Origin of the sequence: Streptomyces sp. SID5643 (assembly GCF_009872555.1) — a bacterium.
GTDB lineage: Bacteria > Actinomycetota > Actinomycetes > Streptomycetales > Streptomycetaceae > Streptomyces > Streptomyces iakyrus.
Genome location: NZ_WWIC01000084.1, coordinates 1 through 57,671 on the forward strand (window position 1 = coordinate 1; position 57,671 = coordinate 57,671).

Sequence of the window (57,671 nt, forward strand, 5' to 3'; positions counted from 1 at the left end):
CCCATGCCGGCCTCACCGCCGCCCGGCGGCCGCCCCGGCGGCTACGGCTACCCGCCCGCCGCGAGCGGCCAGCGGCCCCCGGCCGCCCCCGCCTCCGGCGGACGCACCCGCCACTGGATCGAGATCAACGGCACCCGCCACCAGATCTCCCGCGCGACACTCGTGCTGGGCCGCAGCACCGACGCCGACGTGCGGATCGACGACCCCGGCGTCTCCCGCCGGCACTGCGAGATCCGGACCGGAACGCCCTCGACGATCCAGGATCTCGGATCCACCAACGGCATCGTGGTGGACGGGCAGCACACCACCCGCGCTACGCTCCGCGACGGCTCGCGGATCGTCGTGGGCAGCACCACCATCATTTACCGGCAAGCCGAAGGGTGAAGCGGGGGCAATGTCAGAGCTGACCCTCACGGTCATGCGGCTGGGTTTCCTGGCCGTACTGTGGCTGTTCGTGATCGTGGCCGTGCAGGTCATCCGCAGCGACCTCTTCGGTACGCGTGTCACCCAGCGCGGCTCGCGCCGCGAGGCGGGCCGCCAGCAGCAGCAGGCCGCCGCCGCCCGCCAGGCGCCGCCGCAGCAGCGCCAGCAGGCCACCGGCGGCCGGCGCGGCCGTAACGCCCCCACCAAGCTGGTCGTGACCGAGGGCACCCTCACCGGCACCACGGTCGCGCTCCAGGGCCAGACCATCACCCTGGGCCGCGCGCACGACTCGACGATCGTGCTGGACGACGACTACGCCTCCAGCCGCCATGCCAGGATCTACCCGGACCGCGACGGCCAGTGGATCGTCGAGGACCTCGGCTCCACCAACGGCACATACCTGGACCGGTCCCGGCTGACGACTCCCACACCGATTGCGCTGGGCGCGCCGATCCGCATCGGCAAGACCGTCATCGAGCTGCGGAAGTAGTGCTACATCATGGATAGGCGCGAGCGGAGCGAGCACGCAGTGGCGGGCCCCACCCCGGCCCCCCGCGCGCTCCCGACCGGAGGGTGGGCAGTGTGGCTCGACACGACCGGCTGTACCCGGAGCCGACAGGCGAGGTGCGCATGAGTCTGTCACTGCGCTTCGCGGCCGGATCGCACAAGGGCATGATCCGGGAGGGCAACGAGGACTCCGGATACGCCGGCCCGCGCCTGCTCGCCATCGCCGACGGCATGGGCGGCGCGGCGGCCGGTGAGGTCGCCTCCTCCGAGGCCATCTCCACCATCGTCGCCCTCGACGACGACGTCCCCGGCTCCGACATCCTCACCTCCCTCGGCACCGCGGTGCAGCGCGCCAACGACCAGCTGCGCTCGATGGTCGAGGACGACCCCCAGCTGGAGGGCATGGGCACCACCCTGACCGCCCTGCTCTGGACGGGCCAGCGCCTCGGCCTGGTCCACGTCGGCGACTCCCGCGCCTACCTGCTCCGCGACGGCGTCCTCACGCAGATCACCCAGGACCACACGTGGGTGCAGCGCCTGGTCGACGAGGGCCGCATCACCGAGGAGGAGGCGACCACGCACCCGCAGCGCTCGCTGCTGATGCGCGCCCTCGGATCGGGCGACCACGTCGAGCCGGACCTGTCCATCCGTGAGGTCCGCGCCGGCGACCGCTACCTCATCTGCTCCGACGGCCTGTCCGGCGTGGTGTCCCACCAGACCCTGGAGGACACCCTCGCCAGCTACCAGGGCCCCCAGGAGACCGTCCAGAACCTGATCGAGCTGGCACTGCGCGGCGGCGGCCCGGACAACATCACCGTCATCATCGCCGACGTCCTCGACCTCGACACCGGCGACACCCTCGCCGGCCAGCTGTCCGACACCCCCGTCGTCGTCGGCGCCGTCGCCGAGAACCAGCACCAGCTGCACGACAACGGCATCATGCAGACCCCCGCCGGCCGCGCCTCCGGACTCGGCCGCCACGGACACGGCCAGGGCGGCGGAGGCGGCGAGTTCGGCCCGCCCGGCTCCGGCGACACCACCGGCTACATCCCCGCCTCCGGTTTCGACTACGGCGACGACGACTTCGCCAAGCCCCGCAAGAAGGGCCGCTGGCTGAAGAGATCCTTCTACGGCGTCCTCGCTCTGGCCCTCGTCGGCGGCGGCCTCTACGGCGGATACCGCTGGACGCAGACGCAGTACTACGTCGGCGCCGAGGACGAGCACGTCGCGCTGTACCGGGGCATCAGCCAGGACCTGGCCTGGGTCTCGCTCTCGAAGGTCGAGAAGGACCACCCCGAGATCGAACTGAAGTACCTGCCGCCCTACCAGCAGAAGCAGGTCGAGGCCACCATCCCCGAGGGCGGTCTGAAGAACGCCCAGGCGAAGATCCAGGAACTGTCGGTGCAGGCCTCCGCGTGCAAGAAGGAAGCGCAGCGGCGCGAAGCCGAGAGCAAGAACAACTCCAAGACCGGCGAAGGCGAGGCCGGGGGCACCACGGGAACCACTCCCGCCTCCTTCACGTCCAAGGCCACACCGACGCCGAACCCGTCCAACCCGTCGGGTTCACCGTCGGCACCGGAGAAGTCCACGCCCCCGACCACGACCGCACCCACTCCCAGCCCCGGCCCCAGCCTCTCGGAGGAAGAGCAGAAGGTCGTCTCGCTGTGCGGTAAGCAGTAGCCGTGAGAGGCCCTGTCACACGATGAGCGGTACGAATACGTCGCACTCGCCGACGCACCACACGTCCACGATCGGCGCCATCGGCGCGCCGAGCCGGCGCAACACCGAGCTCGCGCTCCTGGTGTTCGCCGTCGTCATCCCGGTGTTCGCCTACGCCAACGTCGGCCTGGCCCTCAACGACTCGGTGCCACCGGGCCTGCTGAGCTACGGGCTCGGACTCGGCCTGCTCGCGGGCGTCGGCCACCTCGCCGTACGGAAGTTCGCGCCGTACGCGGACCCGTTGATGCTGCCGCTGGCGACCCTGCTCAACGGGCTCGGCCTGGTCATCATCTGGCGCCTGGACCAGTCGGAGAAGCTTCAGGCGAGCAAGCAGTTCGTCGAGGCGGCTCCCCGGCAGCTGCTGTACTCCGCGATGGGCGTCGCCCTGCTGGTGGGCGTGCTGGTCCTCCTGAAGGACCACCGCGTCCTGCAGCGCTACACCTACATCTCCATGGCCGGCGCGCTGTTGCTGCTGGTCCTGCCGCTCGTGCCCGGGCTGGGCGCGAACATCTACGGCGCCAAGATCTGGATCAAGATCCCCGGCCTCGGCACCCTCCAGCCCGGTGAGTTCGCGAAGATCGCCCTCGCGGTGTTCTTCGCCGGCTACCTCATGGTCAAGCGAGACGCCCTCGCCCTGGCCAGCCGCCGCTTCATGGGCCTGTACCTGCCGCGCGGCCGCGACCTCGGTCCGATCCTCGTCGTCTGGGTCATCTCGATCCTCATCCTGGTCTTCGAGACCGACCTCGGTACGTCCCTGCTGTTCTTCGGGATGTTCGTCATCATGCTGTACGTTGCCACCGAGCGGACCAGCTGGATCGTCTTCGGCCTCCTGATGTCCGCGGTCGGCGCCGTCGGCGTGGCGAGCTTCGAGCCGCACATCCAGACGCGTGTGCAGGCGTGGCTCGACCCGATGCGCGAGTTCGAACTGAGCCGGGCGGGCGAGTTGGGCCACACCGAGCAGGCCATGCAGGCCCTGTGGGCCTTCGGCTCCGGCGGCACGCTCGGCACCGGCCTCGGGCAGGGCAACTCCGACCTCATCGGCTTCGCCGCCAACTCCGACTTCATCCTCGCCACCTTCGGCGAGGAACTGGGCCTCGCCGGCGTCATGGCGATCCTGCTGCTCTACGGCCTGATCATCGAACGCGGCGTACGCACCGCGCTCGCGGCCCGCGACCCGTTCGGCAAGCTGCTGGCCGTCGGCCTGTCCGGCGCCTTCGGCCTCCAGGTCTTCGTCGTGGCCGGCGGTGTCATGGGCCTCATCCCGCTGACCGGTATGACCCTGCCGTTCGTGGCCTACGGCGGTTCCTCCGTGATCGCCAACTGGGCCCTCATCGGCATCCTGCTGCGCATCAGCGACACCGCCCGCCGCCCGGCCCCCGCCCCCGCCGCCAACCCCGACGCCGAGATGACCCAGGTGGTCCGCCCGTCATGAACAAGCCCCTGCGCCGGATCGCGATCTTCTGCGGCCTGCTCGTTCTGGCACTGCTGATCCGCGACAACTGGATCCAGTACGTCCAGGCCGACGAGCTCCGCACCGACAAGAACAACCGCCGCGTCACCATCGAGCGCTATGCCTCCCCCCGCGGCAACATCATCGTCGGCGGGGAGCCGATCACCGGCTCCGCCGAGTCGTCGGGCAGCGACTTCAAGTTCAAGCGCACCTACAAGGACGGCGCCATGTGGGCGCCGGTCACCGGCTACGCCTCGCAGGCCTTCGGCGCCACGCAGCTGGAGTCCATCGAGGACGGCATCCTCACCGGTAACGACGACCGGCTGTTCTTCCGCAACACCCTCGACATGCTCACGGGCAAGAAGCAGCAGGGCGGCAACGTCGTCACCACCCTGAACGCCGCCGCGCAGAAGGCCGCTTACAACGGCCTGAAGCAGCAGGGCGGCAAGGGCGCCGTGGTGGCCCTGGAGCCGTCCACGGGCAAGATCCTGGCCCTGGCCTCCTACCCGTCGTACGACCCGTCGTCCTTCGCCGGCAACTCCACGACGACGGACACCGAGGCCTGGCAGAAACTGCAGAAGAAGGCCAACCCGAACGACCCGATGCTCAACCGCGCGCTGCGCGAGACCTACCCGCCCGGCTCCACCTTCAAGGTCGTCACCGCGGCCGCCGCCCTCGAGGACGGCATCTACTCGGACCCGGACGGCAAGACCGACTCGCCCGACCCGTGGATCATGAAGGGCACCACCACCAAGCTGCCCAACGAGGGCAACATCCCCTGCAAGAACGCGACGCTGCGGGTGGCCCTCCAGTACTCCTGCAACACCGTATTCGGCAAGATCGGCTCCGACCTCGGCAACGAGAAGATGCTGGACATGGCCAAGAAGTTCGGCTTCGACGAGGAGCAGTTCACGCCGGTCCGCGCCAACGCCTCGGTCTTCTCCGACAACATGAACCCGTCTCAGACCGCGCTGTCCTCCATCGGCCAGTTCAACACCGCCGCGACCCCGCTGCAGATGGCCATGGTCGCCTCCGCCGTCGCCAACGACGGCAAGCTGATGAAGCCGTACATGGTCGACGAGCTCCAGTCGCCGGGCCTCGACCCGATCGCGAAGACCGAGCCCGCAGAGCTGAGCCAGCCCCTGTCCGCGGAGAACGCCCAGAAGCTCCAGTCCATGATGGAGACGGTCGTCGACAAGGGCACCGGCGCGAACGCCAAGATCGACGGCGTCAAGGTGGGCGGCAAGACCGGTACCGCCCAGCACGGCGTCGACAACAGCGAGAACCCCTACGCGTGGTTCATCTCCTACGCCAAGGGCGACGACGACAGCTCGCCGGTCGCCGTGGCGGTCGTCGTCGAGGACGACGACGCCGTCCGTGACGACATCTCCGGCGGCGGCCTCGCGGCACCGATCGCGAGGAACGTGATGGAGGCGGTCATCGACAGCAAGAAGTGACCCCGCTCACGCCTGCTTCACATCGGTGCACGTTGCGATACCGGTCCTGTATCGGCTGACGGGCTTGGCCAGGTCACACAAAGCGAGCCGGGTACGGTAGGCCCGGACGGCAGCCTCCGACCGTACAAGCGTGCCGGTCGGGACCGACGGAGAGGGCTGGTAGGTAGCTATGGAAGAGCCGCGTCGCCTCGGCGGCCGGTACGAACTGGGCCAGGTGCTCGGGCGTGGTGGCATGGCGGAGGTCTACCTCGCGCATGACACCCGCCTCGGCCGCACCGTGGCGGTGAAGACGCTGCGCGCGGATCTCGCGCGTGACCCTTCCTTCCAGGCCCGGTTCCGCCGGGAGGCCCAGTCGGCCGCCTCGCTCAACCATCCCGCGATCGTCGCGGTCTACGACACGGGCGAGGACTACATCGACAACGTGTCGATCCCGTACATCGTCATGGAGTACGTGGACGGCTCGACCCTGCGTGAACTGCTGCACTCCGGCCGCAAGCTGCTGCCGGAGCGGGCCATGGAGATGACCATCGGCATCCTCCAGGCCCTGGAGTACTCCCACCGCGCCGGCATCGTCCACCGCGACATCAAGCCGGCCAACGTCATGCTGACGCGCAACGGCCAGGTCAAGGTCATGGACTTCGGCATCGCCCGCGCCATGGGCGACTCCGGCATGACGATGACGCAGACCTCCGCGGTCATCGGCACCGCCCAGTACCTCTCCCCGGAGCAGGCCAAGGGCGAACAGGTCGACGCCCGCTCCGACCTGTACTCCACCGGCTGCCTCCTCTACGAGCTGCTGACCGTCCGCCCGCCGTTCGTCGGCGACTCCCCGGTGGCCGTGGCCTACCAGCACGTCCGCGAGGAGCCGCAGTCCCCGAGCGTCTTCGACCCCGAGATCACGCCCGAGATGGACGCGATCGTGCTGAAGGCACTCGTCAAGGACCCGGACTACCGCTACCAGTCGGCCGACGAGATGCGCGCCGACATCGAGGCCTGCCTCGACGGCCAGCCCGTCGCCGCCACGGCCGCCATGGGCGCGGTCGGTTACGGCGGCTACCCCGACGACCAGCCGACGACCGCCCTGCGCGCCGACTCCGGCGCCGGCGCCACGTCCATGCTGCCCCCCATGAACCCGGACGACGGCGGCTACGGCTACGACGACCGCCCCGACCGGCGCCGCGGCCAGCAGCGCAAGTCCAACACCTCCACGATCCTGCTGGTGGTGGCGGGCATCCTCGTCCTGGTCGGAGCGATCCTGATCGGCCGGTGGGCGTTCAGCGGCGACGGAGGCGTGGGCAACGACACCGTCGCGGCACCCAACTTCATCGGCGAGACCAAGAGAAGCGCCCAGCAACTGGCCACGAACTCCGACCTCAAACTGGAGTTCTCCAACAAGCCCTGCGACAACCAGGCCAAGGGCAAGATCTGCAAGCAGGACCCCGTGGCCGAGACGCAGGTCAACAAGGGCGACACCATCTCCCTGGTCGTCTCCACAGGAGCACCGAAGGTGACGGTGCCCAGCGTCACCGGCCTGACTGTCGAAGAGGCCAAGGACAAGCTGGCGGGCGACAAGTACGAGTTCAAGATCGAGACGAAGACCCGGACGTCCCCCGAGAAACCGGGCACCGTCCTGGAGCAGAACCCCACCACGGGCGAAGAGGTGGAGAAGGGCTCCACCATCACGCTCACCGTCGCCAAGGAAGCCGAGAAGTCCACCGTCCCGGACGTGCTCGGCCAGAGCTGCGACGCGGCCAAGCAGCAGATGCAGGCCAGCGACCTGGTCGGCAACTGCACCGAGGTGGAGACCGACGACGACAACCAGGTCGGCAAGGTCATCCAGACCACACCGCAGGCCGGCACGTCCGTCGACCCGAACTCGTCGGTGAACATCCAGATCGGCAAGAAGAAGCAGCAGCAGAAGGTCAAGGTCCCGCAGGTCGTCGGCCAGACGGTCGGCCAGGCCAAGCAGATCCTCGCCCAGGCCGGCTTCACCAACATCCAGTTCGCCGGCGGCAGCGACCAGAGTGACAACGCCCTCGTCGCCGGCCAGAACCCCGGACCCAACCAGGAGGTCGACGACCCGGCAGGGACGACGATCACCCTCCAGACCGTCGGCTTCGGCCAGGACAACGGCGGCAACAACAACGGCGGCGGCGGTAACGGCGGCATCTTCGGCGGCCTCAACGGCAGCAACGAGGACGACTGACCCCGCCACCCCACCGTCACACCACAGAGCCCCCGGCCCCCACACGGGCCGGGGGCTCTGCATTTCCTTGCCCACGACGTCCCGAAAAGGCATGCGCCCGTCGATCGTGTCTTCATATGTCCCGACTCGTTCACCGGGTGGGTGGGGCATCGGTACTTCACCCCGGCCATACGAGCCGGGGGACAGAACGTGATCAACGAAACGGCCTTGCTGGAATCCCAGACCCTGCGCGGCAGCGTGCTCGACCGCACGGACGTGCTCGACAGGGTCAAGGCACTGTCGCTGCTGCCTGACGGGATGCATGTGACGACCGCGATGGTGGCGTCGTACTTCTCGGTGACGGTGGAAGTCATCCGTGCCCTCGTGCACGACCACCGTGCGGAGCTCGAAGCGAGCGGATACCGAGTCCTGACCGGGACGGAACTGAGTGACTTCAAGCAACTCAGTGGAATCCAGTCCCGCACCCGATCCCTCGCCCTCTTCCCCCGACGCTCCGTTCTCAACATCGCCATGCTGCTCCGGGACAGCGAAGTCGCACGTCAAGTGCGTGTGTACCTCCTCGACATGGAGTACCTGGCGCGCACACAGCCTGTGGAAAACCCTGCCCCGGCCGACGCCGCCTCCCTCGACGCCCACATCGACCAGCGCATCACCCACATCCTGGGCAGGACCGTCGTCCCCCTGTTCAACGCCCTGATCGAAACCTCGGGCGAGCACCGACGGGAGCTCACCGCCCTCCGGGCAGGCGTCCAGCGCATCGAGAAGCGACTCCAGCAGCACCACACCCGACTGCAACGGCTGGAAGCCCCCCGGGAGGGCCGCCCCCTCGCCGGAGTCATGGCCGCCATGGACGCCATGAACGGGCGCGAGTTCGAAGAACACGTCGCCGGGCTGCTGCGCCGCGACGGCTGCACCAGCGTCGTCGTGCAAGGCGGCGGAAGGGACCGGGGCATCGACATCACCGCGCTCACGGCCGACGGGCGGCGCATCGTCGTCCAGTGCAAGAGGTTCGCGCCCCACCTCTCCATCACCAGCCCCGAAATCCAGAAGTTCCTCGGGGCGGCCAAGGTCCTGCACGACTCCGAGGTGGCCCTGTTCGTGGCGACCTGCCCCTTCACCCGCGACGCCCTCAACATCGCAGCCGAAAGCGGCATCACCGCCGTGCATCGCGGGCTGCTGGAGGAATGGAGCGCCGGGGCGGGCCTGACGGTCCTGGAGTGACGGGCCCGCCACGGCAAAAGGCCCGAAGTCGCAAGGCAAAGTTGCGGCTTCGGGCCTCCCTCATGCTAGCGGCCGGCCTCCCACAAGGAGCGCGGTCAGCCAAGCTCCTCCGGCGGTGTCCGGTCCGCGTCCACCTTCTCGACCCGCTCCAGCTCGCCCCACACCACGTACCGGTACGTGCTCGTGTACACCGGCGTGCAGGTCGTCAGCGTGATGTAGTGGCCCGGCTTCTTCCTGCCGGACTCCTTCGGGATCTGGGAGAGGACCTTGACGTTGTACTTCGAGGTCTCGGGAAGGATGTCGTAGACCTTGTAGACGTACCACTTGTCCTTCGTCTCGAAGACGATCGGGTCGCCCTTCTTGATCTTGTCGATGTTGTGGAACTTGGCGCCGTGGCCGTCCCGGTGGGCGGCGAGGGAGAAGTTGCCGTCCTTGCCCGACATCGGCAGGGTCGCCTTGACGGGGTCGGTGTAGTAGCCGGCGACACCATCGTTGAGGATCTTGTTCGACGTGCCCTTCTCGACCAGGACCTCGTCGTTCCCCATCGCCGGCACGTGCAGGAAGCCGATGCCGTTCTTGGTGTTCAGCGCACCCGGTCCGCCCCGGCCCTGCGCCCAGTCCTCCCGGACCTTGTCCGCCTGCTTGCCCGCCGCACGGTCGGCGACCACGTTCGTCCACCACAGCGAGTAGACGACGAACAGGCCGAGCACCAGGCCCGCGGTGATGAGGAGTTCCCCGAAGAAGCTGACCGCCAGGGCGACCGGGCCGGTCCTGCGACGTGCCGCAGGCGGCCGCGACGTCGCGCCGGTGTGCTTCTCGTGATCCGTGTCGGTGGTCGCTGCCACTGGTCATCTGCCCTTAACTGACGAGCGCATCCGGCTTGCCCTTGCTGCGCGGCCGTTCCTCGACCATCTTGCCCCAGACGATCATCCGGTACTTGCTGGTGAACTCCGGCGTGCACGTGGTCAGCGTGATGTAGCGGCCGGGCTTGGTGAAACCGGACCCCGTGGGCACGGGATTCAGCACGCTCGTGTTGCTCGGCGGCGTCACCGGCAGGATCGACGCCATCTTGTAGACGAAGTACTCGTCCTGCGTCTCCACGACGATCGGATCGCCCGGAGCGAGCTTGTTGATGTACCGGAACGGTTCTCCATGGGTGTTGCGGTGGCCCGCCAGCCCGAAGTTCCCCGTCTTGTCACCGGGCATCGCCGTCTTCAGCGCACCCTCGGCGTAGTGACCGACCATGCCCCGGTCGAGCACGCCCTTGCTGTTGGTGCCCTCGGCGATCGGAACCACCACGTCCAGCTTAGGAATGTGCAGGATGGCGAAGCCCTGCCCCGGCTCGAACGCCCCCGGGTTGCGCTTGCCGCTCGCCCAGTCGTTCTGGAGGCTGCTGGCCTCCTGGCCGGCCTGGGCATGCGCCCGCACGTTCGTCCACCACAGCTGATAGGTGACGAACAACAGCATCAGCACGCCGGTGGTGATGAACACCTCGCCTATCGCCCGGCTCGCGACCACCGCCGGACCGGGCTTGCGCGCCCGCGCCTGCCGCCGCGCCTCGACCCGCGACAACGGCGCCCGCGAGGGGCCCCCGGCGTCGGCCTTGGCAGCCGCAGAGGCATCCGGCACACCGCCATGGCGCCCACGACGGCCTTTGGCGGCCTTCCTGCGGGCCGCACGGCCACCCTGGGCGGACCCGGCCCGCCGCGCACCCGAAGACGCGGCAGAGCCCGCCCCGGGGCCACCCGGCTCCGTCGGTGGATCCGGTATCCGCAACGCCACCGTCTCTTCGTCGACGGGCGGCAGATACGGCTCCTCCGGCACGCGCTCGTAGGCCGCGTACTGTCCCGGATGCCGCGGACCGGACCCCGGCCCCGCTCCCGGCCCCGGCCCCGAACCCGGCTCCGGCCCCGGCGGATACGGCTCCCCCTGCGGGGGCGCACCGTACCCCCCTCCGCCCGACCAGTCCTCGAACGCGCCCGACACCCCGTACGACTGCTGCCCGTACGAGGTGTCGGACTCGCGCTCGGGGCGCAGCGCGGTCACGCCGAGGCCCTGCCCACCACCGGGGCGAGCCCGGCCGACCTCGTCACCGCACCCTGGTCCCCGCACTCCACCAGCCAGTTGGCCAGCATCCGGTGCCCGTGCTCGGTCAGCACCGACTCAGGGTGGAACTGCACACCCTCGACCGGCAGTTCGCGGTGCCTCAGGCCCATCACGATGCCGTCGTGCGTACGGGCCGTGACCTCCAGCACCGCCGGAACCGTGGCCGGCTCGGCGGCCAGTGAGTGGTAACGCGTCGCCGTGAAGGGGGAAGGCAACCCGGCAAAGACACCCCCGCCACCGTGCTCGACCAGCGAGGTCTTGCCGTGCAGCAGCTCCGGCGCACGGTCCACCACACCGCCGTACGCCACCTGCATCGACTGCATGCCCAGGCAGACACCGAACACCGGAACACCCGTGTCGGCACAGTGCCGGACCATGTCCACGCAGACACCGGCCTGCTCCGGCGTACCGGGCCCCGGCGAGAGCAGAACCCCGTCGAAACCGTCCTGCGCGTGCGCCGTCGACACCTCGTCGTTGCGCAGGACCTCACACTCGGCGCCCAGCTGATACAGGTACTGGACCAGGTTGAAGACGAAGCTGTCGTAGTTGTCGACGACGAGAATGCGCGCGCTCACTGGTTGTCCACCGTCACATCGTTGAAGGGCAGCAGCGGCTCCGCCCACGGGAAGACGTACTGGAAGAGGACGTAGACCACAGCCACGACCAGGACGAGCGAGATCACTGCCTTCACCCACGTGTTCCCCGGCAGATGCCGCCAGATCCAGCCGTACATGCCGTCCCTTCCGTCGTACCACGGCACCAGACCCACGCCGTACAGCCACCAGACTAACGGCGCAGCGCCTCTGGTTTCCCGGCCTCCACAGGCTGGGTGGAGTCCAGGTGCGCCCAGACGATCAGCCGATGACTGTGCCCCCACTCCGGTTCGCACGTGGTCAGCGTCAGATACCGGCCCGGACGCGTGTACCCGGATGTACGTGGGACAGGGTCGATCACCTCGATGTCCGACGGCACTGTTTTGTACGGGCCTTTGTCGATCCGATACGTGAACCAGGTCCTACCGTCGGTCAGCACCACGGCGTCACCCCGCCTGAGCTCGGGAAAGTCCTTGAAAGGGTCGCCGTAGGTGCGGCGGTGACCGGCGACCGCGAAATTTCCCCGCTGCCCGAGCCGGGCGGTCTCCGCGTAGTGGCCCAGGCCCTTCTTCAGCGTGCCGGTGGCGGTGCCTTCGAGCACGGGCTTGTTCCACGTGAAACCAAGCCGCGGGATGTACATGATCGCGAAAGGCCTGCCCTCGGCATAGGGCGCGGGCTTCTCAGGACCCGCGGGGCCACCGGCCGGCGGACGGGGCTTCGACCACTCCTTCCGGAGCAGGTGGATCTGGTCGTCCATGACACCGTCGGCCTGCACGCCGGTCCAGAAGAGCACGTAGACGACGAACAGCACGATCAGGCTGCCGACGGTGATGCACAGTTCGCTGACGGTCCTGACGATCACGCGCACCGGCAGCTCCCCCGGTCCGGCTACTGCTCCACGGGCTTCGCGTAATGCAGATCCACTGTGCCCGAGTAGCCGGGCAGAGTCACCGGGCCGTTCTCCTCGACTTTCCATCCGAGCCCGTAGACATTGACGTAGACCATGTAGTTCTGGATCGCCGGCGAGGCCGCGAGCGCCGTCTGGAGCTTGCCCGGGTCCCCGACCGCCGTGATCTTGTACGGCGGCGAGTAGACGCGACCCTGCAGGATCAACGTGTTGCCCACGCAGCGCACCGCGCTGGTGGAGATCAGCCGCTGGTCCATCACCTTGATGCCCTTCGCCCCGCCCTGCCACAGCGCGTTCACCACGGCCTGGAGGTCCTGCTGGTGAATGACCAGGTAGTCGGGCTGCGGCTCGGGGTAGCCGGGGAGCTTGGCCGTGGCGTCCGGCGGGGCGTCGTTCAGCGTGACCGTCAGCGAGTCGCCCCTGAGCTTCTGCGTGCCCGCGCGCTTCTCCAGGGCCGAGAGCTTGTCGTCCTCCGCCTTGGTACTGCCGTCGTCCCGCTCGGCGAGGGCCTCTATGTCCTTGCGCAGGGCCCCGTTGGTCTCATCCAGCTCGCCGTTCTCCTGGCTGCGCTCGTGGATGAGATCGGACAGCTTCAGCAGGGAGGTGTCCGTGCGGATGTTGGTGCCCTTGGCCGTGTTGAAGCTGGTGAAGAAGATGAGCCCCGCCAGAGCGAACACGGCCGCCGTGAGGATGCGCACAGGCCGGAAACGCCGCGTGTGCTCAGGGGTGGATCCCGTCCCGGGGGAGTCGGCAGAATTGCTCAACGTACCCTTATCTCCTTCGGCGCGGCGGAAGCACTACGCTAACGGACGCCCGGGGGAGCAATCGGAGTCCCCTTACGCTGCCCCGAGACCGACCCAGTTACCTGCGCGGCCACGCAGCGCATCGACAGGAGAGACCCTCGTGCCGAAGTCACGTATCCGCAAGAAGGCCGATTACACGCCGCCGCCTGCCAAGCAGACGACCGCCATCAAGCTGAGCAACCGTGCCTGGGTCGCGCCGGTCATGCTGGCCATGTTCCTCATCGGCCTGGCCTGGATCGTCGTCTTCTACGTCACCGACGGCTCGCTGCCCATCGACTCGCTGGGCAACTGGAACATCGTGGTGGGCTTCGGCTTCATCGCCGCCGGATTCGGCGTCTCGACCCAGTGGAAGTAGCGGTCACCGTCCGGTGAACACAGCTCTGCCCAGGGGTGTTCGCTGAGTTATCCACAGAGGTTATCCACATGGGGATAATGAAGACGATCTGTGGATAACCCGCTGGACGTTGACGCCGGTATGACGGAAGTACCGGCACTCGAAAACTTGTTCGCCCCCTGCCTGACCTGCGGAAACGCAGGTCGGTGACAGGGGGCACATGTGTTCCCGCACCGTGTGCACAAGATCCGACACTCGCTGTGGACAACGCCTGCTCAGGTGAGCTGTGCCGTCCTCAGCACAGTCATGAGCACGACCACTCCCAGAACCAGGGCGCAGGTGCCGTACTGGACCAGTGCCCGGCGCTCGCGCGGGGCGTGGACCATGGCGTACCCGATGACGACTCCGGCGACCAGGCCGCCGATGTGGGCCTGCCAGGAGATGTTGAACCCCGGGCTGAAGGTGAAGATCAGGTTGATCGCCAGCAGCGCGATGATCGGCCGCATGTCGTAGTTGAGCCGGCGCATCAGGACGGCCGTCGCGCCGAAGAGGCCGAAAATGGCGCCGGAGGCGCCCAGCGTGGCCGTCTCGGGGGGAGTCAGCAGATAGGCCAGGGCGCTGCCCGCGAGCCCGGAGATGAAGTACAGCGCGAGGTAGCGGGCGCGGCCCAGTGCCGCTTCGAGCGGGCCTCCGAGCCACCAGAGGCTGAGCATGTTGAACGCGATGTGCCAGATCTCCTGGTGCGTGAACATCGACGTCACCATGCGGTACCACTCGCCTCCCGCCACGCCTTGTGTGGGCGTGAAGGGTGCCGGTGGCCAGGCGCCGCGCAGGACGATGTCGTTCAGCAGCGACTCGTTCGCCTGGACGGCGATGAAGACGGCCAGATTGATGCCGATGAGGATCTTGGTCAGCAGCCGGGGGTCGGCGGCGATGGAGCCGCCGGCGATCGTCCGGGGCATGGCGGCCGTGGGCGAGTGGCCGGTGCCGGAGCCGGTGCGGACGCACTCGGGGCAGTGGAAGCCGACGGAGGCGTTGACCATGCATTCGGGGCAGATGGGGCGCTCGCAGCGTGTACAGCGGATGCCCGTCTCGCGGTCCGGGTGGCGGTAGCACATGGGGACGCTGTGGGCGTCCTGCGGGCTGCCCGCAGCCTGGTCGTCCATGGTCTCCCCTAGGTTGTGTGAGAAAAGCCCGCCCCGCTCATCCTTACGGATGGGCGGGGCGATTGGTTCCCTGCGGGAGCCTTCGCGCTCAGCGGGTCTCGATGACGACGGACTCGATGATCACGTCGCTCAGCGGGCGGTCGGTGCGCGGGTTCGTCTGGGTCGTGGCGATGGTGTCCACGACCTTCTGACTGGCGGCGTCGGTGACCTCGCCGAAGATGGTGTGCTTGCGGTTCAGCCATGCCGTCGGGGAGACGGTGATGAAGAACTGCGAGCCGTTGGTGCCCGGGCCGGCGTTGGCCATGGCCAGCAGGTAGGGCTTGTCGAAGCGCAGGTCCGGGTGGAACTCGTCCTCGAACTGGTAGCCGGGACCGCCGGTACCGTTGCCCAGCGGGTCACCGCCCTGGATCATGAAGCCACTGATCACCCGGTGGAAGACCGTGCCGTCGTAGAGCTTGTCCGTGGACTTCTGACCCGTCTCGGGGTGGGTCCACTCCCGCTCGCCCTGGGCGAGCTCGACGAAGTTCTTGACCGTCTTGGGCGCGTGGTTCGGCAGAAGCCGGACTTCGATGTCGCCGTGATTGGTCTTCAGGGTGGCGTAGAGCTGCTCAGCCACGATCTGCCTTCCGTTGTCTTTCTGTGACTCCCTGATCCTCGCACGGACGGGCCTCCCCGTCGTCCGACCTCGGTGCGGCTGGGGGAAACCCTCGGCGGGTGTCGGGGAAATCAAGTCGAGTAGGCCCGGGGCGGGGGCGCTGGGCGGCGATCCGTGGCATTGTCGACGACAAGCTCCTGTTGCACCCTATTCATCCGCTATCGCACGTGATCGGCGTTGGATGCCGAGTCTCGTGACCCGGATGCCCTTCCGCGCATGCCTGGTCGTGCGTCGGGAGGCATGATCCGTAAAAGGGTGGAAAGTCGAAATACCGTACGCCACCGAGGAGGAGGAACCCGTGACCCGCATCGACAGCGTGCGCGCCGCGACTGGTTCGGCGAAGGACAGCGTGCTGCACGCCGCGGAAGTGGTGGCGCCCTACGCCGACACGGCCAAGGACAGGGCCGCGCACTACGCACACGAGGCACGCGTACGGCTAGCGCCCAAGGTGACGCAGGCCGCAGGGCAGGCGCGTGTCCAGTACGGCGCTCATGTGCAGCCGTATCTGGAGCAGGCCCGCGCGCATGTGCCGCCGAAGGTCGACCATGCCGCCCAGGAAGCCGCTGAGCGCACGCGTAAGGCTGCCCGTCAGGCGGCGGAGTACTCCAGGCCGAGGATCGAGCAGGCGGTGGCCGCGGCCGTGCCTGTGACGACCGAGGCCGCGGCCCGGAGTGCGGCCGCCATGGCCGCTCTGCGCGGTCAGGTCTCGTCCAAGGAGATCCAGAAGCTGGTCCGCAAGCATGAGCGGCGGGCCAAGGCCGGTAAGGCCGCGAAGTCACTGCTGCTTCTGGGCGCTCTTGCGGGTGGGGCTTTCGCCGCGTGGAAGTGGTGGGACAAGCAGGCCAATCCGGACTGGCTGGTGGAGCCGCCGGCTGCGACGGAGGTCCCGGAGTCGGGGCGCCTGTCGTCCGTGGACGGCACGGGTCCGGCGGTTCTGGACCCGGAGGTCGAGGCCAAGCAGGCCGAGGACGAGGCCGCTCGGCGCGACGATCGTTCCTGAGGGCGCACCGGATTCAACAGCACGGCGGGGCGAGAGACTTGAGGGTCTCTCGCCCCGCCGTGCTGTTTCACGTGAAACACTCGCCCGCGGTCTGCGCCCGGCTGCGCAAAAATGCCCTCCGAGACCGCGTTTCCGCAGTTCGGAGGGCATTTCTCAAGTGGAGCCTAGGGGAGTCGAACCCCTGACATCTGCCATGCAAAGACAGCGCTCTACCAACTGAGCTAAGGCCCCGTGAGGAGACGTCCGTCCGGAGAAATTGCGTCCCGGCGGGCGTCGAAGACCAGAGTACCGGGTCACCCCCGTGGTTCCGCAAAAAGATGGGGGGTCCCCGTCGACGACCACTCTCCGTAAGATGCTCGGCGTGGTTCGCTACCGCGAACCGCCGTACATGGGGAAGCGATGGGGAGACGCAATGGACGCCGCACAGCAGGAAGCGACCGCAAGAGCGCGGGAACTGCAGCGGAACTGGTACGGGGAGCCGCTGGGGGCGCTCTTCCGTAGGCTTATCGACGATCTTGGTCTCAACCAGGCTCGTCTCGCGGGGGTTCTGGGACTGTCCGCGCCGATGCTGTCGCAGCTGATGAGCGGTCAGCGGGCGAAGATCGGCAACCCGGCCGTGGTGCAGCGGGTGCAGCTGTTGCAGGACCTGGCGGGGCAGGTCGCGGACGGCAGTGTGAGCGCGGCCGAGGCCACCGAGCGCATGGAGGAGATCAAGAAGTCGCAAGGGGGGTCGGTGCTCAGCAACACCACGCAGACGACGAGCAGTTCGGGGGCGCCCACGGTCAAGCGCGTCGTGCGTGAGATCCAGTCGCTGCTGCGGTCGGTGGCGGCGGCGGGCGACATCATCGATGCCGCCGACACTCTCTCCCCGACCCATCCGGAGCTGGCAGAGTTCCTCCGGGTCTACGGCGCCGGCCGCACCTCGGACGCGGTCTCGCACTACCAGTCCCACCAGAACTGATCCTGCCGCCCGGTCGCCGAAGGGGGTTCGGTTGCGGGTGGCGGGTGAGGTGACGGGGGATGCGTCACGGTACGGACGGGCACGAGGGGGCGTGTTCCGTACGGGGGACCGTTCGACGCGAGGGGGATGTATCGCTCATCGGGGGAGTGCCGGGGGCGTCGGGGGCTCGGGGGAGCTGTTTCGTCCGTCGGGGAGTCGTAGCGCTCGCCGGGGGGAAGCAAGGGGGGAAGCCGCAGGGGGAGGAGCGACGTACAGCCATGGGTGAGGTCTTCGCCGGCCGGTACGAACTGGTCGACCCGATCGGGCGCGGAGGGGTCGGCGCCGTGTGGCGCGCCTGGGATCATCGTCGGCGTCGCTACGTGGCCGCGAAGGTTCTGCTCCAGAGCGACGCGCACTCGCTGCTGCGTTTCGTGCGGGAGCAGGCGCTGCGGATCGACCATCCTCATGTGCTCGCCCCCACCAGCTGGGCCGCCGACGACGACAAGGTCCTGTTCACCATGGATCTGGTCGCGGGCGGATCGCTCGTCCATCTCGTCGGGGACTACGGTCCCCTGCCGCCGGCTTTCGTGTGCACTCTGCTCGACCAGCTGCTGGCGGGTCTGGCGGCGGTGCACGCGGAGGACGTGGTGCACCGTGACGTGAAACCGGCCAATGTGCTGCTGGAGGCCACGGGCACGGGCCGGCCGAGGCTGCGGCTGTCGGACTTCGGCATCGCGATGCGGCTGGGTGAGCCCCGCCTGACGGAGACCAACCTCGTGGTGGGGACGCCGGGCTATCTCGCGCCCGAGCAGATGATGGGTGCCGAACCGGACTTCACCGCCGATCTGTTCGCCGCGGGGCTGGTGGCGCTGTACTTGCTGGAGGGCGCCAAGCCGGACAGCAAGGCACTGATCCAGTACTTCGCCGAGCACGGGACGCCCGGTGCGCCCCAGGGCATTCCGGAGCCGCTGTGGCAGGTGGTGGCCACACTGCTGCAGCCGGATCCGGAGGCGCGGTTCCGTACGGCCACGGGGGCGCGCAAGGCGCTCGCGGCCGCCGCCGAGCTCCTGCCGGAGCCGGGTCCGGACGACGAGCTGATCGAGATCTTCGACCAACTCGGCCCGTTGCCAAGAGGGTTCGCCGCCGAGGGGCCCCTGGAGCGGGCGAAGGGGCTGGGCCCGGGAGCGGAGCGGTCCGACTCCGCCGGGAGGGGCGAGGAGCGGTCGCGGCAGGGTGAGGACGAGGGTGCGCTGACGGGGTCCGGCGGGCGGCCCGCCGAGACCTACCGGCGCCGTGCACGGGAGACACCCAGCGACCCGCGACGTGCCACTGGTCCGTCGGGCGGCTCGGCGCAGCCGCCCTCCATGTCGGACACCGGCAGCTTCCATCTGCCGCCTCCGCAGGCCACCGTGACCTCCTCCCCCGGCCCTGGGCGGCAGGGGGCTGCACCGCACCAGCAGCAGCCGGTCTCCCCCTACGACCCCACGCACCGGCTGTCGCCCGCACAGCCGCTGCCACCGGTGTACTCCGGTCCTCCCCTGCCTCCTGCGGAGCAGTACCGCGCGGACGCCTCGACAGCCTCGTACACCGCCCGCTCCCCACAGGCCCCGCAGCCCTCGCAGGCCCCGTCGAGCGGCCAGACGCCGTCACGGCACCGGGCCCGGCGGCCTTCCCGCCCCGGCCCTCCCGCCGGCGTGGTGATCCCGGTGCTGCTGCTCGCGCTGGCCTGTTACGCCGTGGGCTTCTGGGCCCTGACCCGCATCTGAGGCCGTTGCAGGGACCGCGCCCGCCCTACGCGGCCGTTGCGCGCCGGGCGAGCACGGTCCACACGCCGAGTCCGACCAGCAGTGCGCTTCCGGTGCCGATGCCGCCCACGGCGAGCGCCCTCATAGCGGTGTCGTCGCCCGCCGCGACGCCCTCCGCGGCTGCCTCCCGGTCCTGCTCCGAGACCTCGAAGACGCCCTTCGGCTCGGACTCTCCGACGTATTCGGGACCGCTCTGCGGCTGCCCGCTCACCCGGACGCGCAGCGTCATCGGGAACGGCCCGTCCCCGAAGGTGTCGGCGACGCTCTCCGCGAGATGGGCGACGAGGTAATAGGAGCCGGCGAAGCGCAGCGTGCTCACCTGTGCGGTGGCGGCGTAGCGGTTGGCGTGGTCGACCGGTGGCAGGGGAGGCAGGCTTGCGGCGTTCTGGCCGCCGTTGTAGCCCACGCCGACGTCGGCGACGTCCGCGCGGGCGGGGCTGTAGAGGGTCAGGTCCAGGGCGTCGGAGGTGTAGCCGGTGCTGCCGGAGTCGGTGCTGCCGAGTTCCGCGGTGACGGAGATCTGCTGTCCCCAGTCGACGGGCACCGCGTAGAAGAGGGTCTGCCCGGGTCGGATGTCGTCCTGCCAGGCGCCCTGGTCGATGGGTGCGGCACCGGTGAATCCCGCGCCGCCCTTGCGGCGCCGTGCTTCTCCCGGGAGCGGCTGGGGAGTGGCGGAGTTCCATGCCCCGGGCGCGCTGGTCGGTCCTGTCTTCGCCGTCCGCGGTTCCGTCATGGCGACGAGTTCCAGGTCCCAGGCGTCCGGTGAGGAGCCTTCGCCGTCGGGATCGACGCGCTCGACGGTGACGTAGTGGGTGCCGGCCTTCTGACACAGCGCTTTGCCGGGCGAGATCTGGCGCATGCCCCACGCCGCGATGGGATGAGGGCTGCGGGCGATTCCGAAGCTCGTGTTGTCGACGGAGCAGGTGTTGCCCTCGGCGTCCTGGACGGTCACCTTGACCCCGTCGATGACGGAGACGGTGCTGTCGGGGGAGGGGGCGGCGGTGACGGAGACGTAGGCGTTCGACGCGGCGTCGAGGTCCAGGCGGTAGCTGACCTTGCCGCTGCCCGGCAGAGAGCTCTTGTAGGTGCCGCCGGGCTTCAGGAGGGGGGCGTTGCCTGTGCTCCTGGCTCCTTCGACGCTCTGTGCGCCGTCGGCGAAGGCGTAAGGGCTCGGCGTTCCGGAGGTGAGTGCGGCAGCAGCAGCGGGCAGCGGCACCGCGGCCGCTGTCGCCCCGAGGGCCACGGCCAGGGCTCCCAGGCGCACGGCCACCACCGGACGGTGGCGCCACGCCCCCGCGCGCCGTCCCCACGCCGTACGGCACCGTCCTCTCACGCGCCACCCCTCACCGTCGCCGAGCCCCCAGCCGTGAAGCCGTGAAGCCGTGGCCCATCCTGCCGCGCCGGCCGGGTTCGCGACCGGCTCTCGGCACACAAAACCCCGACCGCGAGGCGGCCGGGGTGTGCTCGGTATGGGTTGTCGTGGCTCACGAACCCGTGGGCACGGAGTCAGTCGCCTCCGTCCACAGATCCTGCTCGGCGCGATCCGCCTGGATCTGGCGGTACACGAGGAGCCCGCCGATGGCGGCCAGTGCGACCAGGAGAAGCTTCTTCACCGCGCGACCTCGTCTTTCGTTGACGTAGGGGACCTCTGGCGCCCGACTATACACACCGACCGATACCGATCGGTGACCTGAGTCGGCCCTCAACTCCCCGCCCGGTAACCGGGATAGAAGCGGAGTTCACCACTCCGATCGGAGGGTGATCACACCCCGGCAGACGGCTACTTTGACCTCCCTTCACCCCTCTCCTCACCTTTTCTCCGCCCTTGCGCCCATCCGGGTGGTGTTCATCAGAACATCGACGCGCCACGGGCGGAGATCCACCACTTCTCGACCCCCATACACATCATGAGGAAAGTACGCAAATCGCCCAACCCGAAAGTGAGGGGTTATGGCCAGGAACAAGGTCATGAACCTGTGGACCGCCATCGTCACCGCCTTCCTCGCGCTGTGCACGGCGCTCGGACTCGTCACCACGACCGCCGCCGTGGCCGTACCGCAGACCGAGCAGAAGAGCAACAGCAACGGCGCGAGCATCCCGCAGCAGCGGACGGCGGCACCGGCGGTGTTCCCCTGGTCCTCACCCAGGGCCCTGCCCCCCACGATGAAGCAGCGCATCCGCGCCGAGGCGCACGGCAAGACCCCCCGCTGCCGGCACCGCTCGCCCGCGGACACGCAGGCCTCCCCCGTCCCCGACTGCACCGACGAGGACCCCGACGCGGAACCGGACCACCTCACGCCGCTCCAGCGCTGAACCCCCGGAACGACCACCGGCGATCCTGCGTACAAAGCCCGGCAGCTCGGCAGAGCAGCCGGGCTTACGCGTGTCCCGGCCCGTCCGCGGCCTCCTGACCGGCAGAGCCGGCCTGAGGTGTCCGCCGGACCCGGCGGCCTCGGTACCAGACGGCCCAGCCCACCAGGAGGGTCGAGAAAGCGAGGGCGCCCAGCATCCCCGGGTCCCCGTCCAGGGCCTTGGGCCAGGCACCGCGCCCCAAGTAGACCTGAGAGGCGATGAACACCAGCCACCCCCACCTGCCCCGGCCCAGCCACCGCCGCAGTCGCGCCCCGGTCCCTCGGGCGACTGCTCTCACGGTCACGCGGCCCTCCCTGAACGACGAAAACCCCCAACCATGAACGGTTGGGGGTTTCATGCTGGTGGGGCTAACAGGATTTGAACCTGTGGCCTCATCCTTATCAGGGATGCGCTCTAACCAACTGAGCTATAGCCCCGCCGCGCTTTGCGGTGTGTCCCGCGCGCTGACTCCTGAAGATTAGCGCACGACATGGGCAGTCCCAAAATCGGTTGTCGGGGCCCCGTCAGGACCGCGGCGAAGGCGACGTCACTCGTCCTCGGCGAGGGTCAGCTCGACACCGCCCACGAAGCCCGCGGACAGGTTGTAGATGAACGCGCCGAGGGTCGCGAGGGCCGTCGCCAGGACGACGTCGATGACCGCGATGACCGACGTGAACATCAGGACGTTGGGCAGCGACAGGAAGGCCTGCAGGTCGAAGCCGTTGGACTCGTTCGAGCCCGTGGCCTCGGAGATCGTGCCGCCGACCGTCGAGAAGACCCCCATCGCGTCCATGACCATCCACAGCACGGCGGACGCGACGATCGTGCAGATGCCCAGGGCGATGGAGAGCAGGAAGCTGACCTTCATCACCGACCACGGGTCGGCCTTCGCCACCCGCAGCCGCGCCTTGCGGACCCGAGGCGTGGTGCTCGCCCCCGTGCGGGGGCGCCGTACGGCCCCCGTCGCGGCACCCGCTCCCGCTCCCGCACCGGCCGCCGCCTGCTGCGCCGGGTAGGCCTGCGGCGGGTGGTACGGCCCGGCCTGCTGCTGCGTCTGCCGTTCCCCGGGCAGGGGCGAGGCCGCGCCCGGCTCCTGCGCGGCCGGCTGCGGCTGCGCGCCGGAGGCGGACGGGCCCGTGCCGGCCTTGGGCTGCTTGGTCTTCGGACCTCGGGTGTCCGTCACAGTTCCCCCCTGTGATGCATGCGGGTCAGGCGCAGGCGTGTCCTTGGTCGGGGACTTGATCGCCTTCAGGTTGGTCGTGTGCGGGTCCGCCGCACGCGCGGCGGAGCCACGGCCGCCGTCGTCCGCTTCCGTACCCCTTGAGGTTCCGGCCGGTCCGGCGCCCGTGGCTCCGCTCACGCTGACTCACTCCTCGTGCCTACTCGGCCGAGGGCGCCTCACCCTCGTCCGTGCCGCTCGCGGCACCCTCGGCGGTCTCGTCGACGACCACGTCGCCGTCGACCTCCTCCGCCTCGCGTCCCGCCTCGGCGTTGCGAGCGATGCCCACGACGGCATCGCGCTTGCCCAGATTGATCAGTTGGACGCCCATGGTGTCACGGCCGGTTTCCCTGATCTCGTTGACTCGCGTACGAATCACACCGCCCGACAGCGTGATGGCGAGGATCTCATCGGTTTCCTCGACCACCAGCGCGCCGACGAGGGACCCACGGTCCTCGACGATCTTGGCAGCCTTGATGCCGAGGCCGCCGCGACCCTGGACGCGGTACTCGTCGACGGCGGTCCGCTTCGCGTACCCGCCGTCTGTGGCAGTGAACACGAACGTACCGGGTCGAACAACATTCATCGAGAGCAGCTCGTCGCCCTCGCGGAAGCTCATGCCCTTGACACCCGAGGTGGCACGGCCCATGGGCCGCAGGGTGTCGTCCGAGGCGGTGAACCTGATCGACTGGGCCTTCTTGCTGATCAGAAGCAGATCGTCGTCCGCCGAGACCAGCTCGGCTCCGATCAGTTCGTCGTCCGAACCGTCCTCCATCGACCGGAGGTTGATCGCGATCACACCGCCGGAACGGGGCGAATCGTAATCCTTCAGAGGCGTCTTCTTCACAAGTCCGGCCTTGGTGGCGAGCACGAGGTAGGGAACCGCCTCGTAGTCGCGGATCGCCAGGATCTCGGCGATCGCCTCGTCCGGCTGGAAGGCGAGCAGGTTCGCCACGTGCTGACCGCGCGCGTCCCGGCCGGCGTCCGGCAGCTCGTAGCCCTTGACGCGGTAGACACGGCCCTTGTTGGTGAAGAACAGCAGCCAGTGGTGCGTGGTGGACACGAAGAAGTGGTCGACGATGTCGTCTTCCTTGAGCTTCGTGCCGCGCACGCCCTTGCCGCCGCGCTTCTGGGCGCGGTAGTCGTCGGTCTTGGTGCGCTTGATGTAGCCGCCCCGGGTGACCGTGACGACGATGTCCTCCTCGGCGATCAGGTCCTCGATGGACATGTCGCCCTCGTAGGGGACCAGCGTCGTCTTGCGGTCGTCGCCGAACTTCTCGACGAGCGCGGCCAGTTCTTCACTGACGATGCCGCGCTGGCGGACCGGGGACGCGAGGATCTCGTTGTACTCGTTGATCTTCGCCTGGAGTTCGTCGTGCTCCTGGACGATCTTCTGGCGCTCCAGGGCGGCCAGTCGGCGCAGCTGCATCTCGAGGATGGCGTTGGCCTGGATCTCGTCGATCTCCAGCAGGCTCATCAGGCCGCCGCGGGCGATCTCCACGGTGTCACTGCGCCGGATCAGCGCGATGACCTCGTCGATGGCGTCCAGGGCCTTCAGCAGGCCGCGCAGGATGTGCGCCCGCTCCTCGGCCTTGCGCAGCCGGAAGCGCGTACGGCGGACGATGACCTCGATCTGGTGCGTCACCCAGTGCCGGATGAACGCGTCGAGCGAGAGCGTGCGCGGCACGCCGTCCACCAGCGCCAGCATGTTGGCGCCGAAGTTCGTCTGGAGGTCGGTGTGCTTGTACAGGTTGTTCAGCACGACCTTGGCGACCGCGTCCCGCTTCAGCACGATGACCAGGCGCTGGCCGGTGCGCGAGGAGGTCTCGTCGCGGACGTCCGCGATGCCGCCGATCTTGCCGTCCTTGACCAGGTCGGCGATCTTCTGGGCGAGGTTGTCCGGGTTGACCTGGTACGGCAGCTCGGTGACCACCAGGCACTGGCGGTTCTGGATCTCCTCGACCTCGACGACCGCGCGCATGGTGATGGAGCCGCGGCCGGTGCGGTACGCCTCCTCGATGCCCCGGCGGCCGACGACGAGCGCGCCGGTCGGGAAGTCCGGGCCCTTGATGCGCTCGATGAGCGCGTCCAGCAGCTCCTCGTGCGAGGCCTCGGGGTTCTCCAGATACCACTGGGCGCCGGCGGCGACCTCGCGCAGGTTGTGCGGCGGGATGTTGGTGGCCATGCCGACCGCGATACCGGCCGAGCCGTTGATCAGCAGGTTCGGGAAGCGGGCCGGCAGGACGGTCGGCTCCTGGGAGCGGCCGTCGTAGTTGTCCGTGAAGTCGACGGTCTCCTCGTCGATGTCACGGACCATCTCCATCGACAGCGGCGCCATCTTGCACTCGGTGTACCGCATGGCCGCGGCCGGGTCGTTGCCCGGGGAGCCGAAGTTGCCGTTGGAGTCGACGAGCGGCATGCGCATCGACCAGGACTGGGCGAGGCGCACGAGCGCGTCGTAGATGGAGGAGTCGCCGTGCGGGTGGTAGTTGCCCATGACGTCGCCGACGACGCGGGCGCACTTGTAGAAGCCGCGCTCGGGGCGGTAGCCGCCGTCGTACATGGCGTACAGCACACGGCGGTGGACGGGCTTGAGACCGTCGCGGACGTCCGGCAGCGCACGCGAGACGATGACGGACATCGCGTAGTCGAGGTACGAGCGCTGCATCTCCGTCTCGAGCCCGACGGGCTCGACGCGCATGGCAAGGGCGTCACCCTCGGGCGTCGTCACGGGAGTGTTCTCGTCGGTCATTGCTGGTGAAGATCCTTCCTGGTGCGGTCAGCTGAGACCGACTCAGATGTCGAGGAAGCGGACGTCCTTGGCGTTGCGCTGGATGAACGCGCGGCGGGCCTCGACGTCCTCGCCCATGAGGACCGAGAACAGGTCGTCGGCCTGGGCGGCGTCGTCGAGGGTGACCTGGCCGAGGACGCGGTGCTCCTGGTCCATGGTCGTGATGCGCAGCTCCTCGGCGTTCATCTCACCGAGACCCTTGAAGCGCTGCACGGAGTCGTCCTTGATGCGCTTGCCGGCGTTGCGGCCCATCTCGATCAGGGCGTCGCGCTCGCGGTCGGAGTACGCGTACTCGAAGTCGTCCTTGCCCCACTTGATCTTGTAGAGCGGCGGGCGGGAGAGGTACACGTGACCGGCTTCGACCAAGGGCCGCATGAAGCGGAACAGGAAGGTCAGCAGCAGGGTGTTGATGTGCTGGCCGTCGACGTCGGCGTCCGCCATCAGGATGATCTTGTGATAGCGGAGCTTCTCGATGTCGAAGTCCTCGTGGACTCCGGTGCCGAAGGCCGAGATCAGCGCCTGGATCTCCTGGTTCTGCAGGATCTTGTCGATCCGCGCCTTCTCGACGTTCAGGATCTTGCCGCGGATCGGGAGGATCGCCTGGTACTGCGGGTTGCGGCCGGACTTGGCCGAGCCGCCGGCGGAGTCACCCTCGACGATGAAGATCTCGCACTTGGTGGGATCGTTCGACTGGCAGTCGGAGAGCTTGCCCGGCAGGGACGCGGTCTCCAGCAGGCCCTTGCGGCGGGTCAGGTCACGGGCCTTGCGGGCCGCCACGCGCGCGGTGGCCGCCTGGATGCCCTTGCGGATGATGTCCGCGGCCTCGTTCGGGTTGCGGTCCAGCCAGTCCGCGAGGTGCTCGTAGACGACCTTCTGGACGAACGTCTTGGCCTCGGTGTTGCCCAGCTTGGTCTTCGTCTGGCCCTCGAACTGCGGCTCGCTCAGCTTGACCGAGATGATCGCCGTCAGACCCTCGCGGATGTCGTCGCCCGTGAGGTTGTCGTCCTTCTCGCGCAGCAGCCTCTTGTCGCGCGCGTACTTGTTGATCAGCGAGGTCAGCGCGGCCCGGAAGCCCTCCTCGTGCGTACCGCCCTCGTGGGTGTGGATGATGTTCGCGAAGGAGTACACGCCCTCGGTGTAGCCGCCGTTCCACTGCATGGCGATCTCGAGGGACAGCTGCCTGTCCTTGTCCTCGGCCTCCAGGTCGATGACGGTCGGGTGGACCGCCTCGCCCTTGCGGGAGTTGAGGTACTTCACGAAGTCGACGATGCCGCCCTCGTAGTGGTACGTGACGGTCTTGACCTCGGCCTTCTCGTCCGCACCGGCCTCGTCGGCACCGGTCACGGCCTTCGCCGACTCGCGCTCGTCCGTGAGTTTGATCGTCAAACCCTTGTTGAGGAACGCCATCTCCTGGAAGCGCCGCGAGAGCGTCTCGAAGGAGTAGTCGGTGGTCTCGAAGATGTCGCCGTCGGCCCAGAAGGTGACCGACGTGCCGGTCTCGTCCGTGGCCTCGTGCTGGGCGAGCGGGGCCGTCGGGACGCCCATCTTGTAGTCCTGCGTCCAGCGGTGGCCGTCGGTCCTCACCTCGACGGAGACCTTGCTGGACAGGGCGTTCACGACCGAGACACCGACGCCGTGCAGACCACCGGAGACCGCGTAGCCGCCGCCGCCGAACTTGCCGCCCGCGTGCAGCACGGTCAGCACGACCTCGACGGCCGGCTTGCCCTCGGACGGCACGATGCCCACCGGGATGCCACGGCCGTTGTCGACGACGCGGACGCCGCCGTCGGCCAGGATCGTCACCTGGATCGTGTCCGCGTGCCCGGCCAGCGCCTCGTCGACGGAGTTGTCGACGACCTCGTACACGAGGTGGTGCAGACCGCGCTCACCGGTCGAGCCGATGTACATGCCGGGCCGCTTGCGGACCGCGTCCAGACCCTCGAGGACGGTGATGGCACTGGCGTCGTACGAGGCGGTGACCTCGCTGTTGGAGGTGATCGCCTCGCTGCTCACGCCTTCGTCGGTGGACGGGATGTTCTCGTTGGGGTTGCCGGAATCGGCCACGAAGCGCCCTTTCTGGCACAGCACGAGCCAGGCTCGTCGGCGGGTTGCCGGAGCGGCTGCGGCATGTTGCGTTGGTAAGCCTTGATCAGCGTTGCTCAGCTTTTCCCGGACGGTCCCCAGCGAGTGGGGCGGGATTGCTTCCAGTCTACCGGTAGCACTGACACTGATGGGGGTTTGCCGGTACCTGAGTCCGCATGTGCCGCCCTCGACGGGTCTCGTCCTACTCCCGATATACGGATGGGGGCTCCAAGAGGCTCACGGAGGCACTCAGCGCTTCCAGCCGTCAACCCTTGGCTACTTCGGAGTCAGGTCGCGATTCGCAACCATGTGCGGGCACACACCGAGAGCACCGCCGGCCCTCCGAAAGGGCGGGCGGAAGCCCTCGATGTGAAGTCGGTCACGTACTGCCGACCAGTGGGAAAACGGTGCCGATCAGCCGTACGTATCGCCCGGACCGGTACTGCCGGGGGCGCGCAGCGGCCCGTAACGGCGAGCCGGGCCACCGGGGCCCTGCACCTTGATCAGCTGCACCGTGCCGTGGCCCAGGTCCTCGTTGAGGCGCGCGACCAGCGTGGGCGCGAGCAACCGGAGGTTCGTCGCCCAGGCCGTCGAGTCACAGCGCACGGTCAGGACCCGCTCGTCCTCGTCGTACCTCTCCGGCACACAGTGCTTGGCCACGTCCTCGCCGACGATCTGCGGCCAGCGGCCCATCACACCGCCCACCGCGGCCGGCGCCTCCCAGCCCCGTTCGGTGATCAGGCGGTTGATCGCGGAACCGAGCGCCATCGGATCGCGGCCGTCGGCGCGCGCGCCGGAGCGCAGACCCCCGCGGCGCGCCTGCTTCTTCTGCTGCGCCGCGTCCCCACGCGCGCGTGCGGCGTCCTTCGCGGCGCGCAACGCCACGCGCGCGAGGTCGACACCGGAGGGCTCGGGGCTCTTGGGCGGCCCGGAGGTCCTGGGGGCGTCGCCGGATGTGTTCTCCGTCATACGCGCTCCACCGTCCCCTCGGACACGGCGAACCGCGTCCCGGACAGCACATGCGGTACGTCGTCGTCGACCGCCGCCGTCACCAGGACCTGCTCGCCCGGGGCCACCAGTTCGGCGAGACGCTCACGCCGACGGGTGTCCAGCTCGGCGAACACGTCGTCGAGCACCAGCACCGGCTCGTTGCCCTCCGCCCGGAGCAGGTCGTAGGACGCCAGCCGCAGCGCCAGTGCGTAGGACCAGGACTCGCCGTGGGAGGCGTAGCCCTTGGCAGGGAGCTGGCCGAGCTTGAGCACCAGGTCGTCCCGGTGCGGCCCGATCAGGGTCACCCCGCGCTCGATCTCCTGCTTGCGGGCCTCCGCGAGCGCGCCCATCAGCTGCTCGAAGAGGTCCTCACGGGTGTGCGCCTCCCCCGGCGCGGACGGCTTGTACTCCAGCGCGACCGGGCCGCCGCCGGGCGCGAGTTGTTCATAGGCCTTGTCGGCCAGCGGCTGGATCGTGGCGATCAGGTCCAGACGCTGGGCGAGCAACTCCGCGCCCGCACGCGCGAGATGCTGGTCCCACACGTCGAGGGTGGACATGTCCATGGTGCGACCACCGTGCCGGCGGGCCAACGCCGCCGACTTCAGCAGGGTGTTGCGCTGCTTGAGGACCCGGTCGTAGTCGGAGCGGACCCCGGCCATGCGCGGAGAACGCGCTGTGATCAACTCGTCGAGGAAACGCCGCCGCTCCCCGGGGTCACCCTTGATCAGGGCGAGATCCTCCGGCGCGAACAGCACGGTCCGTACGATCCCCAGCACGTCACGCGGCCTGACCTGCGAGGACCTGTTGATGCGGGCCCGGTTGGCACGCCCCGGGTTCAGCTCCAGCTCGACCAGCTGCTGCCGCTCCCCCTGCCGGACCTGCGCCCGGATGATCGCGCGCTCGGCGCCCATGCGGACCAGGGGGGCGTCGGAGGAGACCCGGTGGCTGCCGAGGGTGGCGAGATAGCCGACGGCCTCGACGAGGTTGGTCTTGCCCTGCCCGTTCGGCCCGACGAAGGCCGTCACCCCGGGATCGAGCGGGACCTCGACCCGGGGGTACGAGCGGAAGTCGGCCAGCGACAGATGCGTGACGTGCATGGTCGTTTCGCCGACCTCCCTCGGTGCTCGGTTACTTCTTCTCGACCGCGTGGCCGCCGAACTGGTTCCGCAGCGCCGCGATCATCTTCATCTGGGGCGAGTCCTCCTGGCGGGAGGCGAACCGCGCGAACAGCGACGCGGTGATCGCCGGCAGCGGCACCGCGTTGTCGATCGCCGCCTCCACCGTCCAGCGTCCCTCGCCGGAGTCCTGTGCATAACCCCGGAGCTCGTCCAGGTGCTCGTCCTCGTCGAGCGCGTTGACCGCGAGGTCGAGCAGCCAGGAGCGGATGACCGTGCCCTCCTGCCAGGAGCGGAAGACCTCCCGGACGTCGGTCACGGAGTCGACCTTCTCCAGGAGCTCCCAGCCCTCGGCGTAGGCCTGCATCATCGCGTACTCGATGCCGTTGTGGACCATCTTCGCGAAGTGGCCCGCGCCGACCTTGCCGGCGTGCACCGAGCCGGAGTCGCCCTCCGGCTTGAGGGCGTCGAAGACCGGCTGCACCTTGGCGACGTGCTCCTTGTCACCGCCGTACATCAGCGCGTAGCCGTTCTCCAGGCCCCAGACGCCGCCGGAGACACCGCAGTCGACGAAGCCGACGCCCTTGGCCGCCAGCTCCTCGGAGTGCTTCACGTCGTCGGTCCAGCGGGAGTTGCCGCCGTCCACCACGACGTCACCGGGCTCCAAGAGCTCTGCGAGCTGGTCGATCGTGGTCTGCGTGGCCTCACCGGCCGGGACCATCACCCAGATCACGCGAGGCCCGCTGAGCTTGCCCACAAGCTCTTCCAGGCTGTGGACATCGGCGAGGTCCGGGTTGCGGTCGTATCCGAGGACGGTGTGACCTGCGCGGCGGATCCGCTCGCGCATGTTGCCGCCCATCTTGCCGAGGCCGACGAGACCGAGCTCCATCAGTTGTTTTCCTTAGGTTCTGCGACGTGGCGTGGCGGCACGTGTGTACCGCGCGGCACTTTCGTACCCGCGTCCGAGCCTAAACCCGGACGCTCGCGCACATCTGTGGGCATACGCGCTCAGTCGTACGCCCTCACCTGCGACTTTGTCCTCAGCCTGTGGACAGCCGCCGACGATCACCGGCGCCTCGGACGGGCTCAGCCGCTGAGGCGCACCGGCATGATCAGGTACTTGTAGGCGTCGTCCGCCTCGGCGTCCAGCGCGGGCTTGCCGCTGAGCAGCGCGGGCTTCGTGGACGTCGTGAACGACAGCTGGGCCACCGGGGAGTCGATGGCGCTCAGGCCGTCCAGCAGGAACGTGGGGTTGAAGGCGATCGAGATGTCGTCGCCCTCCAGCTGGGCGTCCACCCTTTCCACAGCCTGTGCGTCGTCGCTGGAGCCCGCCTCCAGGATGAGCACGCCCTGCTCGAAGCTCAGCCGCACCGGGGTGTTGCGCTCGGCGACCAGGGCCACACGCTTGACGGCCTCCACGAAGGGGGCGGTCTCGATGACGGCGACGCTGTTGAACTCCGTCGGGAACAGCGTGCGGTACTTCGGGAGGTCGCCCTCCAGCAGGCGGGTCGTCGTACGGCGGCCGGCACCCTCGAAACCGATCAGGCCCTCGCCGGAACCCGAGCCGGACAGCGCCAGGATCACCTGGTCGCCGCTGGTCAGGGCCTTGGCGGTGTCCAGGAGCGTCTTGGCTGGCACCAGGGCGACCGCGGAGGCCTCCGGGTTCTCCGGCTTCCACAGGAACTCGCGGACCGCGAAGCGGTAGCGGTCGGTGGACGCCAGCGTGACGGTGTCGCCCTCGATCTCGATGCGGACACCCGTGAGCACGGGCAGCGTGTCGTCACGGCCGGCCGCGATGGCGACCTGGGAGGCGGCGGAGGCGAAGACCTCGCCGGGGACCGTGCCCGTCGCGTTCGGCATCTGCGGCAGGGCCGGGTACTCCTCCACAGGCAGGGTGTGGAGTGTGAACCGGGACGAGCCGCAGACCACGGTCGCCCGTACACCGTCTGTGGAAATCTCCACCGGCCGGTTGGGGAGCGCGCGGCAGATGTCCGCGAGCAGGCGGCCCGAGACCAGGACCGTGCCCTCCTCGTCGACCTCGGCCTCCACCGACACGCGCGCCGAGACCTCGTAGTCGAAGCTCGACAGGCTCAGCTGGCCTTCCTCGGCCTTCAGCAGCAGGCCGGCGAGGACAGGCGCCGGCGGACGGGCCGGGAGGCTGCGTGCCGCCCAGGCCACTGCCTCCGCGAGTACGTCGCGTTCCACCCGGATCTTCACTGTTGCCGCCTCCTGCTGTTGCCGGCGCTTCTCGCTCTGCCTGGCCCTCGTCGTCTGTCTCGGTGTCGACGGTCCCTGTGAGGGGGAGGACACCGGGGACCAGTCTGACGCACCGCACTGACAGTAGGTGCCTCTCGGGGTCAAGTCGTGACGAGGGGCAGCCGGGCACCGAAGAGCGAGTTGTGCACAGGGCCCCCTTCGAAACGGATTCCCAGCTCTCTCTAGTCGGGAGTAGTAGTAGGGGCTGTGGATACCGTGGATAACCTCGTTTGCCCAGCTCAGGGCGCGAATTTTGTCCACGGGTCCTGTGGGTGGAGGCGGTGGACAACCGGGCACATCTGTGGAGAACAGAAAGTTCTGCACACGCCATGCACAGGGGGAGGTGAGTTCTCCCCAGCGCCGTCCCCAGCTTTACCCACCTTTCCCACAGCCCAACCCGGCACCTTTGTGTGACGCCTTTCACTCGACCCGGTGAGGAGGCGCGTCGCGTTGCCGAACAGTGGACAGGCATGTGGAGAAGCGACGGTTTGCTGGGGACAACTCTCCCCAGCCTGTGGGTGGCCGGTGGACAACTCGGTGCACAGCCTGTGGATCATCTCGTTGTCCACAGTCTGTGGAGATCCTTCGTCCACGAATCCACAAGCACCTGAGCTGGTCTGATGGTCTATCAACAGTGGCTGCTGTGGACGCGATCTGGACAACTTCCCGGTCCCCAGGATGTGGACGGCAGAAAGTCCACGAATCTGTGGAGGGAGGCCGTAACTCCGCAGCTATTCGAACAGTGGGTTGCGATCAGGTGCCGGGCGGTGGGGTGTCGTCGCGCCGGCCCAGGGGCTCCGGTGCATGAAAAAGGGCGCCCCCCGAAGCCTCAGGGGGCGCCCTCGGCGGTGTGTACCGCTGTCGCCGTCAGCCGTTCTTGATGCGGTTGGTCAGCTCGGTGACCTGGTTGTAGATGGAGCGGCGCTCGGCCATCAGATTGCGGATCTTGCGGTCCGCGTGCATCACCGTGGTGTGGTCGCGGCCGCCGAACAGCGCGCCGATCTTCGGCAGCGACAGGTCCGTCAGCTCACGGCACAGGTACATGGCGATCTGCCGGGCGGTGACGAGGGCGCGGCCGCGCGAGGTCCCGCACAGGTCCTCGACGGTCAGCCCGAAGTAGTCCGCCGTCGCGCCCATGATGGCCGTCGACGTGATCTCGGGCGCGGAATCGTCGCCACCGGGGATGAGGTCCTTGAGGACGATCTCCGTCAGGCCCAGGTCCACCGGCTGCCGGTTGAGCGACGCGAACGCCGTGACCCGGATCAGGGCGCCTTCCAGCTCGCGGATGTTGCGCGAGATCCGGGACGCGATGAACTCCAGCACCTCCGGCGGCGCGTTCAGCTGCTCCTGCACCGCCTTCTTGCGCAGGATCGCGATCCGGGTTTCCAGCTCGGGCGGCTGGACGTCCGTGATCAGACCCCACTCGAAACGGTTCCGCAGCCGGTCCTCCAGCGTCACCAGCTGTTTCGGCGGCCGGTCGGAGGACAGCACGATCTGCTTGTTGGCGTTGTGGAGTGTGTTGAAGGTGTGGAAGAACTCCTCCTGCGTCGACTCCTTGTCCGCCAGGAACTGGATGTCGTCGACGAGCAGGATGTCCATCTCGCGGTACCGCTTGCGGAAGCTGTCGCCCTTGCCGTCGCGGATGGAGTTGATGAACTCGTTGGTGAACTCCTCCGAGCTCACGTACCGCACCCGCGTGCCCGGGTAGAGGCTGCGCGCGTAGTGCCCGATCGCGTGCAGCAGGTGCGTCTTGCCGAGCCCGGACTCCCCGTAGATGAACAAGGGGTTGTACGCCTTCGCCGGTGCCTCGGCCACAGCGACCGCGGCCGCGTGGGCGAAGCGGTTGGAGGCGCCGATCACGAACGTGTCGAAGAGGTACTTCGGGTTCAGACGCGCGGTGGGCTCACCGGGGCCGGTCGCCGGCGCGGGCTGGGCGGCCAGGGGGCCGGGCGCGCCCGTCGTCGGCAGGTTCGGGCCGACCGGGCCACCCCGGTGCACGTGCCCGGAGCCGGCCGGCGGCTCGGGCAGCTCCCGGCGCACCGGGTCGCGCTGGTCGTAGTCGGGGCGTGGCACCTCGTAGTCGGAGCGCGGCTGCTCGTAGGAGGGGCGCTCCATGGGCTGCGGGCGGTAGTCCTGCGCGGAGGAGCCGTAGGAGTCCTGCGGGGTGTACGAGTCCGGGGAGCCGTAGGAGTCCTGGGAGCCGTAAGGGTCCTGTCCGGGTGATGCGTACGGGTCACGCTCGGGGAATCCGAGGCGCTGCTGCTGCCAGCCGTACTCGTCCTGCTGCGGCGGCCGGGGCCAGGCGCCCGGCTCGGGGCGCTGGTACTCGGACGGGTACGCGGGACGGGCCGTGGGAAGGTGATCTGCGCGCTGATCTGCGCGCGTAGGCGGAAGCTGGTCACCGGCCGGTCCGGGCAGCTGGTCGGCGCGGTGGCGGCCGTACCCCTCGTAGCCGTCGCGGTCCTGGCGGTCGTAGGAGTCACGGTCGGGGCGGTCGTAACCGTCGCGGTCGGGCCGGTCGTATCCGTCACGTTCCGGCCGGTCGTATCCGTCCCGGTCCTGACGGTCGTAGGCGTCGCGCTCGGGGCGGTCGTATCCGTCGCGGTCCTGGCGTGCGGCCGGGAGCTCGGGCTCCTCGTAGCGCGGCTGGGAGCGGGCCGGGGGCGCCGGTGCGGCGGGGGGCTCGCCCGCGGAGTCGTCGACGGTGATCGCGATCCGGATCGGGCGGCCGCACTCGCGGCTCAGTGTCTCGCTGACGACCGGCGCCAGCCGGCCCTCCAGGACGCCCTTGGCGAATTCGTTCGGCACGGCGAGCAGGGCGGTGTCCGCGACCAGCGCGAGGGGCTGGCAGCGCCGGATCCAGTGCTCGTCCTTCCCTTCGACCCCTTGGCCGCGGCCCTCCCCGAGGAGCTGCTCCAATACGCGTGGCCACACTGCGGCAAGATCGGCAGGTACGTCAGCCACAGGGCACGCTCTCTCACAGGTCCCACGAACGTGTGGTTCTGGGACGGCTCGGGATGTAAATCGGGTGGGGCAGGGATAAGGGAACGAATCGGAGTTCCGTCACGGTAGTCAGGGCGGCCGGTAGGGTTCAAGTTGTTGTCCCCAGCCTGTGGACAAGTGTCTCCCGGCGACTCCTGGTTTGACCGGATGGCGTAGCCGCGCGTACCGTAACCAGGTCGAGTTGTCGATGGCTGCTGCCGCCTGCCTCCGATGGGCACAGATCATTTGGGTGATCGGTCAGCGGTGCACTCGGGCGTAACTGCGAGCTACTCGTGGGCGCACGGTGACAGCCAGGACGGCACCCCGCAACCACCGATTCTTTCTGGAGCCCCCGAGTGAGCAAGCGCACCTTCCAGCCGAACAACCGTCGTCGCGCGAAGACCCACGGCTTCCGGCTGCGTATGCGCACCCGTGCCGGCCGCGCGATTCTCGCGTCCCGCCGTAGCAAGGGTCGCGCCCGTCTGTCCGCCTGATTCCGATCAGGTCATGACGTCGTGCTGCCCACCGAGAACCGGCTGAGGCGGCGCGAGGACTTCGCGACCGCGGTACGGCGAGGCCGTCGGGCAGGACGCCCGCACCTCGTCGTCCACCTTCGAAGCGGTGCCACGGACCCGCATGCGCCTGGGGAGAGCGCTCCCCCGACGCGTGCGGGTTTCGTCGTGAGCAAAGCAGTGGGTGGTGCGGTCGTGCGCAACAAGGTGAAGCGCAGGCTTCGCCACCTGATGCGCGAGCGAGTCGCCCAGCTGCCCCCCGGTAGCCTGGTAGTCGTACGAGCGCTGCCCGGATCGGGCGACGCCGACCATGCACAGCTGGCCCGAGACCTGGATGCCGCTCTCCAGCGGTTGCTGGGAGGGGGCGCGCGATGAAGTACCCGCTGCTGGCTCTGATCAAGCTCTACCAGTGGACGATCAGTCCGCTGCTCGGGCCGGTCTGCAAGTACTACCCGTCGTGCTCCCACTACGGCTACACGGCCATCGACCGGCATGGTGCCGTCAAGGGAACGGCACTCACGGCATGGCGCATCCTGCGGTGCAATCCGTGGTCGCTGGGCGGTGTGGACCATGTCCCGCCGCGCAAGCGTCCGCGGTGGCACGAAATGCTGCGTAACGCGTGGCGTGCACGCAAGGGCGGGCCCTCCGCCGCCGGACCGGCCACCGAGGGACAGACTTCTCCTACAAGTCCGTCGAGTCCTTCGAGCCCGGCCGCAGAGACACCGTCCCATGCCCAAGGAGCATGATTAGTGGACACGATTGCCAGCCTCTTCAGCTTCATCACCACACCCGTCTCCTGGGTCATCGTCCAGTTCCACACGGTGTACGGCGCCATCTTCGGCCCTGACACCGGCTGGGCCTGGGGCCTGTCGATCGTGTCCCTGGTGATCCTGATCCGCATCTGCCTGATCCCGCTCTTCGTGAAGCAGATCAAGGCCACTCGGGCGATGCAGACGCTCCAGCCCGAGATGAAGAAGATCCAGGAGCGCTACAAGAACGACAAGCAGCGTCAGTCCGAAGAGATGATGAAGCTGTACAAGGAGACGGGCACCAACCCGCTCTCCTCGTGCCTTCCCATCCTGGCGCAGTCCCCGTTCTTCTTCGCTCTGTACCACGTGCTCAACAGCATCGCGTCGAACGACACCATCGGTGTGATCAACGAGAACCTGCTGCAGAGCGCCCAGAAGGCACACATCGTCGGCGCGCCCCTGGCGGTGAAGTTCACCGACAGCTCGTCGAAGGTGGAAGCGCTCGGTGCCTCGCTCACCGACGTGCGCGTGGTCACCGCCGTCATGATCGTCCTGATGTCGGCGTCGCAGTTCTTCACCCAGCGCCAGCTGATGACGAAGAACGTCGACACCACGGTGAAGACGCCGTTCATGCAGCAGCAGAAGATGCTGATGTACGTCTTCCCCGTCATGTTCGCCGTCTTCGGCATCAACTTCCCCGTCGGTGTCCTGGTCTACTGGCTGACCACCAACGTGTGGACCATGGGTCAGCAGATGTACGTCATCCGCAACAACCCGACCCCGGGCTCCAAGGCCCAGGCCGAGTACCTGGAGCGCCTGACCAAGTACGTCACGCAGCACAACAAGGTCGGCAAGCGTCGCGACCGGGCCGTCGTCAAGGCCATCGTGGCCAAGGGGCGCGACCGCAACGAGTTCGAGCGGAAGTTCATCAACGGCCTGAGCAAGGCCAGCCTCGCCGCCCAGGCCGACGGCACCGTGATCAAGAGCGACACCGCGGCAGCGGCCGAGGACGGTACGCCGATCACCGCCACCGGTGCTCCGAAGCGCCAGCAGCCGAAGCGGCAGAGCAAGTCGCAGCGTCAGCACGGCGGAGCCACCGGCGCCAAGGCGGCTGGTGAGAGCGAGCCGAAGACGTCGCTGACCAAGTCCGACGAGCCCGAGGACGCCCAGCCCGCCGCCGCTGCCAAGAAGGGCGGCGCGAAGCCCGCCGGCGGTACCCGCAGCAAGGCCCAGTCCGGACAGCGCAAGGGTCCGCAGCGGCCCAAGTCCCCGTCCAAGAAGTAAGAAGGAGTCCATCCCGTGACGGAAGGCACCACCTCCGCCGCTGCCGAGGGTGCAGACACCCTGACTCGCCTGGAGCAGGAAGGCGAGATCGCGGCGGACTACCTGGAGGGTCTGCTCGACATCGCCGACCTCGACGGCGATATCGACATGGACGTCGAGGCCGACCGCGCCTCCGTCTCGATCATCAGCGACGCGGGCGGCCGTGATCTGCAGAAGCTGGTCGGCCGTGACGGCGAGGTGCTGGAGGCGCTCCAGGAGCTCACTCGTCTGGCCGTGCACCGGGAGACCGGTGACCGCAGCCGCCTGATGCTGGACATCGCCGGCTACCGGGCGCAGAAGCGCTCGGAGCTGTCCGAGCTGGGCGCCAAGGCCGCAGCGGAAGCCAAGAGCAGCGGCGAGGCCGTCAAGCTGAAGCCGATGACGCCCTTCGAGCGCAAGGTCGTGCACGACGCGGTCAAGGCCGCGGGTCTGCGCAGCGAGTCCGAGGGCGAGGAGCCGCAGCGCTTCGTCGTCGTGCTGCCCGCCTGATCGGCCCCTACGTTCTCCGGCCCCGTCTGTTGCGCAGGCGGGGCCGAATTTTGTCAGCCTGATAGTTCTGGTGGTTCTGATGTCGGCGCCGGGTGCGCTGACGCGGTACGGAAGGACGGTCCCCCGTGACGGAGGCAGCGGAGCTTCCCCCCGCGCCCGAGCAGGCGCGCGAGGTGTTCGGTGATCGCTTCGCCGATGCGGTGCGGTACGCCGAGCTGCTCGCTGAGGCGGGCGTGAAGCGCGGTCTCATCGGCCCGCGGGAGGTGCCCCGCCTGTGGGAGCGGCACCTGCTGAACTGCGCGGTGCTCTCGGAGGTCGTGCCTGACGGCGTGACGGTGTGCGATGTCGGCTCCGGGGCCGGTCTTCCCGGCATTCCGCTGGCGCTGGTGCGCACCGACCTGAAGATCACCCTCCTGGAGCCGCTGCTGCGGCGCACCAACTTCCTCACCGAAGTCGTGGAGCTGCTCGGCCTCGACCATGTGACCGTCATGCGCGGCCGGGCCGAAGAGGTGATGGGAAAGATCCAACCGGTCCATGTCGTGACGGCCCGGGCCGTGGCGCCGCTCGACCGGCTCGCCACCTGGGGTGTCCCGCTGCTGAGGCCGTACGGGGAGATGCTCGCGCTCAAGGGCGACACCGCGGAGGAGGAGCTGAAGAGCGCGTCGACCGCGCTCAGCAAGCTGGGGGCGGTGGAGACCTCCATCCTGCATGTGGGTGAGGGCGTGGTGGATCCGATGTCCACCGTCGTGCGGGTCGAGGTCGGGGAGAGCCCCGGTGGTGTGCGCTTCGCCGCGAAGCGCGCCAAGGCGGCTCGCACAGGTCGGACGCGCCGACGACGCTGATCCGTCCTGACGACGAGACGTACTCCACACAAGCTGCCAAACCGATGCAAGCCGGAGTGTCGCGGCAGTCCGGCCTCGGCTGCTGTGCATCGTGTTTCACGTGAAACGTCGCTCACTGCTGCACGGCATCATCAGTCGTGGCCGCGCCGCGGCCGAACCCCGCGACCGCAAGCCTCTTGGTTCACTCGATGAGGGACCTGAGGTATCCACAGAGGTGGATTTCTCCACAGAACGACAGGCCTCACTGGTTCACGACCCCGAAGACATGGGAGGCTCTGTTCATTGCGAGCCTGAAGTCGAGGAGAGTGAATCCTTGCGGTCCGACGCCAACATCGCGGGACCGATGACCGATCCGGTCCCCGGTCCCCGTACCGAGTCGATGGGGGCGGATGTTTCACGTGAAACACCGCCTCCGATGGACGACACTCCCATCGGTCGTGCTGCCCAACTGGCGGTCGAGGCTCTGGGTCGTGCCGGCGAGGGCCTGCCACGGCCTGAGCAGACCCGAATCATCGTGGTCGCCAACCAGAAGGGCGGTGTGGGCAAGACGACGACGACCGTCAACCTTGCCGCTTCCCTCGCGCTGCATGGTGGTCGGGTCCTAGTGGTCGACCTCGACCCACAGGGCAATGCGTCCACGGCGCTGGGGATCGACCACCACGCCGAAGTCCCTTCCATCTACGACGTGTTGGTAGACAGCCGGCCGCTCTCCGAGGTGGTCCAGCCGGTCCCCGACGTCGAGGGCCTCTTCTGCGCTCCCGCCACGATCGATCTCGCCGGAGCGGAGATCGAGCTGGTGTCCCTGGTGGCGCGGGAGAGTAGGCTTCAGCGTGCGATCCAGGCCTACGAGCAGCCGTTGGACTACATCCTCATCGACTGCCCGCCTTCCCTTGGTCTCCTGACGGTCAACGCGCTGGTGGCGGGCCAGGAAGTTCTGATCCCCATCCAGTGCGAGTACTACGCGCTGGAAGGCCTCGGGCAGCTGCTGCGCAACGTCGACTTGGTGCGGGGGCACCTCAACCCCGCCCTGCATGTGTCGACCATCCTGCTCACCATGTACGACGGCCGGACGCGGCTCGCGTCCCAGGTCGCGGAAGAGGTGCGCACCCACTTCGGTGACGAGGTGCTGCGGACGAGCATCCCCCGCTCCGTCCGTATCTCGGAGGCGCCGAGTTATGGGCAGACGGTACTGACTTACGATCCTGGATCGAGTGGTGCCCTCTCCTACCTTGAGGCGGCACGAGAGATCGCGCTGAAGGGCGTCGGCATCAGCTATGACGCGACGCACGCCCATATCGGCGTACAGCAGAACGACCCGAGCATGGTGGAGGGCATTCAGTGAGCGAGCGACGAAGGGGGCTGGGCCGTGGTCTCGGCGCACTGATCCCTGCTGCGCCGACGGAGAAGTCGGTGGCTCAGGCTGCGGCGGGGAACGCCGCTTCCACATCCCCTGCGGCAGTCCCTGTCCTGCCGAATGATCGTGGGGTGGCCGCGGCGAAGGTAGCGACTCTGCCGGCTGTTTCACGTGAAACAGAGCAGCCGGTGCAGCCGACCGTTCCCGCCGCGCCCATCGGTGCGCATTTTGCCGAGATCCCGCTCGACTCCATCACGCCGAACCCCCGCCAGCCGCGTGAGGTATTCGACGAGGATGCGCTGCACGAGCTCATCACTTCCATCAAGGAAGTGGGGCTCCTCCAGCCGGTCGTCGTACGGCAGGTGGGTCCTGCCCGCTACGAGCTCATCATGGGTGAGCGCCGGTGGCGCGCCTGTCGTGAGGCGGGGCTGGAGGCGATCCCGGCGATCGTGCGGGCCACGGAGGACGAGAAGCTCCTTCTGGACGCCCTTCTGGAGAACCTGCACCGCGCCCAGCTGAACCCCCTGGAAGAGGCAGCGGCTTACGATCAGCTGCTGAGGGACTTCAGCTGCACGCACGACCAGCTGGCGGACCGCATCGGCCGTTCCCGGCCGCAGGTCTCCAACACCTTGCGTCTGCTGAAGCTCTCGCCGGCCGTGCAGCGCCGGGTCGCCGCCGGGGTGCTCTCCGCGGGCCACGCCCGGGCACTGATCTCCGTCGAGGACTCGGAGGAGCAGGACCGGCTCGCCCACCGCATCGTGGCGGAAGGCCTCTCGGTCCGAGCCGTGGAGGAGATCGTGACCCTGATGGGATCGCGGCCTCAGAAGGCTCAGAAGCCCAAGGGCCCGCGTGCCGGTGCCCGGGTCTCTCCTGCGCTGACGGATCTCGCCACGCGGCTGTCCGACCGTTTCGAGACCCGAGTGAAGGTCGACCTGGGGCAGAAGAAGGGCAAGATCACCGTCGAGTTCGCTTCGATGGAGGATCTTGAGCGGATCCTCGGGTCACTCGCTCCTGGCGAAGGGCCGGTCCTTCAGAAGGGTCTTCTGGAGGGCGACTCCGAAGAGAGCGAGTCCTGAGCCTCCGGCAAGGAGTATCTGTTGTGCGGGAGACAGAGCGGGCTGTGTCCGGTGTGTGCCGGAACATGGCCCGCTCTTTCCTTTCTGGCGGTATCGATGGAATCGCATCGTCGATACGATGCGTTCGGGTACGGCACAGCCACTTGGCAGCACCTCTGAGAGGGAGGCAGGGGCCATGCGAACCATGAGCCGCACCGGACTGGTGAGCACCGGTTTGGGGCTGGGGGCGGTCGGTGGGTTCATCGGCAGTCTCCTCAGGGAACGGAGCGTTCTGACAGCCGCCCGCGATGCGGCGGCGGGCGAAGGAAGCGAGGATCAGCCTTCATGGGCCGCCGGCTCGTACCGCTCACGCTGGACAACCTCCAGGACCTGCCCAAGCGTTGTCGCTCGTGTGTCTTCTGGGAGCTCGACCCAGTCAGCGGTGAGGCCGCGGTAAAGGCGGGCACAGCGGCTCCGGAGAAGGAAGCCTGGATCTCGGCGGTTCTGTTGGACTGGGGTTCATGCGGGCGGGTCGTGTATGTCGACGACGTGCCGGTGGGCTTCGTGCTCTACGCCCCGCCTGCCTATGTCCCCCGCTCCACGGCGTTTCCCACGAGTCCCGTCTCGCCTGATGCGGTGCAGCTGATCACCGCGTTCATCGTGCCGGGCTACCAAGGGCAGGGACTGGGCCGGGTGATGGTGCAGACGGTCGCCAAGGATCTGCTGCGACGCGGGTTCAAGGCGATCGAGGCCTTCGGCGATGCGCGCTGGAAGGAACCCGCGTGCGTGCTTCCCGCCGATCATCTTCTGGCGGTCGGTTTCAAGACGGTCCGCCAACACCCTGCCCACCCCCGGCTGAGGCTGGAGCTGCGGTCGACGCTCTCCTGGAAGGAAGACGTCGAGATGGCGCTGGACCGGTTGTTGGGTGCCGTGCAGAAGGAGCCGGCCCTGCGGCCGCTGTGAGCAACCAAACGAATGGGCCAACCCGGCAGGGTTGGCCCATTCGTGTTTCACGTGAAACATGCACCTTCGGTGCGGCGGTTCAGCCGATTCACTCGGCGATGAACTCCTCGAGGTCACGAATGATCGCGGCCTTCGGCTTCGCGCCCACGATGGTCTTGGCGACCTCGCCACCCTGGTAGACGTTCAGGGTCGGGATGGACATGACGCCGTACTTGGCGGCCGTACCCGGGTTCTCGTCGATGTTCAGCTTGACGATCTCGATCTTGTCGCCGTACTCGGAGGCGATGGCCTCGAGGGACGGCGCGATCTGGCGGCAAGGGCCGCACCAGGCGGCCCAGAAGTCCACCAGAACAGGCTTGTCACTCTTCAGGACGTCCTGCTCGAAGGAGTCGTCGGTCACGTTCTTCAGGGTGCCGGCCACGGAGGGCTCCTAACTGGTTGGTGCGTGGGGCGGGTAGGAGAGGTCAGACAGAGGTCTTCTCGGGCTCGGGCTGCTCCTCGTCCGCCAGGGCGGCAAGGTAACGCTCGGCGTCGAGAGCTGCGGAGCAGCCGGTCCCGGCCGCGGTGATCGCCTGACGGTAGGTGTGGTCGACCACGTCGCCGGCACCGAAGACGCCGGTCAGGTTCGTGCGCGTCGACGGCGCTTCCACCTTCAGGTAGCCCTCTTCGTCCAGGTCGAGCTGACCCTTGAAGAGCTCGGTGCGCGGGTCGTGGCCGATGGCGATGAACAGCCCGGTCACCGGCAGGTCCGAGATCTCACCGGTCTTGAGGTTGCGCAGCTTCAGACCCGAGAGCTTCGGGTCGCCCTGAATCTCGGCGACCTCGCTGTCCCACACGAAGTTGATCTTCGGGTCGGCGAAGGCGCGCTCCTGCATGGCCTTGGATGCGCGCAGGGTGTCACGGCGGTGGACGACGGTCACGGACCTGGCGAACCGAGAGAGGAAGGTGGCCTCCTCCATCGCCGTGTCGCCACCACCGATCACGGCGATGTCCTGGTCCTTGAAGAAGAACCCGTCACAGGTGGCGCACCACGACACGCCACGGCCGGAGAGAGCGTCCTCGTTCGGCAGACCCAGCTTGCGGTGCTGCGAGCCGGTGGTGATGATGACGGCCTTGGCCCGGTGGACGGTGCCTGCCGTGTCCGTGACGGTCTTGATCTCGCCGCTCAGGTCCACGGCCACCACGTCGTCCGGGACGAGCTCGGCTCCGAAGCGTTCCGCCTGGGCACGCATGTTGTCCATGAGGTCAGGACCCATGATGCCGTCCCGGAAGCCCGGGAAGTTCTCGACGTCCGTGGTGTTCATGAGCGCGCCACCGGCGGTGACGGCCCCCTCGAACACCAGCGGCTTCAGCGACGCGCGCGCGGTGTAGAGCGCCGCCGTGTAGCCGGCGGGCCCGGAGCCGATGATGATCACGTTACGGACGTCGCTCACGGCTTGATTCCTCGTCTCTGGACTGCGTCTTCGGCCGGTGGGAGATTCTCTGCGAGCTCTCACCTCACCCAACGGATCCTAAGGGGCGCGCATTCCCGCTGTGTCCGGGCACACGGAGAACCGGCTCCTCGCGGTGGCCCGGCGCGTGCCCCGCAGGGCGAAGAAGAAGCGCTTGCTCAGGCGGACGGGTAGGTGCGCTGCAAGAGCACCTTGCCGACGGCAGCGGAGGCCGCTTGATCCACGCAGGTCGCGTCGACGATGTAGGCGGTGACCCGAGTGGCGTCGGAGGCGTCGGGAAGCAGCACGAGCATGGCCTTCTTCCCTTGGTAGGTGCCGTCCTCGGTGGCCAGGGCCGCATCGTCGCGTCCGATGCCTTCGCGGACGCAGCCGGGGACCACGGTTTCCCTGAGGACCCTGTGCTCGTTGGTGCCAGGGGCTGTCGCTGCGCCGAAGGGGGTGCGGGAACCGCCGCCTTTGGTCTTGTTCTCGGACAGGAGATCGGTGACCTGCTTCTGCAGCTTGCCTTCGGAGAACGTGTCCGCGGCGGTGGTCTGCCGTTCGCCCGCCGTGTCATGGGGCGGCTTGTTGTCCCCGAGCGATGACAGCAGGACGGAGCCCAGTCCCAGGGCGGCCACCGTGAAGACGGTCCCCAGGACGGCGCCCCTGCGACGCCCGATGCGCGTGCGGTCCTTGCGGCCAGGCCCAGTGGTCGAGGACCGGGGGCGGCCGGCGGGTCGGTCGGCGGGCCGGTCAGTAGGTGTCGATGTTTCACGTGAAACATGCGCACCGCTGTCGTCTCCGGACGGGGCACCGGCAGCGCCAGAACCGGGAACACGCTCCGGCTCCGGGATCTCCTCGGCCCCCGGACCGCCGGCGTTCAGCAGGGCCTCGGCGGCGAGAGCGGCATCGATGCGGCCCGCGACATCGGCAGGCATCCGCGGCGGTCCCGGCAGCGTCCCGAGCAGCCCGCGGATCTCCTCCAGGGAGGCGTACACATCCGCGCAGAGCTCGCACTCGTCCAGGTGGCGGCGCAGGTCGGAGATCCGGGAGGGTGGGAGGAGTCCCTCGGCGAGGTCGGAGATCTCCACGACGTCCGGGTGCCCGGCCATGTCTGTCGTCGACGTCACGCTCGTCCACCTCCGCCCTTCACTGCAGCTGAGCCGCTCGGTCCTGTGTCCGGGGATCCCGCTCGGGACGGGTCCGCTGCCGGTGGGACGGCCGGGCCCTGCGTCCGGTTCCGTTCTCCGCCCGGGTTCTTGCCCTCACCGTTGCCGTCCTGCCGCAGATGGGTGAGCAGCGGCAGGAGCCTGGCTCTTCCTCGCGCACATCTGCTCTTCACCGTGCCGGTGGGCACGTCGAGGATGCGGGCTGCCTCCGCGACCGGGTAGCCCTGCATGTCCACCAGGACGAGCGCGGCACGCTGGTCGGTCGGCAGGGTTCCCAGGGCTTCGATGAGCTGCCGGTGGAGATCGTTGCGCTCGGCTGGTACCGAGGCCGACTCGTGTGGCTCCAGCAACTGCTCCAGGCGCTCGGTGTCGTCGACGGGAGAGGTCTTCCGCGAGGCCGCCTTGCGGGCGCGGTCCAGGCACGCGTTCACCGTGATCCGGTGCAGCCAGGTTGTGACGGCCGACTGGCCTCGGAAGGTGTGGGCGGCCCGGTAGGCGGAGACCAGCGCGTCCTGGACGGCGTCGGCGGCTTCCTCGCGGTCGCCCAGGGTACGCAGGGCGACAGCCCAGAGGCGGTCACGATGACGGCGTACCAACTCGGCGAAGGCTTCCGGGTCGCCTTCCACATGAAGGCGGATCAGTTGGGCATCGGTCGCCGGTGAGCTGTTCTGGTGCTCTACCTGCACGTCCCCTCCCCGTTCCGCTCTGAGTGGTCCATTGAATCCTGTGGGCCGGTGGGATGTAAACGCGCCTCAGTGAACCCGAGGCGGGTCCCGGAACGCTGTGACATCCACAGCACCTCCCCTTGACCTGATTATGATCATGAAATCTCTGCTGGTCACATAATTGATGCGCCATGTTCTTTGGCGCACAACAGGCAACAGGAGAAGCCGGTGAAGAAGTTGAGTAGGCGTCGAGCTGCTGCTATGGGGACGGTCGTGTCGACCATCGCGGGAGCGGTAATTTTTGCGGGATCCGGAACGGCTCAGGCTGCGACCACGTGTCCGGGGAGTCGAATTGACCGGCTTTCCTTTGACACAGGGTGAGTGGATCTCTACTACAGCAATGGCACCAACTGCGTGATCACCACATCACGGACCCCTGGAGTCAAGTTGCGGATGATAGCTCAGCTTGAGGTGCTCGGGGGGACCAAGAAGACGGACTCCGGGTACTACCCCTATCACGCCGGCCCGGTGAGCCTGTATGCCAATGGGGCGTGCGTGCGCTTCCTCGGCCAGGTGGGTACTACAGGTGACAATTCCGACTGGGGTCACTGCGGCTGATCATTGCGTCCGGTTCGGAGCTTGAACTTCGAACCGGACGCGCTTTCGGTGCAGCTGGAGCGCTCTCAGCCGCGCACTTGAATTTCTGAGATACCGCCTCGGAAGCGGTCCGCTGAGCCGTCGGCCGGAAGTTTCGTGATGTGGATGAGGACGTAACGCGTCTTGACCGGCTTCTTCAGTGTGACCTTGAGGCCGGAACCCACAGTCGACAATTCGGTGAGTTCCTGGGGGAAATCGCTCAGAGACGACGGATCGGTGATATCGGCATCGGTAGCGAGAACCTGTGCTGTCTGCCCGCTTCGGTACATGGAAATGTCGAGACGGGACACGTCTGTAACCTTGCCGAGGTCCAGGATCAGCCCGCTGCCGTCCTTGCGCTGCGGCAGATTCCCGAAGTTGGGGTACCCCCGGTACTCCGGCGTGATCCACGCGGTGTCCGCCTGGCCGTCGACGGCGAGCTGGACCTCGTCCTCTTGTATGCCGGAACCGCCCGGGGTGAACTCCCGCACGCTGTCGATCGGGATCTGCTTCAGCGGTGCGACCGGCTTGTTGCCGCCGTCCCCGTCGTTCGTCTGCGTCCGGCCCGGGTCCTCGTTCTTGCCGCCCTGGTCCATCAGGGCGTCCGCGAGCTGCCAGCTCCCGAGGCCCAGTGCGGCGATCAGGAGTGCGGAGACGGCCCACTTCAGGGCCTTGCCCGTGCGGCTCTGGAGCGGGGGCGGCGGAGACGTGATGGGCTGGGTGACGCCGGGGTGCGGGCCCTGACGGCCGTAGGTGCCCTGCTGGTACGTCGTGCGCTGGTACTCGGGCGGGGCGGTGAACGCCGGCTCCGGCGGGCGGATGCGGGGCATCTCACCGATCGCCTTGACCAATTCCTCCGGCGTGGTGCACGGCGACTCGTGCCGGGAGGCGGTGGCACCGTCGTTGGCGAGCGCGCGCATGGAGAGCTCGGACAGACCACGGTGCACGCCGGCCCGCACCTGGTCGGGCGCGATCAGGCCGATGTCCTTCGGCAGGCCCGACAGGCCGTAGGCGTCGCTCTCGTAGGGCCAGCGCTGCGTGAGCGCCGCGTACAGCAGGGCGCCGATGGCCTCGGTGTCGGTGCGCTGCGGGGTGTCGGACGCGACGCCCCTCAGGGCGGCGTTCACGGCGAGGCCGCGGATGCGCCACTGACCGGTCGAGGCGCGCAGTACGGCGTTGGGGTTCAGCCGCAGATGGGCGAGGCCCTCACGATGGGCTGCGGCCATGGCGGAGGAGACCTGACTGACCATCTGGTACGCGTCGTAGGGCTCCAGGGGGCCGGAGGCGAGGAGCGTGGTCAGTTCCGTCGCGTCGGGAAGCCACTCGTGGACGACGTAGACGACATCGTTCTCCTCCACCGCGTCCAGCACCTGGACGAAGCGAGGGTCACCCAGAAGGGCGGAGGAGCGGGCGGCCGCCAGGACGGAGCGGGCTCGCGAGTGGTCGGCGGGCAGGATGTGCACGCCGACGGCGCGGCGGAGCTTCTCGTCCACGGCACGCCAACTGCTGAAGCCGTCCAGACGGGTGACGCACTCCTCGAGGCGGTAGCGTCTGGCCAGTTTGTGACCACTGTGCAGTTCGGGCGGCGAGGTCGCTCCGGCACCGTCGGTCCGGGTGCTCTCCTGTACCTCGTCGCTGTCCGTGTCCCGCTCCCGGTTCTTGGCCACCCCGTCGGCCGTGGACTGGTCCGCCTGTGCGGTCAGCGACGTGTCGTCGCTGTTGTCTGCCACGTCGACGGCAGCCGTACTCCGTTCCGCCACCGTCGTTCCTGCCTCCCCATCCATTGCGCGCCGGCCGGCATCCATTGCGCGCCGCCCGAAGCCGAAACCAATTGTGCCCACAGTCCGCCGCTATGCACGACACGCGGTGGCTGACGATGGTTGTGCGCCTACCCCCCGACTCAGCGTCCCAGGCGTCCGCGGACCATGCCGACCAGCGAGTTGAGTTCCTCGATGCGCATGCGGCGGGCGGCGACGAAGAAGATCCCGAGCAGCACGGCGCCGCCCGCAAGGACCGCGGCGAGCGAGCCCGCGGGGCCCTGGCCGAGCGCATGTCCGATGCCGTAGCAGGCCGCGCCGCTGAGCAGGGCGGCCGGGACCGACGCGATGCACAGCCGGGCGTAAGTCCGCAGGACGCGGGCGCCGTCGAGGTCCCCGCCGAGGCGCTTGCGCAGCCGGCGCCAGGCGACGCCGACGCCGATCGCGTAGGCCAGGCCGTACGAGGCGGCCATACCGACCACGGCCCAGCGGGACGGGATGACGAAGTAGCAGATCGCCGATGCGCCCGCGTTGACCGCGGCCACGATGACCGTGTTGTAGAAGGGAGTTCGGGTGTCCTCGTAGGCGTAGAAGGCACGCAGGACCACGTACTGCACCGAGTACGGGATCAGGCCGAGTCCGAACGCCATCAGCATGAAGCCCATGTTGGTGGCCTCGCTGGTGCCGGATGAGCCGAACATCAGCGTGCACATCGGGATGCCGAGGGAGAGGAACCCGAATGCGATCGGCACGATCGCGACCGCCGTGGTGCGCAGGCCCTGGGAGATGTCGTCGCGGACGGCGCCCCCGTCGCCCTCGGCCGCCGAGCGGGACAGGCGCGGCAGCAGGGCGGCCATGAGGGAGACCGTGATGATGGCTTGCGGCAGGCCCCAGATCAGCTGCGCGTTGGCGTAGGCGGCGAAGCCGGTGCCGTCGACAGGCGAGGCCTTGCCCGCGGCGGTGGACAGCTGGATGACGATCATGGCGCCCGCCTGGTTGGCGAGGACGAACAGGACCGTCCACTTGGCCAGCGTGACGGCCTTGCCGAGGCCCTGGCCCTTCCAGTCGAAGCGCAGCCGCAGCCGGAAACCGGTCTCGCGCAGGTAGGGGATCATCGCCAGAGCCTGGACCACGAGGCCGAGCAGGACGCCGATGCCCAGCAGGCGCTGGCCCTCCGGCGGGATGGTCGTGGCCTTCATCCCGGAGTCGGCCGCGGTGCCGTAGACGTAGATGAACATGCCCAGCGTCACGATGATGACGATGTTGTTCAGGACCGGGGTCCACATCATCGCGCCGAACTTGCCGCGGGCGTTGAGGATCTGGCCCATCACCACGTGGACGCCCATGAAGAAGATCGTGGGCAGGAAGTACTGGGCGAAGGTGACGGCTACCTGGTTCGCGGCCGGGTCGCTGGCCACCGGGTCGGACAGTACGCGGATCAGGAGCGGCGCGCCGAGGACCGAGAGAGCGGTGAGGGCGCCGAGCGTCACGATGACCAGGGTGAGCAGGCGGTTGGCGTAGGCCTCGCCGCCGTCGTCGTCCTCCTTCATGGCGCGCACGAGCTGCGGAACGAAGACGGAGTTGAGACCACCGCCGACGGTGAGGATGTAGATCATCGTCGGCAGCTGGTAGGCGACCTGGAAGGTGTCACCGAGGAGACCCACGCCCAGAGCGGACACGATCAGCGCCGAGCGGATGAAGCCGGTGAGGCGGGAGACCATGGTGCCCGCCGCCATCACGGCGCTGGACTTCATCAGGCCCGCGGCGCGGCCGCCCTTCTTGGGGGCGGACGAGGGGGCGGGCTCGGGAGCCTGCGCCTCGTCCACGAGGGGCGGTGTCACCGCGGCCCGGCCGGGCGCCGCGTACTGGTCCTGCGGTGCGTACGGGCCCTGTGCCGCCTGCCCCGGAGCCGGGGACGGGCCCGGCACCGACGGCGTGTCGTACGACGGGTGGCCGCTGCTCTGCTGCTGGTCCCGGAAGAGATGCGCGAACGCGTCCGGCTCCTGGCGCGGCTCACCCGCCTGGGAGACGAGGTCGTCCACTCCCACGAACTGGGTGGTGCGGGGGTCGTCGCCGTACGGCAGGTGCCGCGTGGGGCCCTCCGGCTCCGGTGCGGGAGTCTGCGCCCACACCTGTGGGTCGGGCGCGTACGGCGACTGCGGCGGCCGGCCGTACATCTGCTGCTGCGGCTGGTACGAGCCGGGAGCGGGCGGCGGGTGCGCGGCGCGGTCGTACAGCGCCTCGCCGACGGGGTCCTGGGCGGAGAGGTCCTGAGCCCGGTAGGGGTCCTGGCCGTAGGCGTCCTGGAGGTACATGTCCGCGGGCGGCTGCGGCGGCACCTGGCCGTGCTCGGGCGGTGAACCCTCGGGCCCGCCCGCATCGGGGTGGCCCGGGCTGCCCGCGGCACGGCCGCGGTCACCGTCGTACGGCGCGTTCATGGTTACCCCACCTCATCGTCCCGGGCCCACCGGCCACGACTTCTCAACGGTCCACTCTCTCACCCGTGCCGGAAGGGTCGGCGCTTTCCGCTGCGGTGTCCGGGGCCGGGTCACTCGGCTGCTCCGGGCCGTCCGACCGGGATCCCGCCTCCGTCTCCTGCTCAAGACGTGCGCCGGAGGTCTCCGGGTTCTGCGGGTCGTCGACCAGGCTCTGCGGGCCGTCGGTCTCGTCACCGGCCTCGGCCGTGTCGTCTTCGGCGGCCTCGAGGGCGGCGGCGCGCTTGCGCTGCGTGTACATCCGGAAGCCCGCGAGGACCAGGAGCAGGACGCCACCGCCGATGACCAGCATCACCGTGGGTGTGACCTCGGTCACCCTGACGTCGAAGGTGACCGGGGCGCCGTACCTCTGGCCGTCCTCCGTGTACAGCTGGGCGACGACCTTCGCCTGTCCGTTGGCGTTGGCCGACGTGGTGAACTTCACCGACTGGGCGTGGCCGCCGTTGACGGTGACGGGCTGCTCCTCGTAGGCGTCTCCGCCGATCTTGAGTCGCGTGGGGTTCTGCGACGTGAGCCGCAGCTTCAGGCGCTCGACGCCTTGGACGAGGTTGTTCTGGACGGTCACGGGGATCATGGCACTGCGGCCGGAGAGCTTGGTCTCCGACTTCTCGATCAGCTTGACGCTGTCGATGAGCCCGTCCAGGTACCACTCGATGCCGTTGCGGTACGCCAGCGCCGCCGCGTCCTTGCCGCGCCACGACGTGGACATCTCGCGGTTCATGGCGCGTCCGAAGGGAGTCACGACCCGGGACTGCCGGGTCAGGATCACCTTGAACTTGTCGAGCTTGCCCTGCGTGGTCGCGATCTGCTCGAACGCGGCCTGCGGCAGCTCCTGGTCGCGCAATGGGCGGGGGTACGTGGAGGCCGGCGGCACCTTCGTCTCGGCGGCCGGGTCCGGCTTGGCCTTGGCGGCGGCGGAGAGGTCCTGTGACTCCGACCAGTTTCCGCCCTGGAGAGCCGCCAGAGCCTCGGCCATGGTCTGGGCCTGGCTGACGGACGGCATGCGCTGCGGAGCGACGACGACGCTGCGCTGCTTGCCGGTCTGCAGGCCGAGCGTGAGGCTCTGGGCGAGGAATCTCTGCACGGCGAGCGTGGAGGCGGAGGCCTTCGTCAGGTCGCCCTGGAACACTGTGGACAGCCTGGCGTCCGTAACGACCGCCGTGATGCCCCCGCCGATGGGCCGGGCCGCGGAGGGCGTGTACGACAGGTTGTCCTGGAGGCTGTCGCTGCGGGCGATCACCTTGTCGGCGCCCGCGGAGGTCGCGACCTTCACGATCGACGGGTCGACGGCGCCGTCCACGGGCCACGCGAAGTCCGTGGACGGTTTCACGTGGAGGATCGTCTCCACCGTGTCGTCGACGACGTCGGTGGCCGCCTTGAGATGGCTCAGGGAGCCGGTGACCCTGGTGCCGTTGTGGGCGAGGGAGGCCAGGTCCGGGTCGCCGAACGGCAGGGCGACGACCTCCTTGTCCCCGACCGCCTGCTGGAGCTCGGCGAGCCAGTTCTTGGCGATCTCCTGGTTCCTGCCGGGGGTGGTGGTGCCGTCCGCACCGCGAACCCCGTAGCTCTTCGTCATCGCGTCGACCGATGCCAGCAGGTCCGGGTCGACCACCCACGTGGCATCGAGGCCCTTGCCCAGCGACACCATCTGGTCGAGACGCCCGCCGGGGGCGATCTCCTCGGCGAGTTCGTCGTCACGGAAGACCGGCGTCTGCTGCTCGTTCGACCCCGTCTCGGCCGCCATGTGGGCGCTGGAGATCAGCGGCCACAGGAAGGTGGTCTTGGTCTTGGTGCCCGCCTCCTCCGGCTGCCACGGCAGGAACGTGCGCTGGATGCCGAGAACCTGCTCCCAGGGCTGCGCGGAGGTCTTCCCGGAGAGCGCGACGGCCAGCTGGTAGACGCCGTCGTCTCCGAGGTCGAGCTTGTCGGCCGGCACCGAGATGCTGAACGGTTCCGCGACGCCGGGGGTGAGCGCGGGGAACTTCTCGGTGTACTTGCCGCCGACCTTCTCGCCGGAGGGCCCCTGGAGGTCGTCGCTCTTCTTGGCGAGGGTGTCGATCGCCGAGCGGGTTTCGAGGGGGGGCCCCACCCGCAGGTCGACGTGGGCGCCGGTGACCGTCTGCTTCCCGTTGTTGGTCACCGTGCCCGACACGGTGACCGTGTCCCCCTCGGAGGGGGCGCTGGGGCTGAGCGAGTCGACCGCGACCGAAACCGAGCCCGCGCGGGAGGCAACCTGCGGGGCCTCCTGTCCGGCCGCGGCCACCGGCGTCGCGGCGGGCAACTGGAGGAGTCCGGCCAGCAGGGGCGCACCGGCGAGCAGAGCCCCGGTGCGCCGCAGCCAGCGGCGGGCAGGTGAGGCACTGGTCCCCTGGAAGTCTGCCGCCTCGGCCACGCGCTCGTCCGTCCCTCGTCGTCGTCAGTGGTCGTCGGAATGTGCGTCCACGCATGGTAACGATGCGCGCTGAGGGGAAGTGCCGCGGTCCGCTCCACAAGATCGCGGGCCGCCGGCCGTGGTGACCGGTATGCGGCGCTATGGAGGGGAAGGTTTGGTTACGGTCCTGGAGCTTGGCTTGTGAGCCTATAACGGACGTGTCCCCATGCTTGTGCATGCGGAATAGGAGGAGCCCGGGTCGGCCCGGCCACGTACCCTCTTCTGTTGTGCCGAACGCCAACGAAGAAACGTCCAGTGCCCTGAGTCAGGTGCAGCACCGTGCTGTGAGTGAACTGCTGCGGGTCGCTCCTGTCGCCGATGACCTCGCCCGCCGCTTCCAGGAGGCCGGGTTCTCACTTGCCCTTGTCGGCGGCTCGGTACGGGACGCGCTGCTGGGGCGGCTCGGCAATGACCTGGACTTCACGACGGATGCCCGTCCCGAGGACGTCCTCAAGATCGTGCGTCCGTGGGCGGACTCCGTCTGGGAGGTAGGGATCGCCTTCGGCACGGTGGGTGCCCACAAGGGCGGCTACCAGATCGAGGTGACCACCTACCGCTCGGAGGCCTACGACCGCACCTCACGCAAGCCCGAGGTGTCGTATGGCGACTCCATCGAGGAGGATCTCGTCCGCCGGGACTTCACGGTGAACGCCATGGCGGTGGCGCTGCCGGAGAAGGAGTTCGTCGACCCGCACGGCGGGCTCGAGGACCTCGCGGCCCGCGTGCTGCGCACCCCCGGCACTCCGGAGGAATCGTTCTCCGACGACCCGCTGCGGATGATGAGGGCGGCGCGCTTCGCGGCTCAGCTCGACTTCGAGGTCGCCCCCGAGGTCATCACGGCGATGACGGAGATGGCCGGGCGTATCGAGATCGTCTCGGCCGAGCGGGTGCGGGACGAGCTGAACAAGCTGATCCTCTCCCAGCAGCCGCGCAAGGGGCTGACCCTGCTCGTCGAGACGGGCCTGGCCGAACGCGTGGTGCCCGAGCTGCCGGCTCTGCGCCTAGAGCGCGACGAGCACCACCGTCACAAGGACGTCTACGACCACTCGTTGATCGTCCTGGAGCAGGCGATGGCGCTGGAGGAGAACGGTCCCGACCTCACGCTCCGCCTGGCCGCCCTGCTGCACGACATCGGCAAGCCGCGCACGCGCCGGTTCGAGAAGGACGGCCGGGTCTCGTTCCATCACCACGAGGTGGTCGGGGCGAAGATGACCAAGAAGCGCATGACGGCTCTGAAGTACTCCAACGAGCTGGTGAAGGATGTCTCACGTCTGGTCGAACTCCACCTGCGCTTCCACGGCTATGGCACGGGCGAGTGGACGGACTCGGCGGTCCGGCGGTACGTCCGTGACGCCGGCCCGCTCCTCGACCGCCTCCACAAGCTGACCCGCTCGGACTGCACCACCCGCAACAAGCGCAAGGCGGCTGCTCTGTCGCGTGCGTACGACGGGCTGGAGGAGCGGATCGCCAAGCTGGAGGAGCAGGAGGAACTGGACTCGATTCGCCCGGACCTCGACGGCAACCAGATCATGGAGATCCTCGGTGTCGGTCCCGGCCCGGTCATCGGCCGTGCCTACCAACACATGCTGGAGCTGCGCCTGGAGAACGGGCCGATGGAGCAGGACGCTGCGGTGGCCGCGCTCAAGGAGTGGTGGGCCGGACAGGAGAGCTGAGCCAGTGAAACGGGCTCATGTTTCACGTGAAACATGAGCCGGCTGAAGACAGGCGGCTTGCTGGAGACAGACTGAGGGGCGGTGTTTCACGTGAAACACCGCCCCTCGTCGTGTCTGCCTACTTCTTGTAGTCCTTCAGGCAGAGCAGGAAGTCCTTGCCGTCACCGCTCTCGGTGTACGTGTACTGGAAGTCCTTGGCTTCGGCTTCGCACTTGCTGGAGGCGAGCGTCTCCGTGAGGAATGAGCCCTCGATCTTCGCCAGCACCTTGAACTGGGCCTTGGCGTCGTCGCAGGCGACGACTTCGAGGTCCGGGTTGTTGTCGCTGGTGCTGCCGCGGTGCATGCAGTCGCCGACAGCGGCCGTGTTGGCGTCGTCCCGGCTGGCTATATAGCCGCCGATGGCCACACTCGCCACGGCGATGACGATGACGATGTTCTTGATCGTCTTGAAGCTGAGCTTGCGGCCGGACGGCTGCGCGGGGACCGGAGCGTACGGACCGGCGCCCTGGGGCGGGAAGCCGGGCTGCCCGGGCTGCTGGGGGTAACCGCCCTGAGGCGGGAACGGCGCCTGGGGTGCAGCCCCGGGCTGGCCCTGCGCGAACGGATTGCCCTGGGGCGGCGGAGTAGTCACTTGGGGGTCCCCCTAGAACATGGTGAGTGACGCGAACATGTCGCGAGATAAGACTCACGTAAGGTAGCGGTCCCCGCTGACAGCGCAGTAGCCGGAAATGGCTCTGTGTCATTGATGTGACACTTACTGACGGCCAAACCGGGCCATAGTTACAGCTACTGCCGCGTAGGTAACGGCGATCGTGATCACCAGGGGTACGGATCGGCCGTCCGGCGGCAGCATCAGGGCGGCCACGGCGGCCGCGCCGACGAAGGAAACGTTGAAGAGGACGTCGTAGACCGAGAAGATCCGGCCACGGAAGCCGTCCTCCACGGAGGACTGGACGATGGTGTCCGTGGCGATCTTCGCGCCCTGAGTGGTCAGCCCCAGGACGAAGGCCGCGGCCAGCAGCGGGACGGTGGCGAACGGCAGCCCGAGAGCGGGTTCCAGCAGCGCCGCGAACCCGGCGCACACGACGATCCAGTGGCCGGGCCCGAGCCGCCCCGCGGCCCAGGGCGTCACCACGGCCGCCGTGAAGAACCCGGCGCCTGAAACGCCCAACGCCAAGCCCAGCAGGGCGAGTCCGTCGTCCGTGGTCGAGGTGAGGGCGTACCGGCACAGCATCAGCAGCATGACCAGCAGGGCGCCGTAGCAGAACCGCATCAGCGACATCGCCACGAGCGCCCAGGCGGCCTCCCGGCGCTGCGGAGCGGCCAGATGGCGTACGCCTGCCGCCAGGTCGCGGGCGGTGTCCGTGAGAGCCGTTCCGATCCGCTCGCGCGCCAGGGGCCGGTCGGGGCCGAGGAGTTCCCGCGCCATGCTCAGCGATGCCAGGGCGGCACACAGATACAGCGCCGCTCCCACGAGCACCACCGCGGCGTCCGAGTCCGCCGCCACCAGGCGCACGACGAAGGCGAGGCCGCCGCCCGCGGTCGCCGCCAGCGTTCCGGCCGTCGGGGAGAGGGAGTTGGCGATGACCAGGCGGTCGGCGTCGACCACGCGCGGCAGGGCGGCGGACAGGCCCGACAGGACGAAGCGGTTGACCGCGGTGACGCACAGAGCCGAGACGTAGAAGAGCCAGTCCGGGGCCGGGCTGAGGATCAGCAGGGCCGTCGCGAACGCCAGGAGGGCGCGCAGCAGGCTGCCGAACAGCAGGACCTGGCGGCGCCGCCAGCGGTCCAGCAGGACACCGGCGAAGGGGCCGACGAGGGAGTACGGGAGCAGCAGCACCGCCATCGCGGAGGCGACCGCGGCCGCCGAGGTCTGTTTCTCCGGGGAGAAGACCACGTATGCCGCGAGCGCGACCTGGTAGACACCGTCGGCCCCCTGGGAGAGCAGGCGTACGGCGAGCAGGCGTCGGAAGCCCTGGAAGCGCAGGAGGAGGCGCAGGTCACGGACGACGGCCATGGGGCACAGCCTCACATACGGGGAAGGTCCCCGGGTCGTACGACCCGGGGACCCTCACAGCCCTGGCAGGAGCGACTGGTTGCGGCGCGTCAGCGCTCGACCTCACCCTTGATGAACTTCTCGACGTTCTCGCGGGCCTCGTCGTCGAAGTACTGCACGGGCGGGGACTTCATGAAGTAGCTCGACGCCGACAGGATCGGGCCGCCGATGCCGCGGTCCTTGGCGATCTTCGCGGCGCGCAGGGCGTCGATGATGACGCCGGCGGAGTTCGGGGAGTCCCAGACCTCCAGCTTGTACTCCAGGTTCAGCGGGACGTCACCGAACGCACGGCCCTCGAGGCGGACGTAGGCCCACTTGCGGTCGTCCAGCCAGGCGACGTAGTCGGACGGGCCGATGTGGACGTTGCCCTCGCCCAGGTCGCGGTCGCGGATCTGGGAGGTGACGGCCTGCGTCTTGGAGATCTTCTTCGACTCGAGGCGATCGCGCTCGAGCATGTTCTTGAAGTCCATGTTGCCGCCGACGTTCAGCTGCATCGTGCGGTCCAGGATGACGCCCCGGTCCTCGAACAGCTTCGCCATCACGCGGTGCGTGATGGTGGCACCCACCTGGGACTTGATGTCGTCGCCGACGATCGGGACGCCCGCCTCGGTGAACTTGTCCGCCCACTCCTTGGTGCCGGCGATGAAGACCGGAAGGGCGTTGACGAAGGCGACCTTGGCGTCGATGGCGCACTGGGCGTAGAACTTCGCCGCGTCCTCGGAGCCCACGGGCAGGTAGCAGACGAGGACGTCGACCTGCTTGTCCTTGAGGACCTGGACGACGTCGGCCGGCTCGTCGGCGGACTCCTCGATGGTCTCGCGGTAGTACTTGCCGAGGCCGTCGAGGGTGTGGCCGCGCTGGACCGTCACACCGGTGCGGGGTACGTCGCAGATCTTGATGGTGTTGTTCTCGGAGGCGCCGATGGCGTCCGCCAGGTCGAGGCCGACCTTCTTGGCGTCCACGTCGAACGCGGCGACGAACTCGACGTCGCTG

51 protein-coding genes and 2 tRNA genes (1 of these 53 running past the window's edge) are annotated in these 57,671 nt (G+C 68.5%); 22 read left to right on the forward strand and 31 right to left on the reverse strand.

Features of this window, described 5'->3' with window-relative positions; all coding sequences use genetic code 11:
• From GTY56_RS10045 to GTY56_RS10075, 7 genes are all read left to right on the forward strand, one after another.
• Nucleotides 1–384 (forward strand): FHA domain-containing protein (locus GTY56_RS10045; RefSeq protein ID WP_161364591.1); only part of this gene is annotated, 384 nt, incomplete at its 5' end.
• Between the two features lie 10 nt (nucleotides 385–394).
• Nucleotides 395–913: an FHA domain-containing protein FhaB/FipA gene (locus GTY56_RS10050; RefSeq protein WP_161364594.1), complete on the forward strand. Its 519-nt coding sequence runs from the start codon at nucleotides 395–397 to the stop codon at nucleotides 911–913.
• A gap of 140 nt (nucleotides 914–1,053) precedes the next feature.
• Nucleotides 1,054–2,610: a Stp1/IreP family PP2C-type Ser/Thr phosphatase gene (locus tag GTY56_RS10055; protein WP_202509978.1), complete on the forward strand. Its 1,557-nt coding sequence runs from the start codon at nucleotides 1,054–1,056 to the stop codon at nucleotides 2,608–2,610.
• A gap of 22 nt (nucleotides 2,611–2,632) precedes the next feature.
• On the forward strand, nucleotides 2,633–4,081 hold the full coding sequence (locus GTY56_RS10060) for an FtsW/RodA/SpoVE family cell cycle protein (protein ID WP_161364598.1): 1,449 nt from the start codon (nucleotides 2,633–2,635) through the stop codon (nucleotides 4,079–4,081).
• Nucleotides 4,078–5,556, forward strand: coding sequence for a peptidoglycan D,D-transpeptidase FtsI family protein (locus GTY56_RS10065; protein WP_161364601.1), 1,479 nt, complete (start codon nucleotides 4,078–4,080; stop codon nucleotides 5,554–5,556). The genes GTY56_RS10060 and GTY56_RS10065 overlap by 4 nt, the downstream gene beginning before the upstream one ends.
• A 169-nt stretch (nucleotides 5,557–5,725) precedes the next feature.
• Nucleotides 5,726–7,762 carry a Stk1 family PASTA domain-containing Ser/Thr kinase gene (gene pknB / locus GTY56_RS10070; protein ID WP_161364603.1) on the forward strand — a complete coding sequence of 679 codons (2,037 nt, stop codon included), beginning with the start codon at nucleotides 5,726–5,728 and terminating at the stop codon, nucleotides 7,760–7,762.
• A gap of 189 nt (nucleotides 7,763–7,951) precedes the next feature.
• Nucleotides 7,952–8,983 (forward strand): restriction endonuclease, encoded by a 1,032-nt coding sequence (locus tag GTY56_RS10075; RefSeq protein WP_161364606.1) that lies wholly within the window; start codon nucleotides 7,952–7,954, stop codon nucleotides 8,981–8,983.
• A 95-nt stretch (nucleotides 8,984–9,078) separates the two neighbouring features.
• Here GTY56_RS10075 and GTY56_RS10080 read toward each other — a convergent pair whose 3' ends face one another.
• Genes GTY56_RS10080 through GTY56_RS10100 form a run of 6 tightly spaced genes read right to left on the reverse strand, consistent with a single transcriptional unit; the run spans nucleotide 9,079 to nucleotide 13,353 of the window.
• Nucleotides 9,079–9,828, reverse strand: coding sequence for a class E sortase (locus GTY56_RS10080; protein WP_161364609.1), 750 nt, complete (start codon nucleotides 9,826–9,828; stop codon nucleotides 9,079–9,081).
• Nucleotides 9,829–9,841: 13 nt separating this feature from the next.
• Nucleotides 9,842–11,029 (reverse strand): class E sortase, encoded by a 1,188-nt coding sequence (locus GTY56_RS10085; protein ID WP_161364611.1) that lies wholly within the window; start codon nucleotides 11,027–11,029, stop codon nucleotides 9,842–9,844.
• Nucleotides 11,026–11,664 (reverse strand): aminodeoxychorismate/anthranilate synthase component II, encoded by a 639-nt coding sequence (locus tag GTY56_RS10090; protein ID WP_062927984.1) that lies wholly within the window; start codon nucleotides 11,662–11,664, stop codon nucleotides 11,026–11,028. Before GTY56_RS10090 ends, GTY56_RS10085 begins: the two co-directional genes overlap by 4 nt.
• Complete coding sequence (locus tag GTY56_RS39855; protein ID WP_033309918.1) at nucleotides 11,661–11,858, reverse strand: hypothetical protein; 198 nt, start codon at nucleotides 11,856–11,858, stop codon at nucleotides 11,661–11,663. Before GTY56_RS39855 ends, GTY56_RS10090 begins: the two co-directional genes overlap by 4 nt.
• A 17-nt stretch (nucleotides 11,859–11,875) precedes the next feature.
• Nucleotides 11,876–12,550: a class E sortase gene (locus GTY56_RS10095; protein ID WP_161364613.1), complete on the reverse strand. Its 675-nt coding sequence runs from the start codon at nucleotides 12,548–12,550 to the stop codon at nucleotides 11,876–11,878.
• Nucleotides 12,551–12,570: 20 nt separating this feature from the next.
• Nucleotides 12,571–13,353 (reverse strand): DUF881 domain-containing protein, encoded by a 783-nt coding sequence (locus tag GTY56_RS10100; RefSeq protein WP_161364615.1) that lies wholly within the window; start codon nucleotides 13,351–13,353, stop codon nucleotides 12,571–12,573.
• 139 nt (nucleotides 13,354–13,492) lie between these two features.
• Between GTY56_RS10100 and crgA the strand changes: the two genes are divergently transcribed.
• Nucleotides 13,493–13,747, forward strand: a complete 255-nt coding sequence (crgA, locus tag GTY56_RS40435) for a cell division protein CrgA (RefSeq protein ID WP_030846986.1) — start codon at nucleotides 13,493–13,495, stop codon at nucleotides 13,745–13,747.
• Between the two features lie 254 nt (nucleotides 13,748–14,001).
• Here the strand turns inward: crgA and GTY56_RS10110 are convergent, their stop codons facing one another.
• Both GTY56_RS10110 and GTY56_RS10115 read right to left on the reverse strand, forming a co-directional pair.
• Entirely contained in the window at nucleotides 14,002–14,892 is an 891-nt protein-coding gene (locus GTY56_RS10110; protein ID WP_161364617.1) for a rhomboid family intramembrane serine protease, read from the reverse strand.
• An 88-nt stretch (nucleotides 14,893–14,980) separates the two neighbouring features.
• Entirely contained in the window at nucleotides 14,981–15,508 is a 528-nt protein-coding gene (locus tag GTY56_RS10115) for a peptidylprolyl isomerase (RefSeq protein WP_161364620.1), read from the reverse strand.
• Between the two features lie 337 nt (nucleotides 15,509–15,845).
• Here GTY56_RS10115 and GTY56_RS10120 point away from each other — a divergent pair, with 337 nt between their 5' ends.
• Nucleotides 15,846–16,547, forward strand: a complete 702-nt coding sequence (locus GTY56_RS10120; protein ID WP_161364622.1) for a DUF5324 family protein — start codon at nucleotides 15,846–15,848, stop codon at nucleotides 16,545–16,547.
• Between the two features lie 158 nt (nucleotides 16,548–16,705).
• Here the strand turns inward: GTY56_RS10120 and GTY56_RS10125 are convergent.
• A tRNA-Ala gene (locus GTY56_RS10125) sits at nucleotides 16,706–16,778 on the reverse strand.
• A 181-nt stretch (nucleotides 16,779–16,959) separates the two neighbouring features.
• On the opposite strand from GTY56_RS10125, the gene GTY56_RS10130 reads away from it, so the two are divergent.
• Both GTY56_RS10130 and GTY56_RS10135 read left to right on the forward strand, forming a co-directional pair.
• On the forward strand, nucleotides 16,960–17,508 hold the full coding sequence (locus tag GTY56_RS10130) for a helix-turn-helix domain-containing protein (protein WP_161364624.1): 549 nt from the start codon (nucleotides 16,960–16,962) through the stop codon (nucleotides 17,506–17,508).
• Nucleotides 17,509–17,765: 257 nt separating this feature from the next.
• Nucleotides 17,766–19,253 carry a protein kinase domain-containing protein gene (locus GTY56_RS10135; RefSeq protein WP_161364626.1) on the forward strand — a complete coding sequence of 496 codons (1,488 nt, stop codon included), beginning with the start codon at nucleotides 17,766–17,768 and terminating at the stop codon, nucleotides 19,251–19,253.
• A gap of 25 nt (nucleotides 19,254–19,278) precedes the next feature.
• Here GTY56_RS10135 and GTY56_RS10140 read toward each other — a convergent pair whose 3' ends face one another.
• Nucleotides 19,279–20,562, reverse strand: coding sequence for a hypothetical protein (locus GTY56_RS10140; RefSeq protein ID WP_161364628.1), 1,284 nt, complete (start codon nucleotides 20,560–20,562; stop codon nucleotides 19,279–19,281).
• A gap of 214 nt (nucleotides 20,563–20,776) precedes the next feature.
• Nucleotides 20,777–20,905, reverse strand: a complete 129-nt coding sequence (locus GTY56_RS40440; RefSeq protein ID WP_003999697.1) for a DLW-39 family protein — start codon at nucleotides 20,903–20,905, stop codon at nucleotides 20,777–20,779.
• A 337-nt stretch (nucleotides 20,906–21,242) separates the two neighbouring features.
• Here GTY56_RS40440 and GTY56_RS10150 point away from each other — a divergent pair, with 337 nt between their 5' ends.
• The gene (locus GTY56_RS10150) at nucleotides 21,243–21,605 is read left to right on the forward strand and encodes a DUF6344 domain-containing protein (protein ID WP_161364630.1); all 363 of its coding nucleotides are present in this window, start codon (nucleotides 21,243–21,245) and stop codon (nucleotides 21,603–21,605) included.
• A gap of 64 nt (nucleotides 21,606–21,669) precedes the next feature.
• Here the strand turns inward: GTY56_RS10150 and GTY56_RS10155 are convergent, their stop codons facing one another.
• From GTY56_RS10155 to dnaA, 10 genes are all read right to left on the reverse strand, one after another.
• On the reverse strand, nucleotides 21,670–21,948 hold the full coding sequence (locus GTY56_RS10155; RefSeq protein WP_161364632.1) for a hypothetical protein: 279 nt from the start codon (nucleotides 21,946–21,948) through the stop codon (nucleotides 21,670–21,672).
• A gap of 56 nt (nucleotides 21,949–22,004) precedes the next feature.
• Nucleotides 22,005–22,081 (reverse strand) — tRNA-Ile (locus GTY56_RS10160).
• 110 nt (nucleotides 22,082–22,191) lie between these two features.
• Nucleotides 22,192–23,004: a DUF3566 domain-containing protein gene (locus tag GTY56_RS10165; RefSeq protein ID WP_161364634.1), complete on the reverse strand. Its 813-nt coding sequence runs from the start codon at nucleotides 23,002–23,004 to the stop codon at nucleotides 22,192–22,194.
• 19 nt (nucleotides 23,005–23,023) lie between these two features.
• Nucleotides 23,024–25,615: a DNA gyrase subunit A gene (gyrA, locus tag GTY56_RS10170; protein WP_161364636.1), complete on the reverse strand. Its 2,592-nt coding sequence runs from the start codon at nucleotides 25,613–25,615 to the stop codon at nucleotides 23,024–23,026.
• Nucleotides 25,616–25,657: 42 nt separating this feature from the next.
• Nucleotides 25,658–27,718 (reverse strand): DNA topoisomerase (ATP-hydrolyzing) subunit B, encoded by a 2,061-nt coding sequence (gene gyrB, locus GTY56_RS10175; protein ID WP_107456673.1) that lies wholly within the window; start codon nucleotides 27,716–27,718, stop codon nucleotides 25,658–25,660.
• A 432-nt stretch (nucleotides 27,719–28,150) separates the two neighbouring features.
• Complete coding sequence (locus GTY56_RS10180) at nucleotides 28,151–28,705, reverse strand: DciA family protein (protein WP_161364639.1); 555 nt, start codon at nucleotides 28,703–28,705, stop codon at nucleotides 28,151–28,153.
• Complete coding sequence (recF, locus tag GTY56_RS10185) at nucleotides 28,702–29,823, reverse strand: DNA replication/repair protein RecF (protein WP_161364641.1); 1,122 nt, start codon at nucleotides 29,821–29,823, stop codon at nucleotides 28,702–28,704. Before recF ends, GTY56_RS10180 begins: the two co-directional genes overlap by 4 nt.
• A gap of 31 nt (nucleotides 29,824–29,854) precedes the next feature.
• Nucleotides 29,855–30,730: a phosphogluconate dehydrogenase (NAD(+)-dependent, decarboxylating) gene (gene gnd, locus GTY56_RS10190; RefSeq protein ID WP_161364644.1), complete on the reverse strand. Its 876-nt coding sequence runs from the start codon at nucleotides 30,728–30,730 to the stop codon at nucleotides 29,855–29,857.
• Between the two features lie 197 nt (nucleotides 30,731–30,927).
• Nucleotides 30,928–32,058, reverse strand: a complete 1,131-nt coding sequence (gene dnaN, locus GTY56_RS10195; RefSeq protein ID WP_033309904.1) for a DNA polymerase III subunit beta — start codon at nucleotides 32,056–32,058, stop codon at nucleotides 30,928–30,930.
• A 906-nt stretch (nucleotides 32,059–32,964) separates the two neighbouring features.
• Nucleotides 32,965–35,061 carry a chromosomal replication initiator protein DnaA gene (gene dnaA / locus GTY56_RS10200; protein ID WP_161364646.1) on the reverse strand — a complete coding sequence of 699 codons (2,097 nt, stop codon included), beginning with the start codon at nucleotides 35,059–35,061 and terminating at the stop codon, nucleotides 32,965–32,967.
• Between the two features lie 374 nt (nucleotides 35,062–35,435).
• Between dnaA and rpmH the strand changes: the two genes are divergently transcribed.
• The 9 genes from rpmH (at nucleotide 35,436) to GTY56_RS10245 (ending at nucleotide 42,366) form a co-directional block, all read left to right on the forward strand.
• Entirely contained in the window at nucleotides 35,436–35,573 is a 138-nt protein-coding gene (gene rpmH, locus GTY56_RS10205; RefSeq protein ID WP_003956500.1) for a 50S ribosomal protein L34, read from the forward strand.
• Between the two features lie 21 nt (nucleotides 35,574–35,594).
• Nucleotides 35,595–35,966 (forward strand): ribonuclease P protein component, encoded by a 372-nt coding sequence (rnpA, locus tag GTY56_RS10210; RefSeq protein WP_078625383.1) that lies wholly within the window; start codon nucleotides 35,595–35,597, stop codon nucleotides 35,964–35,966.
• Nucleotides 35,963–36,337, forward strand: a complete 375-nt coding sequence (yidD, locus tag GTY56_RS10215) for a membrane protein insertion efficiency factor YidD (RefSeq protein ID WP_161364648.1) — start codon at nucleotides 35,963–35,965, stop codon at nucleotides 36,335–36,337. The genes rnpA and yidD overlap by 4 nt, the downstream gene beginning before the upstream one ends.
• Nucleotides 36,338–36,340: 3 nt before the next feature.
• Complete coding sequence (gene yidC, locus GTY56_RS10220; RefSeq protein ID WP_161364650.1) at nucleotides 36,341–37,624, forward strand: membrane protein insertase YidC; 1,284 nt, start codon at nucleotides 36,341–36,343, stop codon at nucleotides 37,622–37,624.
• A gap of 15 nt (nucleotides 37,625–37,639) precedes the next feature.
• Nucleotides 37,640–38,152, forward strand: coding sequence for a Jag family protein (locus tag GTY56_RS10225; RefSeq protein WP_033309900.1), 513 nt, complete (start codon nucleotides 37,640–37,642; stop codon nucleotides 38,150–38,152).
• A 125-nt stretch (nucleotides 38,153–38,277) separates the two neighbouring features.
• Complete coding sequence (rsmG, locus tag GTY56_RS10230; RefSeq protein WP_161364653.1) at nucleotides 38,278–38,994, forward strand: 16S rRNA (guanine(527)-N(7))-methyltransferase RsmG; 717 nt, start codon at nucleotides 38,278–38,280, stop codon at nucleotides 38,992–38,994.
• Nucleotides 38,995–39,259: 265 nt separating this feature from the next.
• Nucleotides 39,260–40,336, forward strand: a complete 1,077-nt coding sequence (locus GTY56_RS10235) for a ParA family protein (protein WP_104779124.1) — start codon at nucleotides 39,260–39,262, stop codon at nucleotides 40,334–40,336.
• The gene (locus GTY56_RS10240; RefSeq protein WP_161364655.1) at nucleotides 40,333–41,424 is read left to right on the forward strand and encodes a ParB/RepB/Spo0J family partition protein; all 1,092 of its coding nucleotides are present in this window, start codon (nucleotides 40,333–40,335) and stop codon (nucleotides 41,422–41,424) included. Before GTY56_RS10235 ends, GTY56_RS10240 begins: the two co-directional genes overlap by 4 nt.
• Nucleotides 41,425–41,748: 324 nt before the next feature.
• Complete coding sequence (locus GTY56_RS10245; protein WP_107456485.1) at nucleotides 41,749–42,366, forward strand: GNAT family N-acetyltransferase; 618 nt, start codon at nucleotides 41,749–41,751, stop codon at nucleotides 42,364–42,366.
• Between the two features lie 88 nt (nucleotides 42,367–42,454).
• Here the strand turns inward: GTY56_RS10245 and trxA are convergent, their stop codons facing one another.
• The 7 genes from trxA to GTY56_RS10280 form a co-directional block, all read right to left on the reverse strand.
• Entirely contained in the window at nucleotides 42,455–42,787 is a 333-nt protein-coding gene (trxA, locus tag GTY56_RS10250) for a thioredoxin (RefSeq protein ID WP_161364656.1), read from the reverse strand.
• A gap of 43 nt (nucleotides 42,788–42,830) precedes the next feature.
• On the reverse strand, nucleotides 42,831–43,799 hold the full coding sequence (gene trxB, locus GTY56_RS10255; RefSeq protein ID WP_161364658.1) for a thioredoxin-disulfide reductase: 969 nt from the start codon (nucleotides 43,797–43,799) through the stop codon (nucleotides 42,831–42,833).
• Between the two features lie 176 nt (nucleotides 43,800–43,975).
• A complete protein-coding gene (locus tag GTY56_RS10260) occupies nucleotides 43,976–44,926 on the reverse strand; it encodes an RsmA family anti-sigma factor (protein ID WP_161364659.1) in 951 nt (316 codons plus the stop codon).
• The gene (gene sigM, locus GTY56_RS10265) at nucleotides 44,923–45,651 is read right to left on the reverse strand and encodes an RNA polymerase sigma factor SigM (protein WP_161364661.1); all 729 of its coding nucleotides are present in this window, start codon (nucleotides 45,649–45,651) and stop codon (nucleotides 44,923–44,925) included. The genes GTY56_RS10260 and sigM overlap by 4 nt, the downstream gene beginning before the upstream one ends.
• 662 nt (nucleotides 45,652–46,313) lie before the next feature.
• Nucleotides 46,314–48,026, reverse strand: a complete 1,713-nt coding sequence (locus GTY56_RS10270) for a protein kinase family protein (protein ID WP_161364663.1) — start codon at nucleotides 48,024–48,026, stop codon at nucleotides 46,314–46,316.
• 140 nt (nucleotides 48,027–48,166) lie between these two features.
• On the reverse strand, nucleotides 48,167–50,461 hold the full coding sequence (murJ, locus tag GTY56_RS10275; RefSeq protein WP_161364664.1) for a murein biosynthesis integral membrane protein MurJ: 2,295 nt from the start codon (nucleotides 50,459–50,461) through the stop codon (nucleotides 48,167–48,169).
• Nucleotides 50,462–50,504: 43 nt separating this feature from the next.
• Nucleotides 50,505–52,910 carry a DUF6049 family protein gene (locus GTY56_RS10280; protein WP_161364666.1) on the reverse strand — a complete coding sequence of 802 codons (2,406 nt, stop codon included), beginning with the start codon at nucleotides 52,908–52,910 and terminating at the stop codon, nucleotides 50,505–50,507.
• Between the two features lie 266 nt (nucleotides 52,911–53,176).
• Here GTY56_RS10280 and GTY56_RS10285 point away from each other — a divergent pair, with 266 nt between their 5' ends.
• Complete coding sequence (locus GTY56_RS10285; protein WP_161364668.1) at nucleotides 53,177–54,622, forward strand: CCA tRNA nucleotidyltransferase; 1,446 nt, start codon at nucleotides 53,177–53,179, stop codon at nucleotides 54,620–54,622.
• Between the two features lie 118 nt (nucleotides 54,623–54,740).
• Here GTY56_RS10285 and GTY56_RS10290 read toward each other — a convergent pair whose 3' ends face one another.
• The 3 genes from GTY56_RS10290 to GTY56_RS10300 all read right to left on the reverse strand — a co-directional run.
• Nucleotides 54,741–55,253 carry an LppU/SCO3897 family protein gene (locus tag GTY56_RS10290; protein ID WP_161364670.1) on the reverse strand — a complete coding sequence of 171 codons (513 nt, stop codon included), beginning with the start codon at nucleotides 55,251–55,253 and terminating at the stop codon, nucleotides 54,741–54,743.
• A gap of 123 nt (nucleotides 55,254–55,376) precedes the next feature.
• Complete coding sequence (locus GTY56_RS10295; protein ID WP_161364672.1) at nucleotides 55,377–56,639, reverse strand: MFS transporter; 1,263 nt, start codon at nucleotides 56,637–56,639, stop codon at nucleotides 55,377–55,379.
• 89 nt (nucleotides 56,640–56,728) lie between these two features.
• A protein-coding gene (locus GTY56_RS10300; RefSeq protein WP_161364674.1) for an inositol-3-phosphate synthase crosses the window boundary here: on the reverse strand, nucleotides 56,729–57,671 show its 3' portion. It continues 140 nt past the right edge of the window; the window shows 943 of its 1,083 coding nt (coding positions 141–1,083); its start codon lies off the right edge, out of view; the stop codon is at nucleotides 56,729–56,731.

Coding starts and splice junctions, on each gene's coding strand:
- GTY56_RS10060 (WP_161364598.1), top strand. CDS start 2,633: ATGAGCGGTACGAATACGTCGCACTCGCCGACGCACCACACGTCCACG.
- GTY56_RS10110 (WP_161364617.1), bottom strand. CDS start 14,892: ATGGACGACCAGGCTGCGGGCAGCCCGCAGGACGCCCACAGCGTCCCC.
- GTY56_RS10150 (WP_161364630.1), top strand. CDS start 21,243: ATGGCCAGGAACAAGGTCATGAACCTGTGGACCGCCATCGTCACCGCC.
- GTY56_RS10050 (WP_161364594.1), top strand. CDS start 395: ATGTCAGAGCTGACCCTCACGGTCATGCGGCTGGGTTTCCTGGCCGTA.
- GTY56_RS10135 (WP_161364626.1), top strand. CDS start 17,766: ATGGGTGAGGTCTTCGCCGGCCGGTACGAACTGGTCGACCCGATCGGG.
- gyrA (WP_161364636.1), bottom strand. CDS start 25,615: ATGACCGACGAGAACACTCCCGTGACGACGCCCGAGGGTGACGCCCTT.
- GTY56_RS10295 (WP_161364672.1), bottom strand. CDS start 56,639: ATGGCCGTCGTCCGTGACCTGCGCCTCCTCCTGCGCTTCCAGGGCTTC.
- recF (WP_161364641.1), bottom strand. CDS start 29,823: ATGCACGTCACGCATCTGTCGCTGGCCGACTTCCGCTCGTACCCCCGG.
- GTY56_RS10055 (WP_202509978.1), top strand. CDS start 1,054: ATGAGTCTGTCACTGCGCTTCGCGGCCGGATCGCACAAGGGCATGATC.
- GTY56_RS10235 (WP_104779124.1), top strand. CDS start 39,260: ATGGGAGGCTCTGTTCATTGCGAGCCTGAAGTCGAGGAGAGTGAATCC.
- yidD (WP_161364648.1), top strand. CDS start 35,963: ATGAAGTACCCGCTGCTGGCTCTGATCAAGCTCTACCAGTGGACGATC.
- GTY56_RS10065 (WP_161364601.1), top strand. CDS start 4,078: ATGAACAAGCCCCTGCGCCGGATCGCGATCTTCTGCGGCCTGCTCGTT.
- GTY56_RS10245 (WP_107456485.1), top strand. CDS start 41,749: ATGGGCCGCCGGCTCGTACCGCTCACGCTGGACAACCTCCAGGACCTG.
- murJ (WP_161364664.1), bottom strand. CDS start 50,461: ATGAACGCGCCGTACGACGGTGACCGCGGCCGTGCCGCGGGCAGCCCG.
- pknB (WP_161364603.1), top strand. CDS start 5,726: ATGGAAGAGCCGCGTCGCCTCGGCGGCCGGTACGAACTGGGCCAGGTG.
- gnd (WP_161364644.1), bottom strand. CDS start 30,730: ATGGAGCTCGGTCTCGTCGGCCTCGGCAAGATGGGCGGCAACATGCGC.
- GTY56_RS10180 (WP_161364639.1), bottom strand. CDS start 28,705: ATGACGGAGAACACATCCGGCGACGCCCCCAGGACCTCCGGGCCGCCC.
- GTY56_RS10130 (WP_161364624.1), top strand. CDS start 16,960: ATGGACGCCGCACAGCAGGAAGCGACCGCAAGAGCGCGGGAACTGCAG.